This is a genomic window from Caulobacter sp. GW821-FHT10A10 (genome assembly GCF_059415745.1).
In genome coordinates this window covers 1-53,116 of sequence record NZ_JBWKNV010000015.1, presented here as the reverse complement: position 1 = coordinate 53,116, position 53,116 = coordinate 1, and the positions used below count along the sequence as shown (strand labels likewise).

The 53,116-nt window shown below is 68.1% G+C and carries 63 protein-coding genes and 1 pseudogene (1 of these 64 cut by a window edge); 13 read left to right on the top strand and 51 right to left on the bottom strand.

What is annotated here, in order from left to right; translation table 11 throughout:
* The 3 genes from amaB to AC07NS_RS26155 all read left to right on the top strand — a co-directional run.
* Nucleotides 1-713: the 3' end of an L-piperidine-6-carboxylate dehydrogenase gene (amaB, locus tag AC07NS_RS26165; RefSeq protein ID WP_494608092.1), read on the top strand. 814 nt of this gene lie to the left of the window's left edge; the window shows 713 of its 1,527 coding nt (coding positions 815-1,527); its start codon lies off the left edge, out of view; the stop codon is at nt 711-713.
* A 285-nt stretch (nt 714-998) separates the two neighbouring features.
* Nucleotides 999-1,928, top strand: a complete 930-nt coding sequence (locus AC07NS_RS26160) for a hypothetical protein (RefSeq protein ID WP_494608090.1) — start codon at nt 999-1,001, stop codon at nt 1,926-1,928.
* A gap of 115 nt (nt 1,929-2,043) precedes the next feature.
* Entirely contained in the window at nt 2,044-3,675 is a 1,632-nt protein-coding gene (locus AC07NS_RS26155; protein ID WP_494608089.1) for a Na+/H+ antiporter, read from the top strand.
* A gap of 151 nt (nt 3,676-3,826) precedes the next feature.
* Here AC07NS_RS26155 and AC07NS_RS26150 read toward each other — a convergent pair whose 3' ends face one another.
* The 3 genes from AC07NS_RS26150 to AC07NS_RS26140 form a co-directional block, all read right to left on the bottom strand.
* Nucleotides 3,827-5,359 (bottom strand): acyl-CoA carboxylase subunit beta, encoded by a 1,533-nt coding sequence (locus AC07NS_RS26150; protein ID WP_494608087.1) that lies wholly within the window; start codon nt 5,357-5,359, stop codon nt 3,827-3,829.
* Between the two features lie 73 nt (nt 5,360-5,432).
* On the bottom strand, nt 5,433-5,759 hold the full coding sequence (locus AC07NS_RS26145; RefSeq protein WP_494608085.1) for a YnfA family protein: 327 nt from the start codon (nt 5,757-5,759) through the stop codon (nt 5,433-5,435).
* A 10-nt stretch (nt 5,760-5,769) separates the two neighbouring features.
* Nucleotides 5,770-6,498 carry an ATP12 family chaperone protein gene (locus tag AC07NS_RS26140; RefSeq protein WP_494608083.1) on the bottom strand — a complete coding sequence of 243 codons (729 nt, stop codon included), beginning with the start codon at nt 6,496-6,498 and terminating at the stop codon, nt 5,770-5,772.
* Nucleotides 6,499-6,603: 105 nt separating this feature from the next.
* Between AC07NS_RS26140 and AC07NS_RS26135 the strand changes: the two genes are divergently transcribed.
* Both AC07NS_RS26135 and AC07NS_RS26130 read left to right on the top strand, forming a co-directional pair.
* The gene (locus tag AC07NS_RS26135; protein WP_494608081.1) at nt 6,604-8,055 is read left to right on the top strand and encodes a DUF1800 domain-containing protein; all 1,452 of its coding nucleotides are present in this window, start codon (nt 6,604-6,606) and stop codon (nt 8,053-8,055) included.
* Nucleotides 8,052-9,314 carry a DUF1501 domain-containing protein gene (locus AC07NS_RS26130; RefSeq protein ID WP_494608080.1) on the top strand — a complete coding sequence of 421 codons (1,263 nt, stop codon included), beginning with the start codon at nt 8,052-8,054 and terminating at the stop codon, nt 9,312-9,314. The genes AC07NS_RS26135 and AC07NS_RS26130 overlap by 4 nt, the downstream gene beginning before the upstream one ends.
* A 129-nt stretch (nt 9,315-9,443) precedes the next feature.
* Here AC07NS_RS26130 and AC07NS_RS26125 read toward each other — a convergent pair whose 3' ends face one another.
* From AC07NS_RS26125 to crcB, 3 genes are read right to left on the bottom strand one after another with little or no spacing between them, the layout of a single operon-like run.
* Nucleotides 9,444-10,934 carry a 2OG-Fe(II) oxygenase family protein gene (locus AC07NS_RS26125; protein WP_494608078.1) on the bottom strand — a complete coding sequence of 497 codons (1,491 nt, stop codon included), beginning with the start codon at nt 10,932-10,934 and terminating at the stop codon, nt 9,444-9,446.
* Nucleotides 10,931-11,920, bottom strand: a complete 990-nt coding sequence (locus tag AC07NS_RS26120) for an RluA family pseudouridine synthase (RefSeq protein ID WP_110118191.1) — start codon at nt 11,918-11,920, stop codon at nt 10,931-10,933. Before AC07NS_RS26120 ends, AC07NS_RS26125 begins: the two co-directional genes overlap by 4 nt.
* Entirely contained in the window at nt 11,917-12,300 is a 384-nt protein-coding gene (crcB, locus tag AC07NS_RS26115) for a fluoride efflux transporter CrcB (RefSeq protein ID WP_110118190.1), read from the bottom strand. Before crcB ends, AC07NS_RS26120 begins: the two co-directional genes overlap by 4 nt.
* 113 nt (nt 12,301-12,413) lie before the next feature.
* Here crcB and AC07NS_RS26110 point away from each other — a divergent pair, with 113 nt between their 5' ends.
* Both AC07NS_RS26110 and AC07NS_RS26105 read left to right on the top strand, forming a co-directional pair.
* Nucleotides 12,414-13,589 (top strand): energy transducer TonB, encoded by a 1,176-nt coding sequence (locus tag AC07NS_RS26110; protein WP_494608076.1) that lies wholly within the window; start codon nt 12,414-12,416, stop codon nt 13,587-13,589.
* 137 nt (nt 13,590-13,726) lie between these two features.
* Nucleotides 13,727-14,959: a hypothetical protein gene (locus AC07NS_RS26105; RefSeq protein WP_494608075.1), complete on the top strand. Its 1,233-nt coding sequence runs from the start codon at nt 13,727-13,729 to the stop codon at nt 14,957-14,959.
* A 9-nt stretch (nt 14,960-14,968) separates the two neighbouring features.
* Here AC07NS_RS26105 and AC07NS_RS26100 read toward each other — a convergent pair whose 3' ends face one another.
* The 13 genes from AC07NS_RS26100 to AC07NS_RS26040 all read right to left on the bottom strand — a co-directional run bounded on the left by AC07NS_RS26100 (nt 14,969) and on the right by AC07NS_RS26040 (nt 24,475).
* Nucleotides 14,969-15,418, bottom strand: a complete 450-nt coding sequence (locus tag AC07NS_RS26100) for a hypothetical protein (RefSeq protein WP_494608074.1) — start codon at nt 15,416-15,418, stop codon at nt 14,969-14,971.
* Between the two features lie 27 nt (nt 15,419-15,445).
* Nucleotides 15,446-15,952 carry a CC0125/CC1285 family lipoprotein gene (locus AC07NS_RS26095; protein WP_494608073.1) on the bottom strand — a complete coding sequence of 169 codons (507 nt, stop codon included), beginning with the start codon at nt 15,950-15,952 and terminating at the stop codon, nt 15,446-15,448.
* A gap of 38 nt (nt 15,953-15,990) precedes the next feature.
* Nucleotides 15,991-16,797, bottom strand: a complete 807-nt coding sequence (locus AC07NS_RS26090) for an RluA family pseudouridine synthase (RefSeq protein WP_494608104.1) — start codon at nt 16,795-16,797, stop codon at nt 15,991-15,993.
* Complete coding sequence (locus AC07NS_RS26085; protein WP_255580256.1) at nt 16,790-16,921, bottom strand: hypothetical protein; 132 nt, start codon at nt 16,919-16,921, stop codon at nt 16,790-16,792. Before AC07NS_RS26085 ends, AC07NS_RS26090 begins: the two co-directional genes overlap by 8 nt.
* On the bottom strand, nt 16,918-17,145 hold the full coding sequence (locus AC07NS_RS26080; protein WP_110118185.1) for a hypothetical protein: 228 nt from the start codon (nt 17,143-17,145) through the stop codon (nt 16,918-16,920). Before AC07NS_RS26080 ends, AC07NS_RS26085 begins: the two co-directional genes overlap by 4 nt.
* Before the next feature lie 72 nt (nt 17,146-17,217).
* The gene (locus AC07NS_RS26075) at nt 17,218-18,519 is read right to left on the bottom strand and encodes a replication-associated recombination protein A (RefSeq protein ID WP_494608072.1); all 1,302 of its coding nucleotides are present in this window, start codon (nt 18,517-18,519) and stop codon (nt 17,218-17,220) included.
* Between the two features lie 69 nt (nt 18,520-18,588).
* Nucleotides 18,589-20,019, bottom strand: a complete 1,431-nt coding sequence (locus tag AC07NS_RS26070) for a Do family serine endopeptidase (RefSeq protein ID WP_494608070.1) — start codon at nt 20,017-20,019, stop codon at nt 18,589-18,591.
* A 101-nt stretch (nt 20,020-20,120) separates the two neighbouring features.
* Nucleotides 20,121-21,386, bottom strand: coding sequence for a TCR/Tet family MFS transporter (locus AC07NS_RS26065; protein ID WP_494608068.1), 1,266 nt, complete (start codon nt 21,384-21,386; stop codon nt 20,121-20,123).
* A gap of 167 nt (nt 21,387-21,553) precedes the next feature.
* On the bottom strand, nt 21,554-22,027 hold the full coding sequence (locus tag AC07NS_RS26060) for an SRPBCC domain-containing protein (protein ID WP_494608066.1): 474 nt from the start codon (nt 22,025-22,027) through the stop codon (nt 21,554-21,556).
* Nucleotides 22,024-22,344: an ArsR/SmtB family transcription factor gene (locus tag AC07NS_RS26055; protein ID WP_494608064.1), complete on the bottom strand. Its 321-nt coding sequence runs from the start codon at nt 22,342-22,344 to the stop codon at nt 22,024-22,026. Before AC07NS_RS26055 ends, AC07NS_RS26060 begins: the two co-directional genes overlap by 4 nt.
* A complete protein-coding gene (locus tag AC07NS_RS26050) occupies nt 22,341-22,682 on the bottom strand; it encodes an MmcQ/YjbR family DNA-binding protein (protein ID WP_494608062.1) in 342 nt (113 codons plus the stop codon). The genes AC07NS_RS26055 and AC07NS_RS26050 overlap by 4 nt, the downstream gene beginning before the upstream one ends.
* Nucleotides 22,679-23,122: a VOC family protein gene (locus AC07NS_RS26045; protein WP_494608061.1), complete on the bottom strand. Its 444-nt coding sequence runs from the start codon at nt 23,120-23,122 to the stop codon at nt 22,679-22,681. The genes AC07NS_RS26050 and AC07NS_RS26045 overlap by 4 nt, the downstream gene beginning before the upstream one ends.
* A 99-nt stretch (nt 23,123-23,221) precedes the next feature.
* Complete coding sequence (locus AC07NS_RS26040; protein ID WP_494608059.1) at nt 23,222-24,475, bottom strand: alkaline phosphatase family protein; 1,254 nt, start codon at nt 24,473-24,475, stop codon at nt 23,222-23,224.
* A 161-nt stretch (nt 24,476-24,636) separates the two neighbouring features.
* Between AC07NS_RS26040 and AC07NS_RS26035 the strand changes: the two genes are divergently transcribed.
* From AC07NS_RS26035 to AC07NS_RS26020, 4 genes and pseudogenes are all read left to right on the top strand, one after another.
* Nucleotides 24,637-25,539, top strand: coding sequence for an ABC transporter ATP-binding protein (locus AC07NS_RS26035; RefSeq protein ID WP_494608057.1), 903 nt, complete (start codon nt 24,637-24,639; stop codon nt 25,537-25,539).
* Nucleotides 25,529-26,335 carry a DUF2705 family protein gene (locus AC07NS_RS26030; protein ID WP_494608055.1) on the top strand — a complete coding sequence of 269 codons (807 nt, stop codon included), beginning with the start codon at nt 25,529-25,531 and terminating at the stop codon, nt 26,333-26,335. Before AC07NS_RS26035 ends, AC07NS_RS26030 begins: the two co-directional genes overlap by 11 nt.
* Nucleotides 26,332-26,979 (top strand): hypothetical protein, encoded by a 648-nt coding sequence (locus AC07NS_RS26025; RefSeq protein ID WP_494608053.1) that lies wholly within the window; start codon nt 26,332-26,334, stop codon nt 26,977-26,979. Before AC07NS_RS26030 ends, AC07NS_RS26025 begins: the two co-directional genes overlap by 4 nt.
* Nucleotides 26,976-27,128, top strand: a pseudogene (locus AC07NS_RS26020) (hypothetical protein); the annotation flags it as partial. The gene AC07NS_RS26025 and the pseudogene AC07NS_RS26020, both read left to right, overlap by 4 nt.
* Nucleotides 27,129-27,222: 94 nt before the next feature.
* Here AC07NS_RS26020 and rplQ read toward each other — a convergent pair.
* From rplQ to rpsJ, 27 genes are all read right to left on the bottom strand, one after another.
* A complete protein-coding gene (gene rplQ / locus AC07NS_RS26015) occupies nt 27,223-27,636 on the bottom strand; it encodes a 50S ribosomal protein L17 (protein WP_110119927.1) in 414 nt (137 codons plus the stop codon).
* Between the two features lie 190 nt (nt 27,637-27,826).
* A complete protein-coding gene (locus AC07NS_RS26010; RefSeq protein ID WP_101715822.1) occupies nt 27,827-28,843 on the bottom strand; it encodes a DNA-directed RNA polymerase subunit alpha in 1,017 nt (338 codons plus the stop codon).
* Between the two features lie 73 nt (nt 28,844-28,916).
* Nucleotides 28,917-29,306 carry a 30S ribosomal protein S11 gene (gene rpsK / locus AC07NS_RS26005; RefSeq protein WP_058348453.1) on the bottom strand — a complete coding sequence of 130 codons (390 nt, stop codon included), beginning with the start codon at nt 29,304-29,306 and terminating at the stop codon, nt 28,917-28,919.
* 13 nt (nt 29,307-29,319) lie between these two features.
* On the bottom strand, nt 29,320-29,688 hold the full coding sequence (gene rpsM / locus AC07NS_RS26000) for a 30S ribosomal protein S13 (protein ID WP_110119926.1): 369 nt from the start codon (nt 29,686-29,688) through the stop codon (nt 29,320-29,322).
* Nucleotides 29,689-29,860: 172 nt separating this feature from the next.
* Entirely contained in the window at nt 29,861-30,430 is a 570-nt protein-coding gene (locus AC07NS_RS25995) for an adenylate kinase (RefSeq protein ID WP_494608051.1), read from the bottom strand.
* Between the two features lie 120 nt (nt 30,431-30,550).
* Nucleotides 30,551-31,906 carry a preprotein translocase subunit SecY gene (gene secY / locus AC07NS_RS25990; RefSeq protein WP_494608049.1) on the bottom strand — a complete coding sequence of 452 codons (1,356 nt, stop codon included), beginning with the start codon at nt 31,904-31,906 and terminating at the stop codon, nt 30,551-30,553.
* A gap of 283 nt (nt 31,907-32,189) precedes the next feature.
* Entirely contained in the window at nt 32,190-32,675 is a 486-nt protein-coding gene (rplO, locus tag AC07NS_RS25985) for a 50S ribosomal protein L15 (protein WP_494608047.1), read from the bottom strand.
* 151 nt (nt 32,676-32,826) lie between these two features.
* Nucleotides 32,827-33,012, bottom strand: a complete 186-nt coding sequence (rpmD, locus tag AC07NS_RS25980) for a 50S ribosomal protein L30 (RefSeq protein ID WP_099579521.1) — start codon at nt 33,010-33,012, stop codon at nt 32,827-32,829.
* Between the two features lie 3 nt (nt 33,013-33,015).
* Nucleotides 33,016-33,621, bottom strand: a complete 606-nt coding sequence (gene rpsE / locus AC07NS_RS25975; protein WP_110119922.1) for a 30S ribosomal protein S5 — start codon at nt 33,619-33,621, stop codon at nt 33,016-33,018.
* Nucleotides 33,622-33,631: 10 nt separating this feature from the next.
* Nucleotides 33,632-33,982, bottom strand: a complete 351-nt coding sequence (gene rplR, locus AC07NS_RS25970) for a 50S ribosomal protein L18 (protein ID WP_110119921.1) — start codon at nt 33,980-33,982, stop codon at nt 33,632-33,634.
* A gap of 3 nt (nt 33,983-33,985) precedes the next feature.
* Complete coding sequence (gene rplF / locus AC07NS_RS25965; RefSeq protein ID WP_494608044.1) at nt 33,986-34,519, bottom strand: 50S ribosomal protein L6; 534 nt, start codon at nt 34,517-34,519, stop codon at nt 33,986-33,988.
* An 18-nt stretch (nt 34,520-34,537) separates the two neighbouring features.
* Nucleotides 34,538-34,936, bottom strand: coding sequence for a 30S ribosomal protein S8 (gene rpsH, locus AC07NS_RS25960; RefSeq protein WP_110119919.1), 399 nt, complete (start codon nt 34,934-34,936; stop codon nt 34,538-34,540).
* A gap of 10 nt (nt 34,937-34,946) precedes the next feature.
* Nucleotides 34,947-35,252: a 30S ribosomal protein S14 gene (gene rpsN / locus AC07NS_RS25955; protein ID WP_110119918.1), complete on the bottom strand. Its 306-nt coding sequence runs from the start codon at nt 35,250-35,252 to the stop codon at nt 34,947-34,949.
* Between the two features lie 22 nt (nt 35,253-35,274).
* Complete coding sequence (gene rplE, locus AC07NS_RS25950) at nt 35,275-35,832, bottom strand: 50S ribosomal protein L5 (RefSeq protein ID WP_487289607.1); 558 nt, start codon at nt 35,830-35,832, stop codon at nt 35,275-35,277.
* The gene (rplX, locus tag AC07NS_RS25945; RefSeq protein WP_110119916.1) at nt 35,825-36,139 is read right to left on the bottom strand and encodes a 50S ribosomal protein L24; all 315 of its coding nucleotides are present in this window, start codon (nt 36,137-36,139) and stop codon (nt 35,825-35,827) included. The genes rplE and rplX overlap by 8 nt, the downstream gene beginning before the upstream one ends.
* On the bottom strand, nt 36,139-36,507 hold the full coding sequence (gene rplN, locus AC07NS_RS25940) for a 50S ribosomal protein L14 (RefSeq protein ID WP_058348440.1): 369 nt from the start codon (nt 36,505-36,507) through the stop codon (nt 36,139-36,141). Before rplN ends, rplX begins: the two co-directional genes overlap by 1 nt.
* A 19-nt stretch (nt 36,508-36,526) precedes the next feature.
* A complete protein-coding gene (gene rpsQ / locus AC07NS_RS25935) occupies nt 36,527-36,766 on the bottom strand; it encodes a 30S ribosomal protein S17 (RefSeq protein ID WP_101715813.1) in 240 nt (79 codons plus the stop codon).
* A gap of 10 nt (nt 36,767-36,776) precedes the next feature.
* Nucleotides 36,777-36,968, bottom strand: a complete 192-nt coding sequence (gene rpmC / locus AC07NS_RS25930; RefSeq protein WP_494608042.1) for a 50S ribosomal protein L29 — start codon at nt 36,966-36,968, stop codon at nt 36,777-36,779.
* Nucleotides 36,969-36,973: 5 nt separating this feature from the next.
* The gene (rplP, locus tag AC07NS_RS25925) at nt 36,974-37,405 is read right to left on the bottom strand and encodes a 50S ribosomal protein L16 (protein WP_109455088.1); all 432 of its coding nucleotides are present in this window, start codon (nt 37,403-37,405) and stop codon (nt 36,974-36,976) included.
* A 12-nt stretch (nt 37,406-37,417) separates the two neighbouring features.
* Nucleotides 37,418-38,167: a 30S ribosomal protein S3 gene (gene rpsC, locus AC07NS_RS25920; protein WP_110119914.1), complete on the bottom strand. Its 750-nt coding sequence runs from the start codon at nt 38,165-38,167 to the stop codon at nt 37,418-37,420.
* Nucleotides 38,167-38,547: a 50S ribosomal protein L22 gene (rplV, locus tag AC07NS_RS25915; RefSeq protein ID WP_058348435.1), complete on the bottom strand. Its 381-nt coding sequence runs from the start codon at nt 38,545-38,547 to the stop codon at nt 38,167-38,169. Before rplV ends, rpsC begins: the two co-directional genes overlap by 1 nt.
* A gap of 2 nt (nt 38,548-38,549) precedes the next feature.
* Nucleotides 38,550-38,828 carry a 30S ribosomal protein S19 gene (rpsS, locus tag AC07NS_RS25910; protein ID WP_029912294.1) on the bottom strand — a complete coding sequence of 93 codons (279 nt, stop codon included), beginning with the start codon at nt 38,826-38,828 and terminating at the stop codon, nt 38,550-38,552.
* A 3-nt stretch (nt 38,829-38,831) separates the two neighbouring features.
* The gene (gene rplB / locus AC07NS_RS25905) at nt 38,832-39,668 is read right to left on the bottom strand and encodes a 50S ribosomal protein L2 (RefSeq protein ID WP_494608040.1); all 837 of its coding nucleotides are present in this window, start codon (nt 39,666-39,668) and stop codon (nt 38,832-38,834) included.
* A gap of 3 nt (nt 39,669-39,671) precedes the next feature.
* Nucleotides 39,672-39,968 carry a 50S ribosomal protein L23 gene (locus AC07NS_RS25900; protein WP_110119912.1) on the bottom strand — a complete coding sequence of 99 codons (297 nt, stop codon included), beginning with the start codon at nt 39,966-39,968 and terminating at the stop codon, nt 39,672-39,674.
* Nucleotides 39,968-40,606 (bottom strand): 50S ribosomal protein L4, encoded by a 639-nt coding sequence (gene rplD / locus AC07NS_RS25895; RefSeq protein WP_494608038.1) that lies wholly within the window; start codon nt 40,604-40,606, stop codon nt 39,968-39,970. The genes AC07NS_RS25900 and rplD overlap by 1 nt, the downstream gene beginning before the upstream one ends.
* The gene (rplC, locus tag AC07NS_RS25890; protein ID WP_494608036.1) at nt 40,606-41,370 is read right to left on the bottom strand and encodes a 50S ribosomal protein L3; all 765 of its coding nucleotides are present in this window, start codon (nt 41,368-41,370) and stop codon (nt 40,606-40,608) included. Before rplC ends, rplD begins: the two co-directional genes overlap by 1 nt.
* A 14-nt stretch (nt 41,371-41,384) precedes the next feature.
* A complete protein-coding gene (rpsJ, locus tag AC07NS_RS25885; RefSeq protein ID WP_004616952.1) occupies nt 41,385-41,693 on the bottom strand; it encodes a 30S ribosomal protein S10 in 309 nt (102 codons plus the stop codon).
* 616 nt (nt 41,694-42,309) lie between these two features.
* Between rpsJ and AC07NS_RS25880 the strand changes: the two genes are divergently transcribed.
* Nucleotides 42,310-43,065: an outer membrane protein gene (locus tag AC07NS_RS25880; RefSeq protein ID WP_494608034.1), complete on the top strand. Its 756-nt coding sequence runs from the start codon at nt 42,310-42,312 to the stop codon at nt 43,063-43,065.
* A 282-nt stretch (nt 43,066-43,347) separates the two neighbouring features.
* Here the strand turns inward: AC07NS_RS25880 and AC07NS_RS25875 are convergent, their stop codons facing one another.
* From AC07NS_RS25875 to fdhD, 5 genes are all read right to left on the bottom strand, one after another.
* Nucleotides 43,348-44,193, bottom strand: a complete 846-nt coding sequence (locus tag AC07NS_RS25875; RefSeq protein ID WP_494608032.1) for a GIN domain-containing protein — start codon at nt 44,191-44,193, stop codon at nt 43,348-43,350.
* Between the two features lie 102 nt (nt 44,194-44,295).
* Nucleotides 44,296-45,201, bottom strand: a complete 906-nt coding sequence (locus AC07NS_RS25870; protein ID WP_494608030.1) for a transcriptional regulator — start codon at nt 45,199-45,201, stop codon at nt 44,296-44,298.
* Nucleotides 45,202-45,246: 45 nt separating this feature from the next.
* Nucleotides 45,247-46,416 (bottom strand): GNAT family N-acetyltransferase, encoded by a 1,170-nt coding sequence (locus AC07NS_RS25865; protein ID WP_494608028.1) that lies wholly within the window; start codon nt 46,414-46,416, stop codon nt 45,247-45,249.
* 52 nt (nt 46,417-46,468) lie between these two features.
* Nucleotides 46,469-48,790: an FdhF/YdeP family oxidoreductase gene (locus AC07NS_RS25860; protein WP_494608026.1), complete on the bottom strand. Its 2,322-nt coding sequence runs from the start codon at nt 48,788-48,790 to the stop codon at nt 46,469-46,471.
* Nucleotides 48,790-49,605 (bottom strand): formate dehydrogenase accessory sulfurtransferase FdhD, encoded by an 816-nt coding sequence (fdhD, locus tag AC07NS_RS25855; RefSeq protein ID WP_494608024.1) that lies wholly within the window; start codon nt 49,603-49,605, stop codon nt 48,790-48,792. The genes AC07NS_RS25860 and fdhD overlap by 1 nt, the downstream gene beginning before the upstream one ends.
* Before the next feature lie 357 nt (nt 49,606-49,962).
* Between fdhD and AC07NS_RS25850 the strand changes: the two genes are divergently transcribed.
* The gene (locus AC07NS_RS25850; protein ID WP_494608022.1) at nt 49,963-52,821 is read left to right on the top strand and encodes a TonB-dependent receptor domain-containing protein; all 2,859 of its coding nucleotides are present in this window, start codon (nt 49,963-49,965) and stop codon (nt 52,819-52,821) included.
* Nucleotides 52,822-53,116: the final 295 nt, after the last annotated feature.

Genomic DNA, 53,116 nt, shown 5'->3' with positions numbered 1-53,116 from the left:
CGCCCAGCGCCGACCTCTCCCTGGCCTTGCGCGCCATCGTCTTCTCGGCCGCCGGCACGGCCGGCCAGCGCTGCACCTCCTTGCGCCGGCTGATCGTGCACGAGAGCCTGGTCGATAAGGTCAGCGACGCCGTCGCCGCCGCCTTCGAGCGCCTGCCGGCCGGCGATCCGCGCCAGGACGGGGTGCTGCTGGGGCCGTTGATCGACAAGGCGGCGTACGAGGCCTTCGTCCACGCCGTCGACCAGGCCCGGGCCGACGGCGCGCAGGTGGCCGGCGGCGAGCGGCTGCGCGAAGCAGAGGCGCCGGAAGCCTTCTACGTCCGCCCCGCCGTGGCCCGCCTGTCCGCGCCGACGGCCGGCATGGCCCGCGAGACCTTCGCGCCGCTGCTCTACATCGTGCCCTACGCCGAGTTCGACGAGGCCGTGGCGATCCAGAACGACGTGCCCCAGGGCCTGTCATCCTGCGTGATGACCAACGACGTGCGCGAGGCCGAGGGGTTCCTCAGCCCCTGGGGCAGCGACTGCGGCATCGCCAACGTCAATATCGGCCCGTCCGGCGCGGAGATCGGCGGGGCGTTCGGCGGCGAGAAGGAGACCGGCGGCGGGCGCGAGAGCGGCTCCGACAGCTGGAAGCAGTACATGCGCCGCCAGACGGCGACGGTGAACTATTCGGGCGCCCTGCCCCTGGCCCAGGGGGTGCGGTTCGACCTGTAAGACGAGGCGGCGTTCATTCGCCTCCCACAATCCGCCCTTCCCCGCGAAGGCGGGGATCCAAGCTGACTTTCAGGAGAGACAAGGCCGTGGGCGATCCTCGACCTCGGCTTGGATCCCCGCCTTCGCGGGGATGCTCGGTGAAGGGTGGCCGAGCGTCCTGAATGACGAATCCAGCTCCAAGTCAGCTTGAGCATATCAACTCTTGGAGAAGGTGAGAAAGTTCACACTTCCAGGTTGTTCGCAGGACTAGCGTGCGCCCGCTCATTCCGAGCCGGAGGCAACGTCATGTCGGCCTATCCCATCGCCATCTACGGCAACGGCCTGTTCCAGGACGGCTATCCCACCCCGCCCGTGCCCTATGCCGAGCAGGCGGCGCAGCTGAACCAGGGCGTCACCACCGTGATCCTGTGGTCGATCCACATTCACGACGGCGGCGACCTCTATCTGAACGACACGCTGTTCGTGCAGGGCGGCAAGATCCAGTACGCCACCGACGGCAAGAGCGGCGTCAATCCGGACTTCCCCGAGCTGATCAAGGCGCTGATGAACTGCGGCGGCAGCGTGCGCGACCTGATCGTCTCGGTCGGCGCCTGGGGCACCACCAGCGACTTCACGGCCTGGCTGGGCTCGCGCGAGGCGGTGAAGACCAACCTGGCCGCGCTGAAATCGGCCTTCGGGGTCAGCGGCGTCGACTTCGACTACGAGTCCCAGACCGGCTACACCAACGACGAGCAGAAGATGATCGTCACCCTGACGCTCGACGTCGGGTCGCTGGGCCTCTACGCCACCTACTGCCCCTACACCGCGACCGACTTCTGGACCGGCGCGCTCAGCGCGGTCTACGCCCAGAACAACAGCCAGCAGATCGTCAAGTGGATGAACCTGCAGTGCTACGCGGGCGGCGCCAGCAACACGCCGAGCGACTGGATCGCGGCGGTGCAGGGCACGCCGAACACCGGCGTGACCAACCCCGGGGCCTTCATCGTGCCGGGCTATGCGGTGCAAGGCGCCGACGGCGGCGATCCCAGCTATATCGAGCAGGCCTTCGCCCAGTCGGCGGGAACCGGCGTCACCGGCGGCTTCCTGTGGAACAGCGGCGGCATCTGGTCGACCGAGGCTTCCAACGGCGGCGAGCCGACCCCCGCCGACTACGCCCAGGCGATCACCGCCGGGCTCGGCGCGACGACGACCGCGCGCGAGCCGGTGGACGCCTGACGCCCCGCCTCTGAGGACTTCGCCCCGCGGTTCGCCGCGGGGCGAGGTTTGTGGGTCGCGCCGCCGGACGCATCACCCTAGGGTAACCTCGCCCCCAACGGAGACGAGGTAACGCGTGGAGACTGTCGAGATCGTTCTGGCCCTGCTGGCCGCCGTCGTTTTGAGCGGCGCCGCCGCCCGGTTCCTGCCGCTGGCCGTCCCCGCGCCCCTGGTGCAGATCGGCCTGGGCGCGCTGATCGCCCTGGTCACCAAGACGCCGGTCTCGCTCGATCCGCATCTCTTCTTCCTGCTGTTCCTGCCGCCGCTCTTGTTCCTCGACGGCTGGCGCATTCCCAAGGACGAGTTCTTCAAGGACTTGCCGGTGATCCTGGAGCTGGCGCTGGGCCTGGTCGTGCTGACCGTGGTCGGGGTGGGCCTGCTGATCCACTGGATGATCCCGTCCATGCCGCTGGCCGTCGCCTTCGCCCTGGCCGCGGTGATCTCACCCACCGACCCGATCGCGGTGTCGGCCATCGCCCAGCGGGTGCCGATCCCCAAGCGTCTGATGCACATCCTGGAGGGGGAGTCGCTGCTGAACGACGCCTCGGGCCTCGTTTGCCTGCGCTTCGCCATCGCCGCGGCCCTGACCGGCAGCTTCGTGCTGCACGAGGCGGTGCTGAACTTCGCCTGGGTGGCCCTGGCCGGCGTCGTGGTCGGCGTCGCCACCACCCTGGTCGTCACCACCCTGAATTCCTGGCTGACCCGGTCGGGCGCCGAGGACGCCGGTCCCCAGACCCTGATCAGCCTGCTGATCCCGTTCGCCGCCTATCTGCTGGCCGAGCGGGTGCACGCCTCTGGCATCCTGGCCGCCGTCGCCGCGGGCGTGGCGATGAGCTTCTCCGAGGTCGCCCGCCAGACCGTGGCCGCCACTCGCGTCCGCCGCAACATGGTCTGGGACACCCTGCAGTTCACCGCCAACGGCGTGATCTTCGTGCTGCTGGGCGAGCAGCTGCCGTCGATCCTGGCCGGGGCCGTCGAGACCGTGCAGACCACGGGACACCACGAGCCGTGGTGGCTGGGCGTCTATGTGGTCGCCGTCACGCTGAGCCTGGGCGCCCTGCGCTTCGCCTGGGTGTGGGGATCGCTGAAGCTGACCCTGCTGCGCGCCAAGCGCCGGGGCGACGAGCGGTCCAGCCCGGACTGGAAGATCATCGCCGCCACCGCCTGCGCCGGGGCGCGCGGGGCCATCACCCTGGCCGGCGTGCTGACCCTGCCGCTGGTCACCGCCACGGGCGAGGCCTTCCCCGCCCGGGACCTGGCCATCTTCCTGGCGGCCGGGGTGATCGTGCTGTCGCTGCTGATCTCGGCGACCGCCCTGCCGCTCTTGATGAAGAACCTGCAGCTGCCGCCCGATACCGCCGGCCAGGAGCAGGCCGAGAAGGCCCGCGAGGCCCTGGCCATCGCCGCCGTCCAGGCCGTCGAGCAGATGCAGGCCGCCTCGCCGCACGCCTCCGACGCCGACTTCCAGACGGCCTCGGCCCGGGTGGTCGACATCTATCGCGACCGCCTGGACGGCCTGGCCCAGACCGGCGAAGCGGCCCTCGCCGCCCGTCGCGGGCGAGGCTTCGAGAAGGAGGTGCGGCTGGTGGCCTTGCAGGCCGAGCGGCAGGCGCTACACGGGTTGATCCGCCAACGGGCGGTGGCCGGCGAGGCGCAGGCCCGGCTGATGCGCGAGATCGACTTGGCCGAGGCGCGGTTGAAGGTGTGATGGCGGCCTCAAGGAACCTCCCCCTGTGGGGGAGGTGATCGCGAAGCGATCGGTGGGGGGAGTTATTTCGACATCGGCCGAGGCCTCGGAAGCTGAAACCGCCCCCCCACCGGCCTTCGGCCGCCTCCCCCAGAGGGGGAGGTTCGCTTGGTCAAAGCGGAATGTTGTCGTGCTTCTTGGCGGGGTTGGTCAGCACCTTGCCCTTGAGCGAATGCAGGGCGCGGACGATGCGCTTGCGGGTGCCGTGGGGCATGATGACGTCGTCGACATAGCCGCGTGAGGCGGCCACGAACGGATTGGCGAAGCGGTCCTTGTATTCGGCCTCGCGGGCGGCCAGGGCTTCGGGATCCTTGGCCTCCTGGCGGAAGATGATCTCGACCGCCCCCTTGGCCCCCATCACCGCGATCTCGGCGGTCGGCCAGGCGTAGTTGACGTCGCCGCGCAGGTGCTTGGAGCTCATCACGTCATAGGCCCCGCCATAGGCCTTGCGGGTGATCAGGGTCACCTTGGGCACCGTGGCCTCGGCGTAGGCGAACAAGAGCTTGGCGCCGTGCTTGATCAGGCCGCCGTACTCCTGCTTGGTGCCCGGCATGAAGCCCGGCACGTCGACCAGGGTGACGATCGGGATCTCGAAGGCGTCGCAGAAGCGTACGAAGCGGGCGGCCTTCCGCGATGAGTCGATGTCGAGCACCCCGGCCAGCACCTGCGGCTGGTTGGCGACGATCCCGACGGTCTGGCCGTCCATACGGGCGAAGCCGCAGACGATGTTCCTGGCCCACTCGGACGAGATCTCGAAGAAGTCGGCCTCGTCGACGATCTTCAGGATCAGCTCCTTCATGTCGTAGGGCTTGCCCGGATCGGTGGGGACCAGGCTGTCGAGGCTGTCTTCCTGGCGGTGCGGGTCGTCGAAGCTCGCCCGGATCGGGGCCTTCTCGCGGTTGGACGAGGGCAGGAAGTCGATCAGGCGGCGCACCTGGGTCAGGGCCTCCAGGTCGTTCTCGAACGCCCCTTCGGCCACCCCGGACTTGGCCGCATGCACGCGCGCCCCGCCCAGCTCTTCCGCCGTGACCACCTCGTTGGTGACGGTCTTCACCACGTCGGGACCGGTGACGAACATGTAGCTGGTGTCCTTCACCATGAAGATGAAGTCGGTCATGGCGGGGCTGTAGACGTCGCCGCCGGCGCAGGGACCCATGATCACGCTGATCTGCGGGATGACGCCCGAAGCCAGGGTGTTTTCCAGAAAGATGTCGGCATAGCCGGCCAGGCTATCGACGCCCTCCTGGATCCGCGCCCCGCCCGCGTCGAACAGGCCGATGATCGGCGCGCCGGCCTTCATCGCCTGGCGCTGGACCTTGACGATCTTGGCCGCGTGCGCCCCAGACAGCGAGCCGCCGAACACCGTGAAGTCCTTGGAGAACACGAACACGACCTTGCCGTTGATCGTGCCCCAGCCGGTGACCACCCCGTCGCCGGCCACCTTCTGCTCGGCCATGCCGAACTCGGTCCCCCGGTGCTCGACGAACATGTCGAACTCCTCGAACGAGTCCTCGTCGAGCAGCAGGTCGATCCGCTCGCGGGCCGTCAGCTTGCCCTTGGCGTGCTGGGCGGCGACGCGGCGTTCGCCCCCGCCCGCGCGGGCCTGCTCACGACGACGATCCAGCTCTTCGAGGATGTGTTGCAAGGTCGTGGGCTCCAAGCAGGGACTGGAACCCAAAGGCGTAAAGAGCCCCGGCGGGGCTGGCAAGGCGCAGCCTTCAGGCGCCTCTCGGTCCAAACAGGATGATCGCAGCGCCCGCCAAGCAAACCACCGCTCCGATCAGGTCCCAACGGTCGGGGCGCACCTGCTCGACCGTCCGCATCCAGACGATGGACGACAGGATGTAGATGCCGCCATAGGCCGCGAAGGCCCGGCCCGCCGCATCGGCCTCAACCTTGGTCAGCAGCCAGGCGAAGGCGACCAGGGCCAGGACGCCGGGGATGGCCCACAGCGCCGAGCGCCCCTGCCGCAGCCAAGCCCAGAAGGCAAAGCAGCCGCCGATCTCGCAGACCGCAGCCAGGATGTAGATGAGGAAGCTCTTCACCGTCGCATTTTCACCGACGCAGGGCGGCGAACCACCGCTCGAGGACGGCGGCCTCGATCGCCAGGTTGGCGGCGCGGGTCACGGCCTCGTGGTCGTCGCCCCACTGTTCGGCCTGGTAGATCTCGTCCAGACGCGACAGGTCCAGCGCCTTCTGGCCGGTGACGCGGCCGGCGCGCAGAGCCAGGGCCAGCACGGTGGAGCCCAGCAGGCCCGCGGCGTAGGCCACGCCCGCCAGGCTGAAGTCGTCCAGCGTCAGGGCCAGGGCCTCGACCGTGGCCAGGGTGGCTGGCGGCTGCGGGGCGTGGATGATCCCGGTGACCGGGGTCAGGACGACGCCGTGCTCGGCCTTGGCCCAGTCGAGCATGGCGCCCCACTCGCGTTCCTGCCGCTCGATCAGCGGCGTGGGGCCGTCGGCGCGGTAGCACAGCAGGTCCGAGCCGGCGTAGGCGGCCACCTCGCGGGCGACCTCGGCGCGGGTTTCGGCGATCCGGTCGATGGCGGTGAAGGCCAGGCGCGTGGCCGGCATGGCCGTGGAGTCGATGACCTTTTCCTGGGCCTCCCACTCGCCGGCGACGACTTCCGCCAGGGCCAGGGTCGGCAGGGCAAGCGGCTTCTTCTGCGGCGACTTGGGCGTGCGGCCGTCCAGCAGCACCGGCCAGACGCCGTCCTTGGCCTCGCCCGCGGTCGCGGCCTTGTAGAAGCGGCGCGGCTTGTCGATCAGGTCGGGCTTGTCGGACACGGGAAAGGCTCATTTCTTCGATAAGGGCGAAGCAAGAGCGTCGCCGCCGCGTTGAATGAGCGATAGCCATCCGGACTGCAAGCCAGACCGAAAGGGAGAGCCGCCTTGAGCCTGCCTTCGAAGGACCTGATGGCCGCCCTGGCCGCCACCCGCTTCGGGATGGGCGCGCGGCCGGGCGAGATCGACGCGGCGCGAAGCGATCCCAGGGGTTTCCTTACCGACCAGATCCGCCGCGAGGGCGCCGACCTGCCCCAGGACGACGGCGACAGCGCCGCCACGCGCTTCGCCGCCTTCGCCGACTACCGCATGGAGCGGCGCGCCATGCGCCAGAATGCCAAGATGTCGGGCGGCGAGCGCATGGGCGAGGACGGCATGAAACCGATCCCGCTGGTCGACGCCAAGCCCGGCCGCGACGCCCTGCAGCAGGCCCAGAAGGACGCCCAGCGCTATCTGCGCGACAAGACCAGCGACGATTTCCTGTCGCGCGCCCAACTGGCCTGCGACACCCCGGCTGGCTTTCGCGAGCGCTGGGCGTTGTTCTTCGCCAACCATTTCACGGTCTCGGCCACCAAGCAGCAGACTGCTGTGATGATCGGGCCATTCGAGCGCGAGGCGATCCGGCCCAACGTGTTCGGCCGCTTCGAAGACCTGCTGGTCGCCTCCAGCACCCATCCGGCCATGCTGACCTACCTGGACCAGGCCCAGTCGATCGGCCCGACCAGCCGGGCGGCGGGGCGCGGCAACAATCGGCGAGTTGGGCTGAACGAGAACCTGGCCCGCGAGATCCTGGAGCTGCACACGGTCGGCGTCGATGGCGGCTACGCCCAGGCCGACGTCACCGAATTCGCCCGCGCCCTGACCGGCTTCAGCATCGGCCGGGCGCAGGATCCGGACGCCGGGGCCTTCCTGTTCCGCGTCAACGCCCACGAGCCGGGCGAGCGGGCCATACTGGGCGCGCGCTACGCCGAGGACGGCGAGGGCCAGGGGCTGGCGGTGCTGAAGGCGTTGGCGACCGACCGGCGCACCGCCCGCCACGTCTGCGGCAAGCTGGCCCGCCACTTCGTCGCCGACGATCCCTCCCCCGCCCTGGTCGCGCGGCTGGAAAAGCGCTGGATGGACACCGGCGGGCGGCTGGATGAGGTAGCGGAGGCGCTGATCGAGGCCCCGGAGGCCTGGGACCCGGCCCCGGCCAAGATCAAGACGCCCTACGAGTTCGTGGTCTCGACCTGGCGGGCCGTGGGCGGCCGGCCGGAGAAGATCGAGAAGCTGAACCCGATCCTGACCAGCCTGAACCAGAAACCGTTCACCCCGCCCTCGCCCAAGGGCTGGCCGGAGGAGGCGCAGGCCTGGGCCTCGCCCGATGGGCTGATCAAGCGCATGCAGTGGGCGCAGGGCTTCGCCTCGGCCGTGGCCGACACCCGCGATCCCGACGCCCTGGCCCGCTCGGCCCTGGGGGCGCGGCTGAGCGAGCCCACGGCCCGCGCCGTCGCCCGCGCCGAGACGCGCCGCGAAGCCTTCGCCCTGCTGGTGATGAGTCCGGAGTTCCAACGCCGATGACCGCTGCCTCGCCCTCCCCTTCGCGTCGTTCGTTCCTGGCCGCGGCCGCCAGCTTGGGCGTGGCCGTCAGTTTCGTCGGACGACAGGCCCATGCCGCGACGGGCGCCAAGAAGCTGATCGTCGTGGTCTGTCGCGGCGGCATGGACGGCATGTCGGTCGCCCCGCCGGTGGGCGATCCCGACTACGCGGCCCTGCGCGGCGCCATCGCAATCAAGCCGGAAGAGGCGCTGAAGCTGGACGGCACCTTTGGCCTGCACCCGTCGCTGACCACCGTCCACGCCCTGGCGCTGAAGGGCCAGGCGCGGATCGCCCCGGCCATCGCCACGCCCGACCGCGCCCGCTCGCACTTCGAGGCCCAGGACGTGCTGGAGACCGGCGAGGCCAAGGTCTACGGCGCCGACAGCGGCTGGCTGAACCGCACGCTGCAGGTGATGGGGCCGGGCAAGACCGAGGCCCTTTCGGTGGGCGGCGTCGCGCCGCTGATCCTGCGCGGGCCGGTGCAAGCCGCCAGCTGGTCGCCGGGCAAGGGCGTCGACGAGACCGCACGCCTGCCCACCCTGCTGCAGGACCTCTACAAGGGCGACGCCCTGCTCGGCCCCGCCTTCGCGCGCGGGCTGGAGACCGAGGCCATGGCCCAGGCGGCGATGACGGCCATGGCCCCCGCGCCGACCACCGCCTCCAGCGGCATGGCCCAATCCATGAGCACGCCGGCCATGAACGCGCCGGGAGGCCGTCCCGCCGACAACCGCCAGGGTCGCGAGGCGGCGCGCAAGCTGGGCTCGACCCTGGCCGGCTTCATGCGCCAGGCCGACGGCCCGCAGATCGCCGCCCTGTCGCTGGACGGCTTCGACACCCACGCCGGCCAGCCCGGCCAGATCGCTACCCGGCTGGCCTATCTGGATGCGGTGCTGGACGGCCTGCACGAGGGATTGGGTCCGGACTGGAAGGACACGGTGGTGGTCGCCGCCACCGAGTTCGGCCGCACCGCCCGGGTCAACGGGACCGGCGGCACCGACCACGGCACCGCCTCGACGGCCCTGGTGCTGAGCGGGGCTTTGAAGGGCGGCGGCATCATCGGCGACTGGCCGACTCTGAAGGAGACGGCCCTGTTCGAGAACCGCGACGTCGCCCCGACGCTCGACATGCGCGGCCTGTTCAAGGGCGTGCTGGTGGATCACCTGGGGGTGGATCGGGCGGCCGTGGAGCGCAAGGTGTTCGCCGATAGCGCGGGGGCGCGGGCGGTTACGGGGCTGGTGTAACTTCCATCCGTAAAATCCCCGCGAAAGCGGGGACCCAGGTGTTTTATCGTCAAGCACCACGCGTTTCAGAAAAAGCCTGGGTCCCCGCTTTCGCGGGGATTTTACGGGAAATAACCAAGCGTATGCCGGTCACCCCGGAACCGCGTCGAACGCCATCGTCAGCCGCCGCGCATCACCGGTGAACGGCACGGTGCCGTGCCACATGTAGGACGGGAACAGCACCAGCGTGCCCGGCGCCGGTTTCACCGCATGCTCGGCCGCCAGCTTCGGCGCCGTGGCGCAGCCGGGCTGGCCGAACTTGATCCAGCCTTCGCGCTTGTCCGCGTCGTCCACGCCCGGCGGCAGGTCGATGTAGAAGGCCGACGACACCCAGCCCTGCGGGTGGACGTGGTCGGTGTGGAAGCCGTCGGGCTTGAGGCTGACCGACCAGCCGCCCTGGATGGCGGCGGCGCCAGTGCGGCGGACGCGGAGCGGGTCGCCCCCCTCGCCGATCTCGGCGGCGTAGCGCTCGACCGTGGCCCGGGCGCTCGTGAAGAAGGCCTGGAACAGCGGCTCGGGCGAGGAATGTAGCGACTGCACCTGGGCGCCGCCGCGAAGGGACTGCTGGAGCGGATGGGTCTCCAAGTCGTGCAGCTGGCCCAGGCGCGCGCGCAGATCAGCCAGGAAGCTCGGTAGGTCCGGCCAGCCCTGGGGCGTCGGCAGCACGTAGGGCCGCACGAAGGCGCCGTAGTCATAGAGCGCGCCGTAGCGGGGATCGCCCAGGATCCGCCAGGCCGTGGCCTGCAAGGCCAGCGCGTGCTGGTCGTAGGGCAAGGCGGCCGCCACCGCGCCGGCCGCCAAGGACGCGCCGGCCGCGTCGCCGGCCGCCAGCAGGGCCTCGGCCAAGGCCTTGAGCACCGGGGCGGCGTTCGGGGCCAGGCGGGCGGCCGCCTGGGCGTGGGCCAGGCCCTCGGCGCTGTCGCCCAGTTCGGCGGCGGCGTGGGCGGCGGTCAGCAGCAGGTGGATGTCGCCCGGATGGCGGCGCAGGCCGCCGCGCAGGGTGTCGAGCGCCTGGGGCAGCTTTCCGGCGAACTCCTCGACCAAGGCCTGGACGTGCAGAAGGCGCGGGTCGGATTGCCCGGCCAGCACGGCCTTCAGCGGCGCAAGCGCGTGGTCGAGATCAGCCGTTCGCATCCAGCGCAGCTGCGCCAGGTCGCGGTGCGCGTCGACGAAGGCGGCCCGGCGAGCGATCGCGGCCTGGAAGGCGGCCTCGGCCTCGTCGTAGCGGTGCTGGAACTGGATCGCGCGGGCCAGGACCAGCCAGGCTTCCGGCGCGTCTAGGCCCAGGGCCATGGCCTTGCGCACGGCGGCTTCGGCTTCGGCTTGACGGCCAAGATCACCGTTGGTGGCGGCCAGATTGTACCAGGCCAGCCGGTCCTGCGGCGCGGCGCGGGCGGCGCGCTCGTTGAACGGCAGAGCCTCGCTATGGCGCCCCAGGCCCTTGAGCGCGGCGGCGTGGACGATCAGCAGGCCCGGCATGGCGGTGGCGCGCGCGGCGCCCTCCGCCGTCAGGGCGGCGGCCTGGTCGGCCCGGCCTCGACCCAGGAGATCCCAGGCCTGCTGAACGAGGTTTTGGTTCATCGCCGCTTGGTTTGGCGCCGGGCGAAGGGGTTTTGCTCGGCCTCGTCCTCGGAGAAGCCGAACTTGGCGAAGCCCGCCTGCATCTCGGGGCTGAGCGGGGCCTCGATGTGCAGCATGCCGGCGCTGGGGTGCGGCAGCAGGATCGAGCGGGCGTGCAGCTGCAGCTTCAGCCCTTCCGACAGCTGGGCCGACTTCTCGTCGCCGTACTTGGGATCGCCCAGGATCGGGTGGCCGATGGCCTTCATGTGCGCGCGCAGCTGGTGGGTGCGGCCGGTGTGCGGGCGCAGGGCCATGAAGCTGACGCGCGGGCCGGCGCGGCTGATGGTGACGAACTCGGTCTCGGCCGGCGAGGCGTCCTTGTCCTTGGGATCGGCGGGCACGACGATCTCGCGGTCGTTGACGCCGCGCTTGGCCAGGTGCAGCTCGATGACGCCCTCGGTCGGGTGCGGATTGCCGACGACGATGGCCCAGTAGGTCTTCTGAGCCTTGCGCTTGGCGAAGGCGCCCGAGAGGCGGGCCGCCGCGCTCGGGGTCTTGCCCAGCAGCAGAACGCCGGAGGTGTCGCGGTCGAGGCGGTGCACCAGGCGCGGACGGTTGACGCCCTCGCCCCAGGCGCTGAGCAGCTTGTCGATGTGCTTGGTGGTCTTGGTGCCGCCCTGCACGGCCAGGCCGGCGGGCTTGTTCAGCGCCAGGACGTCCTCGTCCTCGTAGAGCACCAGCGAGCGGGCGTAGGCGATGTCGCGCGCCGACAGCTTGCCCTTGTCGGCCGGATCGGGCGCGTCGGGCAGCGGCGGCACGCGGATCTGGCTGCCAGCCGCCAGCTTGGTGTCGGCCTTGGCGCGCGAGCCGTCGACCCGGACCTGCCCCGAGCGGAACAGCTTGTTGAGCTGGACGTGGTTCAGGTGCGGCCAGCGGCGCTTGAACCAGCGGTCGAGGCGGACCCCGTCCTCGCCCCCATCGACGTAGATGGTGCGAACTTCTTTCATGCGAACATCCTGCGGGCGAGATAGAGGCCCGCGAAAAGGGCCGTCACGGCGAACACGACGCTGACGGCGGTATAGGTGAAGGCCGAGCCGTAGGCGCGCTTCTCGATCATGAGCGCGGTCTCCAGCGAGAAGGCCGAAAAGGTGGTGAAGCCCCCGAGGACGCCGGTTCCCAGCAGCACCCGGAAGGTCTCCTGTTGGCCGGCCGAGCGGAAAGCCAGCCAGCCGGTCAGCATGCCCATCAGGAAGCCGCCGACCAGATTCACGGTCAGGGTGCCCCAGGGCCAGCCCGGTCCGATCCAGCGCAGCGCGGCCGTTCCCACGAGATAGCGGGCGACGGAGCCGGCGGCGCCGCCCACGGCGACGAGAAGCACCTTGGTCATGGGCCCCTTATGCGCCGACAGGCCCTGAACGCCAAGCTGCGAACGCCAATGGCCGCTTGACCTTGGCCACGGCCGCCGCATAGCGTCGCCGCAAAGACTCTCGCGGAGATAGCATGCGCAGCCTGCTCACCCTGGCCTTGATGCTCGCCGCCTCCGCCGCATCGGCCGCCCCGGACCTTCCGCGCCCCCCGAACGCAGGACCTCCGCCGCCTCCCCTGCCCATGCCGCCGCCGCTGCCCACCGTGCGCAGCGAAGCCGTTACCCGGATCGTGCAGTATGGTCCGCCGCCGAGCGTGGCCCACTGCGGGGGGCGCAATGTCGGCGTCGCGCGCAACGCGCCCTTCGCGCCCGAGGTGAGCGTGGCCTATCTGCCCGTGGGATCGGCGCCGGACACGCCGGGACGCGGCGACCGCAACCTCAGCGCCGTGACCTTCGGCATCGACGCCAAGGGGGCGCCGATCGACGTGCGGCGCGCCGACGATGCGCCGGCCTCCGAGGACATGCTGGCCGCCCTCGCCCGCTGGCGCTTCATGGCCGGCGCGCCGGCCAGCGATTGCCGCATCGAGGTCTCGCAGACCTACACGCCGCTGACCAAGGCGCCGACGGCCCTGCTGCTCGAGGTCGTCGCCCTGCGCAAGCGCGAGGCCCTGACGCAGGTGCGCAGCGCGATCTCGGCGCGCGGCGACTGCGGCCGCTCGCCCCGCCGCATCCCGGCCATCACCAGCTATCCGGACCTGCGCTCGTTCACCGGCCGCGACTTTTCCGCGCCGTGGGCCGGCGTGCTCTACGACATCGACGCCGAGGGCGAGGTCCAGAACGTCCGCATCGCGACCCAGGGCGGCGATCCGGTGCTGGCCGACCTGGCCGCCGCCTCGATCGCGGACTCCCGGTTCCATTCCGGAAAGGCGGTGAAGGGCTGCTACGCCGTGTTCTCGGTTCGCCCGGAAACCGTCGAGGCCACAGCCAAGGCCTACCCGAAAACCCCATCGCCGTCGAAGGAGCGCGACTGTTCGGACGTCAAGGCCGCGGCCCTGAACCTGTCGATCCAGCGAAGCTATCCGAGCGCCTTCGCGCGCCAGGCCGTCGAGGGCTGGGCGCTCATCGAGTTCGACATTCGGGCCGACGGCCGCATCACCCCCGTGAACATCGTCGCCGCCCAGCCGAGCGCGGCGTTCGGAACGGCCGCCCGCAACATGCTGGCGAGCGCTCGGCCGGACACCTCGGTCTGGGACCGCAAGGGGTGCCTGATCCCGGTCACCTTCGCGATGAACGCCGTCACCGAGGATTAACGTCTTCGCGACAGGGCGAGGCCTTGCCTGGCAAGGCTTTGAAGACACGGTAAAGAACACCTAAACCCTGTTCCTGCACCGGAGGTTAAGGGCGAGGAGGTCAACCTCTGATCTCCTCCCGCGAATCCCACGGTCCGATGCCCGCCTCCCTGCCTCCCAAGGACGACACGACCGAACGCCTGGCCCTGCCGCCGGCGATGCTGAACCGGCTGGCCAGTTCCGACCTGATCGGTCGCGGCTCGGTCAACGTGATCAGCATCAAGGCCATCCGCCGCTGGGCCGGCGACTGGTGGGAGCACAAGCGCACCGACGTCTGGACCTATGTCGAGCGCAAGCTGAACGAACATCTCGATCGCGCCGACCTGCGGGGACGGGTCAGCGAGGACGACTTCCTGATCGCCACCCACAACGACCAGGGCCTGTCGGCCCAGGCCGCCAGCATCCGCATCCTCGAGGACGTGCTGACCCACCTGCTGGGCGCGGCCGAGCTGCGCGACATCGGGGTGCGCTCGGTGATCGGGGTCGAGGCCGGCGGCGTCGTCTGCCGCACCATCGATCCGTCCGTCGTGCTGGCCGCCCGCGCGCGCCGCGACTCCGAACGCTCGCCTTTCCGGACCGACATGGACGTCAGCGACGAGATGCGCCGCACGCCCGTGGCCTTCACCACCAGCGGCGGCGCTGCCCTGCGGGTCGACTTCGCGCTGGAGCACGTGATCGGCCTGCGCCGCAACGTCACCACCGCCATCCGCGTCGAGCCGATCGTCACCCACCTGGGCACCGGCCGCTCGATCAGCGGGCGGGCGATCACCAAGCTGGCCGACAAGGACATCGCCTTCATCGACGAGGCGACGCTGCGCTACGGCGCGGCCTTCGCCAAGGCCGCTCAGGGCAACGAGCGCCCCGACCTCGTCCTGCCGGCCTCGTTCCGCACCCTGGGCACCCAGCGCGGCCGCGACCTCTTGACCGGCACCTCGGGCCTGTCGCTGGCTCTGCTGCGCGGCGGGGTGATGATCGAACTGGTGGACGTCACCCGCGGCACGCCCGCCGGCCGGCTGCTGGAAGTGGTCGGCCTGCTGAAGGCCCTCACCCGCGGCGTCGTCGCCCGCGTGCCGCCGGACAAGGAAGCCTTCAAGCACCTGCGCGACGCGCGGCTGGCGGGCCTGACCCTGGACGCCTGCGACCTGGGCGGTCCGGCCGAAAAGATCGCCGCCGACATCATGGCCTTCGGCCGCGAGGCCCGCGGCCTGGCGCCGATGGTTTCCCTGCAGGGCCTGCCGGCGGAAGGCTATTTCGCCGCCGCCGAGACCGCTGGCCTCAGCCACGCCTCGCTGCGGGCGACCCACCCCTACGCGGCGCGCGCGGCGGCCTAAAGCCGCCGGTCATCGCTCCGGAAGGTCGCAGACCTGGGTGGCCGTGAACCGCGCCCGTCTGCCGTCGCGCGCCCGGAGCACAAGTTCCGAGGCGGTTTGTTTCTCCACGCGGGGCAAGCCGCGCAGCAGGAACCAGACTTCGTCCTCCGCCCGCTCCCGGCGATCGGCCAGCCGCTGACGCTCCTCCCGCGCCTTTCGGGCGCCGTAGAGGTCGGGATGCCAGGCGGTCCAATCCTCCTCGCGCAGCTTTTCCAGCGTCAGGGTCTCGCCGACCAGCGAATAGTCGGCGGCCCGCACGAAGTTGGAAGCCGGCACGCGGACCCGCCCCTCGGCCAGTTCGAAACAGGCGGCGGAGGGACCCGAACCGCTTCGCCAGTAGGTGGGAGGGTCGCGCGGCTGGGCGTCGGCGTGGCCGAAAGCAAAGAGCACGGCGACGGCGGCGAAGACGGATGGCCGCATCGAATGTCCTTCCCCTGAGAGCCGTCCTCAGACCCGGCCCATGCCCTTGCCAATGGTGTTGACGACGCTCTGGGCGTCGTAGGCCTCGCCCGGCGGGCGCGGACCCTTGCCGAACACGACCTCCAGCGTGGTGCTGAGCGCGGGACCGGGACCGAGGTTGAAGCTCGTTCCCAGACCCAGGCCGACGCTGGAACGGCGGCCATAGCTGCCCGAACCGGCGCCGACCGAGAAGGTGGGACCGCCTCCTCCCCCCGTCGACTGGGTGATGCGGTCGGCGACGCGGAACCAGCTGTAGCCGTCGGCCAGGGCCAGCTCGGCCGCCCGCAGTAGGGCGTAGTCGGTCACCTGGCCAACCGGCGCGCCAGGGCCGCCGCGGAAGGTCACGCGATAGCGCCCCTCCTCCATCTTGTACTGGGCGAAGCCGACGTCGGTCGCCGTGGCCTGCGGCCGGTAGACGGTGGGCTTGGCGGTGGCGCAGGCGCCCAAGACCAGGGCGCTGGCGGCGAGGACGCAGACGAGGCGGGCGGACTTCATGACGTTTCTCCCTTGCCTCTCAAACGGCTCGGCCAAGTTCAGCGTTCCGGGAGCGCCAAGTCCAGCTTTTCCAGCACGGTCTTCATGTCGTCGGGGATCGGGGCCTCGATCCGCCGCTCGCCGCCTTCGGGGTGTGGGAACACCAGCCGCGCGGCGTGCAGCATCAGGCGCGGAACCGGCGCCCCGGCCAACATCAGCGCGCCGCCATAGCGGCTGTCGCCGGCAATGGGGCGGCCGATCGAGGCCATGTGGACGCGCAGCTGGTGCATGCGGCCAGTGTCAGGTGACAGTTCGACCAGCGCGGCCTGGGCGTTGGCGGCCAGGGTGCGATAGCGGCTGCGGGCGGTCTCGGCGTCGGGATGATCGTCCTCGCAGACCCGCATATAGGCCTCGCGGCCGATGGACTCGCGACGCAGGGCCTTGTCGATCTGGCCGCCGCGCGGCTCGGGCGCGCCGGGCGCGACGATGGCCAGGTAGGTCTTGCGGAAGCGCTTGCCCATCAGGGCCTTGCCCAGGAACGTCGCCGCCGGCTTGGTGCGGGCGGTGAGGATCACGCCCGAGGTGTCGCGGTCGAGGCGATGGATCAGGCGCGGACGCGGCCGGTCGCGGCGGGCCAGCGCCCACAGCAGGTCATCCAACGTATGGGCCTTGATCCGGCCGCCCTGGCTGGAGAGGCCGGCGGGCTTGTTGAGCACGAAGACGCTGTCGTCCTCGTGGATCACCAGCGAACGCGTGAAGGCGATCTCGTCCGGCGTCAGCTCGATCGGAGTATCGGAAGCCTTGGGCTTAGGCGCGGCGGGCGGACGGCGGGGCGGACGCGGGGCGCCCGTCTGGGACTTACTCAGCGGAGTGCTTCTCTCGTTGCCGGGCTTCCAACTCGTTCAGCTCACGCTTGAGGAACAGAGCGTAGATGCCGACGGCGATGCCAATCGGTCCGAGTATGTAGATCATGGCCTCAAGCGGCGTCATGACTTTTCTCCGTGTGGAGCAGCATACCACGCCAGTAGGTGAAACACGATCGCGAGCCCTATGCCCACATAGCTGGCGGTCTTGAAACCAGCGCCCTTGATGTAGGGGTCGATGAAGGACGCCCCCATGATTGCGTAGCCGTAGGTCGTCACATTCGTGGTGAAGAGCTTGAGGCGGACTTTCAGGTCAGCGCTGCGCTTTTCTGGATCGACAGCTCCAGCCACCTTCGCCCTCCATCTTCGCCAGCGCGAACAAATGAAGAACAATTTTAGCGCGAACGCAAGCCCGAACTCGCCCTACTTACCGCCCCGGCGCAGCTGGTTCCAGTGGTCGAGACGGTCCTTGACCTTGGCCTCGGCGCCGATCGGCTTGGGCTCGTAGAACTTCGGGCGGGCCATGCCGTCGGGGAAGTAGTTCTGGCCCGAGACGCCGCCCTCGACATCGTGGTCGTAGGCGTAGCCGTCGCCATAGCCGAGGGTCTTCATCAGCTTGGTGGGCGCGTTGAGAATGTGGGAGGGCGGCATGAGGCTGCCGGTCTCCTTGGCCGCGCGGCGGGCGGCCTTGTAGGCGGTGTAGACGGCGTTGGACTTGGGCGCGCTGGCCATGTGCACCACGGCCTGGGCCAGGGCCAACTCGCCTTCGGGCGATCCGAGGAAGTCGTAGGCGTCTTTCGCGGCGGTTGTCAGCAGCAGGGACAGCGGATCGGCCGCGCCGATGTCTTCCGAGGCCATGCGCACCAGGCGGCGGGCGATGAACAGCGGATCCTCCCCGCCCTCCAGCATCCGCGCCAGCCAGTAGAGGGCCGCGTCCGGATCGGAGCCGCGCACCGACTTATGCAGGGCCGAGATCAGGTTGTAGTGCTCTTCGCGATCCTTGTCGTAGGCGGGGCGGCGCTTCTGGAGCAGTTGGCCCAGCTGCGTCGGATTGAGCGGCGTGTCCGTGCCGATCGACAACAAGGTCTCGGTCAGGGTCAGCAGATAGCGGCCATCGCCGTCGGCCATGGCGATCAGCACCTGACGGGCCTCGGCGTCGACCGGCAGCTTGCGGTTCTCGGCGACCTCGGCCTTGGCGAGCAGGCTTTCCAGCGCCGTCTCGTCCAGGCGCTTGAGCACGAACACCTGGGCGCGCGACAGCAGAGCGCCGTTGAGCTCGAACGAGGGGTTCTCGGTGGTCGCGCCGACCAGGGTGACGATCCCCTCTTCCACGAACGGCAGGAAGCCGTCCTGCTGGGCGCGGTTGAAGCGGTGGATCTCATCGACGAACAGCAGGGTGCTCAGGCCCGCCTGGCGGCGCATGCGGGCCTGTTCGAAGGCCTTCTTCAGGTCAGCGACGCCGGAAAAGACGGCCGAAATCTGCATGAACTCATAGCCGCCGGCCTTGGCCAGCAGGCGGGCGATAGTGGTCTTGCCGGTGCCCGGCGGGCCCCAGAGGATCATCGAGGCCAGGCGATGGGCCGCCGCCATCCGGCCGATCGGACCATCGGGACCGAGCAGATGCTCCTGGCCCACCACCTCATCGAGGCTCTGGGGACGCAGGCGGTCGGCCAGCGGCGCGGGCGCGTGGGGCGCGATGCCGGCGGCTTGGAAGAGATCGGACATGGGAAGAGGTTTAGGAGGTTCCGCGGTCAGCGGAAACCCTCTCCCCGAAGGGAGAGGGTCGCGGCCGGATCAGGTGCGGAAACGGGCCGAGATGCGCTGGCCGCCACGCTCGATGACAACGGTCCAGGTCGCCGCCTCGTTGCGGACGGCGGCGGCCAGGTCGGCGGTGGTGTTGATGGCCTTACCGTTGACCTCCCGCACGAAGTCGCCGGGACGCAAGCCGGCGTTCAGCGCAAAGCCCTGACCGACCTTGGTGACCAGCACGCCCTTGCCGGAGAAGGCGTCGGCGCCGACGTCCTGGGCGGCGGCGGGCGACATGTTCATCACCGTCGCGCCCTCGAAGGGGTTGCGGCCGGTCAGGGTGCGCTCATCCTTGGCCGGGGTCTCGGGCGCGGCCTCGGCGCGGACGGTCAGGGTCTGCTCGCGGTCGCCGCGGCGGACGACCACCGGCACGCGGTCGCCGATCTTGTGGGTGCCGATGGCGAAGGCGCCGCCGCCTTCGTCGTTCACCGGCTGGCCGTCGATGGACAGGATGACGTCGCCTTCCTTGACGCCGCCCTTGTCGGCCGAGGCGCCGGGATAGACGTCGGAGATCAGCACGCCGCGCGGAGTGGACATGCCCAGACCCTTGGCGATCTCGCCGGTGACGGGCTGGCCGCGCACGCCCAGCCACGGCCGCACGACGCTGTGGGCGCCGCCGAGCGCGGTCGAGACCACTTGGCGCACCACGGCCGCCGGGATGGCGAAGCCGACGCCGCTGGACGAGCCCGAGCGCGAGATGATGAAGGTGTTCACCCCGATCAGGTCGCCGTCCATGTCGACCAGCGGACCGCCCGAATTGCCGGGATTGATGGCCGCGTCGGTCTGGATGTAGCTGCCGAACTCGGCCGCGCCGACGTCGGTGCGGGCCAGGGCCGAGACGATGCCGTTGGTGACGGTCTGGCCGACCCCGAACGGGTTGCCCATGGCCAGAACGAGGTCGCCGACCTCGAGCTGCTCCTGGTCGTCGATGGCGATGGTGGGCAGGCGCTCGCCCTTGGTGTCGATCTTCAGGACGGCGAGGTCCGAGCGCGGGTCATCGAGCAGCACCGTGGCCGGGAACTCGCGCCGATCGGCGAGCTGCACGGTGATGTCGCTCATGTTCTCGATGTTGTGGTGGTTGGTGATGATCACCCCGTCGGCGCGGACGATGGCGCCCGAACCGAGCGAGCCCTGCACCTGCGAGCGGGGCGCGCCGCCGCGGCCGCCCATGAAGAAGTCCCAGAACGGATCGGCCTGCTGGCGCACGACGCGGCGGCTGGCGACGTTGACGATGGCGGGGGCGGTCTTCTTCACCACCGGGGCGAAGGAGGCCTTCATCGACATCGGGTCGGTCGGCGACTTGCGGGTCGGCTGGGCGAGGTCGGGGATGGACTGGGCCTGGCTGCGCGAGGCCGGATCCGAGCAGGCGGCCAGCAGGGCCAGGGTCGGGATCAGGACGCGAAGGGCGGGCTTGGACAAGTCGATGGCTCCGTCAGATCTTGCAGCGCGAGCACCTCATGGGAGAGCGGACGCGCGTCTTCGCCCCTAAACAGCGAAGGTTTCGGGCGCATTCAAGGCCTTCAGCGCGCGGGATCAAGGCCGGGTTCCCCGACCGCCATCGGACGGGCGCGGCGCGTGCGCAGGATCACGGCCAGACCGCCCAGGGCCAGCAGGCCGGCGATGACCAGCGGCAGGCCAGGCAGGTGCAGGGTCTGCTCGTGGCGCACGGCGAAGGCCAGGGTCAGGCCGTAGAGCACCGGCCCGACGATGGCGGTCAGGCCCATGATGGCCGAGTTGGCGCCCTGCAGCTGGCCCTGCTCGCTGGGGCCGACGCGCTTGGTCATCATGCCCATCAGGCCGGGCTGGATCAGGGCCGAGAAGGCGCCTACGGCCAAGCCCGAGGCGAAGATCCAGCCGGTCGGGGCGAAGGCGAAGATCCCGAACGAGACGACGAAGCAGACCAGGCCCGCGATCACCGCCCCGCGCTCCTTCAGGCGATCGACGATCGGGCCGATCAGCACCGCCTGGACGATGACGCCCAGCACGCCCGACAGCATCATCAGGAGGCCGATCTGGGCGGTGTCCCAACCGTAGCGATAGCCGGTGTAGAGCACGAAGATGCTGGGATAGGCGTTGTGGGCCAGCTGCATCAGGAAGCTGACCACGCCCAGGCGCGGCAGGTCGGGATGCGAGCCCAGGAGCTTCAGCGAGCCGACGGGATTGGCCTTGGTCCAGTCGAAGCGGGCCACGCGGCGCTCGGGCGGTAGGGACTCGGGCAGCACCAGCAGGCCGTACAGCCAGTTCAGCAGCGCCATGCCGGCCGCCACCCAGAACGGCAGGTGCAGATCGATCTTACCCAGAAGCCCGCCCAGAGCCGGGCCGACGATGAACCCCGCGCTCCAGGCCGCGCCGATCAGGCCGAAGGCCTTAGCCCGGCCCTTCTCGGGCGTGACGTCGGCGATATAGGCCCCGGCCGCCGAGAAGCTGGCCGCCGTCGCCCCGTGGATGATCCGGCCGAGGAACAGCCACCACAGGGTCGGGGCCAGGGCCATGAAGATGTAGTCGATCCCCAGTCCGAAGATCGAGATCAGGATCACCGGCCGGCGGCCGAAGCGGTCGGACAGCATGCCCAGGATCGGCGAGCAGACGAACTGCATCACGCCCCAGACCATGCCGAAGGCGGCGGTCCACTGGGCGGCGTCGTCGGTGCGGCCGCCGGCCATGGACTTCACCAGGCTGGGCAGCACCGGGATCATCAGTCCCAGCGACAGCACGTCCATCAGGGCGGTGATGAAGATGAAGCCCAGGGCCGCCTTGCGGGCCGGATGGGCGATGGGTTCGGACATGGGACCTCCCGAGGGGCGGGATCTTTGACCGCGTGGCGGATAGTCGGCAAGGGTCGAAGCCCCGATCCTCTCTCCGTAAAATCCCCGCGAAAGCGGGGACCCAGGTGTTTTGTCGTCGAGCGCCACGCGTTTCAGAAAAGGCCTGGGTCCCCGCTTTCGCGGGGATTTTACGGGTGGAGATGCCCAGCCAGCCCCTCCAACAGCCCCGTCCACCACTGGCCGTGGCGCAGCAGGAACAGCTGATCCGGAAAGCCGTGGCGGGCCACGTGCTCGGCGGGCACGGTTTCCCAGCCGCGATGCTCGACGGTGACGCGGGTCTCCTCCCCGAAGGCCTCGAAGCGGACCTCGACCTCGGTGTCCATGCCGGGGGCGAAGGCCGCCTGGCGCCAGCCGAACACCAGCCGCTCGCCCGGCGCCCAGACCCGCACCCGGCCGATCTCGAACACCTTGCCCGAGGCCAGGCGTTCGACGAGGCGCGCGTCCTCCCCTTCGCCCTCGAAAGCCAGTTCCCCCGGCGAGCGCGGCGTGAACGAGAACAGCGGGTTGGGCCGCCACCAGGCGCCGATCTCGCCGACGAAGGCGTCGAACACACGGGCCGGCGCTGCCTTGATGCGCAGGGCCACGAGGATGCGGGCGCTCATTCGCCGGCCTCCAGATGGGCTTTGAGGGCCAGAAGCTGGTCGCTCCACAGGGCCTCGGCCGCAGCCGCCCAGGCCTTGAGCTCGGCCATCGGACCGGGCTTCAGGGCGTAGACCCGCACCCGGGCGTCGAACGGTGGATGGCTTTCCTCGACCAGCTGCGCCTGACGCAGCGTACGCAGGTGACGGCTCATGGCCGGGGGCGACAGGCCCAGGGCGTCGGCCAGCTCGCCCGCCCGGCGCGGACCGTCGGCCAGCAGCTCGACCGTGCGGCGGCGATGCGGATCGGCCAGGGCCGACAGGGTGCGGTCGATGCTCACCGGGCAGCGTCCAGTTCGGCGACCAGGCGCTTGCCGGCCTTCAGCCGCCAGGCCTGCTCCAGGGCGCTCTTCAGGGTCGGCTCGTCTATGGCCTCGAGCACGACATTGGTCGCCCCCTTCAGACCCCAGCCGCCTTTCACCGGGACGAAGGCGGCCGGCTCGGCGGCGACCAGCATGTCCTGAAGGTCGGGCGTCAGCTGCACCAGGCCATGGCGGGCGTCGGGATAGCCGAGGGTGGCGAAGATTCGGCCGACCCGGAAGTCGGTCGTGCCCATGTGCGCGCCCTCGACCACGCCCGGCAGGGCCAGCGCCAGTCGACGAAAGTCGTCCGGCCTCACGCCCAGCCCTGGATCTTCAGGCCGGTGGCGGCCTCGGCCTCTTCGCGGGTGACGGCCTGGACGGTCTGGCCCACGGTCCAGATGTGGCCCTCGGGATCGCGGCAGCGATAGGTGCGGTCGCCATAGAACTGGGTCTCGGGCTCGGCGAGGATTTCGGCCCCGGCGGCGCGGGCGCGCGCACAGTGGGCGTCGATGTCCTCGTCGATATGGATGTGCACCGTCTGGGTGTTCTTGCCGCCCAGCGAGGCGGGGCTGGCGTGGTCGGCGCTCCACTCGTTGCCGACCATCACATGGGACTCGCCGAACGTCATCTGCGAGTGAGCGAGATTGCCCTCGCCATCCTCGATCAGCAGGACGAGCTCGAAGCCGAACGCGGCCTCCAGCCATTTCAGGGCGGCCTTGGGGTCCTTGTAACAGAGGGCCGAGGTCAGGCGGGGCATGCGCGCCTCCTATTGCGTTTGGACGCAATATTTAACGCATAACGCAATTATCTGAGCAAGAGAAAAGGGCGAGCCTCGCGACCCGCCCTTGCCTTTCGATCAGCGCAGCGCAGCCTTCACCGGAGCCAGTTCGCCATCGACCTTTTCCGGCTTCACGCCGATCACCTTGGCCAGCAGCGGATAGACGTCGACATTGTCGAACACCGGCAGGGTCTTGCCCGACTTGAAGGACGGACCGCTGGCGATGAACACCGCGCGCATCAGCGGATCGGCGTTGTCGTAGCCGTGGGCCCCGCCGTCGCGCATCTCCTCGCCCTCGCGCTTTTTCTGCGAGGCGGCGGTGGTGATGTACCAGCCGGTCTGGGCCGAGCAGACGATCGGGCCGATGCGGCGGTTGGTTCCATAGTGCAGGCGGGCCGGGATCCTGGCCTTCTCCCAGCAACTCATGTGCGGATGCGGCTTGACCAGGGCGGCGGTGACCGCGGCCTCCTCGCCGGGCTTGGGATAGAGGCTGGCGATGGCGCCCAGGCCGACGTAGCGCAGCTTGGAAAGGTCGACGCTGTCGTCCAGCACCACGCGCTGGCTGGCCGGCAGCGGGGCCATGCCGTGGTCGGCGACGATGATCAGGTTGGTGCGGTCGTAGAGGCCGCGGGCCTTCAGCCCCTCGACAAGGCGGGCGATCGCCACGTCCACGTCGGCCGAGGCCTTGCGGACCTCGGCCGAGTCCGGGCCGTACTTGTGGCCGGCGCTGTCGACGATGTCGAAATAGAGGGTGGCCAGGCCCAGCGGCGCGTCCTTGGTCTCGTCCAACCACGACAGCAGGGTGTCGACGCGGTCGTTGGACAGCTTCTTCTGGTCGAACACCGCCCACTTGGTGGGCCGCACGCCGGCGATCTCGGCCTCCGAGCCCGGCCAGAACATGGTGCCGGCGCGCACGCCCTGCTTCTCGGCCGAGGTCCAGATCGGCGTGGCCATGCTCCACCAGCGGGTGTCGGTGACGGCGTCGTGGTTGGAAAGGGTGAAGGTGACGCCCGGGATCTCCGGGTCCTCCATCGTGTTGCTGACGATGCCGTTGTGGTCGGGGCGCATGCCGGTGACCAGGGCGTAGTGGTTGGGGAAGGTCAGCGACGGGAACGAGGGCCGCATGGCCGCGCGCACGCCGCCGTCGGCCAGGGCCTTCATGGTCGGGGTGTCGCCGCGGTCGAGATAGTCGGCCCGGAAGCCGTCGATCGAGACCAGGATGGTCAGAGCCGGTTTGGGCGGCGGGCCTTCGGCCGCCTGACGCGGCGCGGTGGCGCAGCCTGAGAGAACGAAGATCGCCAGAAGCGCGGCGAAACGGGAAAGCACGGTCATGGCCAGGCCCTGAAGCGAAGACTTCCGCCCCTATAGAACAGCTTGGCGACAATTCGTATTGCTGGCGCCAAACAACTTGGCCGACCGGCGTTTCCGCGCCCATAGTCGCGCCAAGTTCATAAGGGAGAGTCGCCGATGCCGCCGAGCCGGGACCGCGCCGCATGAGTTTCGCGCTGGAGGCCGAGGGGCTGACCAAGACCTACGGCGCCGTTCGGGCGCTGGACGACCTGACCTTGAAGATCCCCGCCGGCGGCGTGTTCGGCGTGCTGGGTCCCAACGGCGCGGGCAAGAGCACCCTGTTCCGCATCGCCATGGGCCTGGTGCGGCCGACCTCGGGCGTCGCCCGGCTGTCGGGCGCGCCGGCCGGCCACGCCTCGTCGCTGCGCCAGGTGGGCGCGATGATCGAGACGCCGCGCTATCCGCCCTACCTGACCGCCCGCGACGCCCTGAAGATGCTGGCCCTGCAGAGCGGCGCCGCCGACGCCGACATCGGCGGCTGGCTGGACCGCGTGGGCCTGAGCGACGCCGCCGACCGCAAGACCTCGACCTTCTCGGTGGGCATGAAGCAGCGGCTGGGCCTGGCGGCGGTGTTCTTCACCCGCCCCTCGCTGGCCATCCTGGACGAGCCGACCAGCGGCATGGACCCGGCCGGCATCCAGGAGATCCGCGAACTGATCCGCCGCCTGGCGGCCGAGGAAGGCGCGACCATCATCCTGGCCAGCCACCAGTTGGACGAGGTGCGCCGCGTCTGCGACCGGGTGGCGATCCTGTCGAAGGGCAAGCTGGTCGCCGAAGGGCCGGTCGAGACCCTGGCCGGCCGCAAGCCCGCCCTTCGCCTGGTCGCCAGTCCCGTGACCCAGGTGCTGGAGCTGTTGGGCGAGCAAGGCCGCGCCGACGGTCCCGACGCCGTTCTGGCCCAAATCGAGCGCGGCGAGGCCCCCGCCCTGATCCGCGCCCTGGTCGGCGCCGGCGTCGACATCCACGAGGCCCGCTGGCGCGAGGCCGACCTGGAAAGCGCCTATCTCGACATCCTGCAAGCCAAGGAGCCGGCCGATGCTCGTTGACGCCCTCGCCGCCGAGCGCTTCCGGCTTCTGAAGGACCGCGGCACGGTGTTCTGGGGCGTGCTGTTCGCGCCCATCGCCGGCCTGGTGCTGACCATCGGCGGCGAGCTTTTCGCCCGCCGGCTGATGAAGGGCGCGCCGCCCATTCCGGTCGATCTGGTGGGACGGATGGTCAAGGCCCTTGCCGGCGGCGCTTCGCCGGTCATGGGGCTGTTCGTGCTGATCCTGTCGGCGGCCGTTCTGGCCGGCGACTATCGCTGGGAGACCTGGCGCCTGCTGACCCCGCGCAACGGCCGGGCCAACCTGCTGCTGGCCAAGCTGGCGACGGCGGCGATCGCGGTGGCGGTCAGCCTGGTGCTCTACGCCCTGGCGGCGGCGCTGGGCGGCCTGTTCAGCGCGGCGACCAGCGGCGGAGCGTTCGTGGCCTATCGCGGCGAGGCGCTGACCGACCTGGCCGGAACCTTCGCCATCAGCTGGCTGCAACTGGTGGTGCTGGTCGCCCTGGCGGCCCTGGTGGGCGTGGCCACGCGCTCGACCATGGGCGCGCTGATCGTCGGACTCGTGTTCGCCGCCGCCCAGTCGATGGTCGCAACCTGGATGCACGAGCCGAGCCTGAAGGCCCTGCTGCTGCCGGCCTTCTCGGGCGACCTGCTGAAGACGGCGCTGCTGCAGGACCGCAGCGTCGTCGACGAGCCCCTGCCCTGGGCCAAGGCCCTGGCCTTCCTGCTGGCCTGGGCGGTCGGCCTGTCGGCGGCGGCGCTGGCGCTGTTCCAGCGACAGGACCTGACGCGCGAATGAGGGCGGCCCTCATTGTCCTGACCGTGGCGACCCTGGCCGGCTGCGCGACAGCGCCGTCGCGCAAGCCGGACTTCGTCCTGTCGGAAGCTCAGCAGAAGCTGGCCTTCGCGGGCGCCGTCTTTCAGGCGATGGCGAAGGAAGAGGCGATGGGCTTCGAAGTGCAGCCCGCCCCCACGCCGAGCGCCTGGCGCCCGGCCCCCTGCCGCCTCACCTCGATCACCGATGTCGCGCTCTGCCGCGAGACCAGCCTGCTCAATCGCAACTGGCGCACCTCGGACGTTCGCTACGTGCGGGCCGCCGGCAATTCGGGCTGGGTGCTGTTCAACGGGACCTACGAGACCGTCGCCGGCCGCTATCGCCTGGCGTCAGACGCCAAGGGCGAGCACCTGAGCCTGTGCTGGGAGCGCGACGCCCTGACCTGCGAGACGGTGCTGGGCCCGCGCATCGACCAGTACGGCGGTAACGACCGCTATGTCGTCATCGCCCGCCGCGACCTGCCCGACGAGACGCCGCGCTTCTACTATGTGGAGGCGGCCAAGGACGGACCGGGAACCGTGCACGGCCCGCTGACCGCCAGCGCCTTCACGCGTGAAAAGCTGACCCTGGCCCTGCCGGAGTTCGACGGGATCATCGTCAGCCGGTGAGGCGCCTCGGACGCCCCCTCTCCCACAGGGAGAGGGTTAGGGTGAGGGGTTACGGCGTCTGACGGCGTGCCGGCACTCCGTCGCGCGCTGTAACCCCTCACCCTCCCACCGCTTCGCGGCGGGCCCCTCCCTCTCCCTATGGGAGAGGTTTCTCTGGGGCGCTCCCTCGTCGAGCCCCAAACAGCAAAAAGGCCCCGGATCGCTCCGGGGCCTTCTTACTTCAGCCTGCAAGGCCGAGATCTCTTAGTCTTCGGCTTCGTTGACGTAGACCGGACCCGAATCCTTGCCCTTTTCCGAGACGTCGCGGTCGACGAACTCGATGACGGCCATCGGGGCGTTGTCGCCGTAGCGGAAGCCGGCCTTCAGGACGCGGATGTAGCCGCCCTGACGATCCTTGTAGCGCGGGCCGAGCACGGCGAAGAGCTTGCCGACTTGTTCGACGTCGCGGACCGAGCTGATGGCCTGACGACGAGCGTGCAGGTCGCCGCGCTTGGCCAGGGTGACCAGCTTTTCGACGATCGGGCGCAGTTCCTTGGCCTTCGGCAGGGTGGTGACGATCTGCTCGTGCTTGATCAGCGAAGCCGACATGTTGGCGAACATGGCGGTGCGGTGAGCCGAGGTGCGGCCGAGTTTGCGATGGGCGTAACCGTGACGCATTGGGTATCTCCTGGGCTCTTGGCCCGAGCGGCGCGAAAGAGGCGCCTGTTGTCACCAGTCCCAGCTCGCATCCCGGCCGGGTCACAACGAAGCGCCGGGGCCCTCCACCGCAGTGCGGCTTCAAAAGGCCCAGGCCGCCCTTCGGCCTCGATGAGGTCGAAGAGCGGCCCGGATTCAGCGCGATAGTGTCTTAGATCTGGTCGTCGAACTTCTTGGCCAGGTCTTCGATGTTTTCCGGCGGCCAGTTCGGCACGTCCATGCCGAGATGCAGACCCATGCCGGCGAGAACTTCCTTGATCTCGTTCAGCGACTTGCGGCCGAAGTTCGGGGTGCGGAGCATCTCGGCTTCGGTCTTCTGGATCAGGTCGCCGATGTAGACGATGTTGTCGTTCTTCAGGCAGTTGGCCGAACGGACCGACAGTTCCAGCTCGTCGACCTTCTTGAGCAGCGCCGGGTTGAACGGCAGCTCGGGCTTCGACTCGTCCGCGGCCTTGGCCTTGGGCTCTTCGAAGGTGATGAAGATCTGCAGCTGGTCTTGCAGGATGCGGGCGGCGTAGGCCACTGCGTCCACCGGAGTGACGGCGCCGTTGGTCTCGACTTCCAGGGTCAGCTTGTCACGGTCCAGACGCTGGCCTTCGCGGGTCGGCTCGACCTTGTAGGCCACGCGCTTCACCGGCGAGTACAGGGCGTCGACGGCGATCAGGCCGATCGGCGCGTCTTCCGGACGGTTCTGGTCGGCCGGGACGTAGCCCTTGCCGGTGTTGACCGTGAACTCCATGCGCACCGAGCCGCCCTCGTCCAGCGTGCAGAGCACGTGATCGGGGTTGAGGATCTCGATGTCGGCCGGGGTTTCGATCTGGCCAGCAGTGACCGGACCGGCGCCCGAGGCGCGCAGGGTCATGCGCTTGGGGCCCTCGGCGTGCATGCGCACGGCGAGTTGCTTGATGTTCAGAACGATGTCGACGACGTCTTCACGAACGCCTTCGAGCGAAGAGAATTCGTGCACCACGCCATCGATCTGGATGGCGGTGACGGCGGCGCCTTGCAGCGACGAGAGAAGAACGCGACGCAGGGCGTTGCCGAGCGTCACACCGAAACCGCGCTCGAGCGGCTCGGCGACGATGCGGGCCTTGCGGCTGGCGTCGGCGCCGGTTTCGATCTGCGGCTTCTCAGGACGGATCAGCTCGTTCCAGTTTCTTTCGATCACGTGGTGTCCCTTGAACGCGACTCGCCGGCCGCGTTTGACGCAGCCGGCGAAGGAGAATTGGATCTAAAAAATACTAGACGCGACGGCGCTTGGGCGGACGGCAGCCGTTGTGCGGGATCGGCGTGACGTCGCGGATCGTCGTGATGGTCATGCCGACGGCCTGCAGAGCGCGCAGAGCCGACTCACGACCCGAACCCGGACCCGAGACGTTCACTTCCAGGGTCTTCACGCCGTGTTCCGCAGCCTTCTTGCCCGCGTCTTCGGCGGCCATCTGAGCGGCGTACGGGGTCGACTTGCGCGAGCCCTTGAAGCCCATCATGCCGGCGCTCGACCAGGAGATGGTGTTCCCCTGAGCGTCGGTGATGGTGATCATGGTGTTGTTGAACGAGGCGTTCACGTGCGCCACGCCCGAGGTGATGTTTTTGCGTTCGCGCTTTTTAACGCGACCCGGTTCCTTGGCCATCGGTCAGGCTACCTTACTTCTTCTTGCCGGCGATCGGCTTGGCCGGACCCTTGCGGGTGCGGGCGTTCGTGTGGGTGCGCTGGCCGCGGACCGGGAGGCCCTTACGGTGACGCAGGCCGCGGTAGCAGGCCAGGTCCATCAGACGCTTGATGTTCATCGAGTTTTCGCGACGCAGGTCGCCTTCCACGGTGAACTCACGGTCGATCGTCTCGCGGATCTGCAGGACTTCCGCGTCGGTCAATTGATTGACGCGACGGGCGTCCTCGATGCCCACCTTCGTGACGATGTCACGAGCGGACTTCGGGCCGATGCCGTGAATGTACTGAAGCGCGATGACAACGCGCTTGTTCGTCGGGATGTTGACGCCTGCGATACGGGCCACGTCTAATGTTCTCCTAGTCACGCACCAAAGACGCGAACGGCGCGCTCGGCCCGATCCGAAGACCCAGACCGACGCGCACAGATCGCGCCCTTTCGCGGAAGCGCCCCGTTATAGGGATAGTTGCGCATCCGTCAATGGCGGAATCCGTTCAGGGAACGGATTCCGTTAAAAGTCACGCCACGACCGAAAGGGCCGTGTCGATCGCTCCGGCGACCGCTTCCACGGTCCCCATGCCGTCGACCGCCACCAGTTTGTCCTGCGCACGGTAGTACGGCAGCAGCGGCGCGGTGTCGGCGTTGTAGCGGGCCAGACGGTTCACGAAGGTTTCGGGGTTGTCGTCAGACCGCCCCTGCTCCGCGTATCGCTTGGTGATCCGCTCGATCAAGGCTGGCTCGTCTACTTCGAGTCGCACGACGGAGTCGATCTTCTGGCCGCGCTTGGCCAGCATGGCGTCCAGCGCCTCGGCCTGGGCGACCGTGCGCGGGAAGCCGTCGAAGATGGCGCCGCCGGCGGCCTCGGCCTCGGGCAGGCGCTCTTCGATCAGAGCGATGACGATTTCGTCGGTGACCAGGTCGCCGCGGTCCAGCACGTCCTTGACCTTCAGGCCGAGCTCGGAGCCCGAAGCGATGGCGGCGCGCAGCATGTCGCCGGTCGAAAGCTGGACCATGCCGCGCTGCTCGACCAATCGCTTGGCCTGGGTGCCCTTGCCCGCCCCGGGAGGGCCAAACAGGATCAAGTTCATATAAGCCCCTTTACGCGTTTCCCAGGGTCTGACGCCCTCTCTTGGTCAGACCTAGAATGCGTACAAAGAAAACGGAAGCCGGATTGTCACAATCCGGCTTCCGACGGTTTCACACCTGCGTCAGCGACCGCGGCCGCCCCGCAGCTTCGACTTCTTGATCAGGCCCTCGTACTGGTGCGCCAGCAGATGGGACTGGATCTGGGCGACGGTGTCCATGGTCACCGTCACGACGATCAGGATCGAGGTGCCGCCAAGGGCGAAGTTCTTGTTGCCCAGGGCGCCCATCAGGATCTCGGGGAACAGGCAGACGGCCGTGATGTAGGCCGCGCCGATCACCGTCAGGCGGGTCAGCACATAGTCGAGATATTCGGCGGTGCGCTTGCCCGGACGGATGCCCGGCAGGAAGCCGCCGTACTTGCGCAGGTTCTCGGCCGTCTCGTCCGGATTGAACACCACCGAGGTGTAGAAGAACGAGAAGAAGATGATCAGGCCCGCGTAGCAGAGCATGAACAGCGGCTGGCCGTGCTGCATGGCGCCGACCACGGGCGGCAGCCACTGGGCCCAGCTGGGCAGGTTGGCCGGGTTCAGGAACTGCATGGCGGTCGTCGGCAGCAGAAGCAAGCTGGAGGCGAAGATCGGCGGGATGACGCCCGCGGTGTTGATCTTCAGCGGCAGGAACGAGCTGTCGCCCCCGACCATGCGGTTGCCCTGCTGGCGCTTGGGATAGTGCACGAGCAGGCGGCGCTGCGAGCGCTCCATGAACACGATGGCGAAGATCACCGCCACGGCGAGCACGAAGATCACCAGGAGCGGGAAGTAGTTGCCGGTGTTCTGGGCGGTGACGAACAGCTGGCCGAGGCCGCGCGGCAGGGCCGCGACGATGCCGGCGAAGATGATCAGGGACACGCCGTTACCCACGCCGCGGCTGGTGATCTGCTCGCCCAGCCACATCAGGAACAGGGTGCCGCCGGTCAGCGAGACCACGGTCGACAGGACGAAGAACCAGCCCGGCAGGTCGGAATAGACCAGGTTCGGCTGGCTCTGCAGGCCGACGGCGATCGAGAACGACTGCACCAGGGCCAGGATCACCGCCAGGTAGCGGGTGTACTGGTTGAGGGTCTTGCGGCCGGCTTCGCCGCCTTCCTTCTTCAGCTTTTCCCACGGCGGATACACCGAGCCCATCAGCTGCACGATGATCGAGGCGCTGATGTAGGGCATCACGTTCAGCGAGAAGATCGCCATCCGCTCGACGGCGCCGCCCGAGAACATGTTGAACATGCCCAGGATGCCCTTCGACTGGCCGGCGAAGGCGCTGGCGAAGGCTTCCGGGTTGATGCCCGGGATCGGCACGTAGGTGCCCAGGCGGTAAACCACCAGGGCGATGAGCGTAAACCAGATGCGCTTGTGAAGTTCGGTGGCCTTCTGGAAGGACCCGAAGTTCATATTGGCTGCGAGCTGTTCGGCGGCCGAGGCCATTCAATTCCCCACGACGAGAACGCGGCCGGCCGTCTTCAGCGACGGACGCGGAGCGCGCTCCAAGTATTGGACGGGGCCTGGCCGAAGCGCCGGAGGAATCGCCGGTCGCTGGGCGTAGGCCCCAGTGCGGAGCCACACATAGGTGAGGCTCGCCGTGATGTCACGGCGAGCCTCGAAAGAACGTCATCCCGATGGGGCTTTATGGCGGACTGGTGCGCGAACGCCCCTCCCCGCTTGGGCTCCCGCGCGATCCGACAAGACCGCCCGGGATGACACTGTGGTCTTAGGCTTCGGCTTGCGCCTTGGCCTTCTTGGTCACGGTGACCGAACCACCGGCCGCTTCCACGGCCTTGATGGCGGCTTCGGTGGCCGAGTAGACGGTCAGCTTCAGGGCGGACTTGATCTCGCCCTTGCCCAGCAGCTTCACGCCGTCGAGTTCGCGACGGATGACGCCGGCGGCGACCAGGTCGGCCACCGACACTTCGGCGCCGGCCTTCAGCTTGCCGGCTTCGACGGCTTGTTCCAGGCGCCACAGGTTCACTTCAGCGAACTCGAGACGGAAGGGGTTGTTGAAGCCGCGCTTCGGCATACGCATGTGCAGCGGCATTTGACCGCCTTCGAAGCCGTTGATGGCGACGCCCGAGCGCGCCTTCTGGCCCTTCACACCGCGACCGGCGGTCTTGCCCTTGCCCGAACCCGGGCCGCGGCCGACGCGCATGCGGCCCTTGGTGGAGCCGGGGGCCGGAGCCAGATCGTTCAGCTTGGTCATATGTGCCTCTCCTTGGAGATCTGCGCCCGGCCGCCTAGCCGGACTCGGCGTTGAAATTCTTGGCGAAGCCCCGTCCGGAAAGACGGAGCTTCAAACGAAAGCCACCCCGGCTTTCACCGGGGTGGCGATCTTGGGTCGTCGTGTAACAGACTTACTCGACGATTTCCAGCAGGTGCGCGACCTTACGGATCATGCCGCGGACCGACGGGGTGTCTTCCAGCGTGGACGTGCGGCCCAGCTTGTTGAGACCCAGACCGGCGAGCGTGGCGCGCTGGTCCTTTTCGCGACGGATCGGGCTGCCGGTTTGGCGGACCGTGACTTGCTTAGCTTCAGCCATGACTTAGCCCTCGATAGCGTCCGGAGCCGAAGCTCCGTCGGCGCGGCGGCCGAGGATGTCGCCAACCTTCTTGCCGCGCTTGGCGGCGATCTGGCGGGGCGACGATTGAACCTTCAGGGCCTCGAACGTGGCGCGAACCATGTTGTACGGGTTCGAGGAACCCGTCGACTTGGCCACGACGTCCTGGACGCCCAGGGTTTCGAGAACCGCGCGCATCGGACCACCGGCGATGACGCCCGTGCCCGGAGGGGCAGCGCGCATCATGACCTTGCCAGCGCCCCAACGGCCAGCGCCGTCGTGGTGCAGGGTGCGCGACTCGCGGAGCGGGACGCGGATCATGGTCTTCTTGGCTTCTTCGGTCGCCTTGCGGATGGCTTCCGGCACTTCACGCGCCTTGCCATGACCGAAGCCGACGCGGCCCTTTTGGTCGCCAACGACCATCAGAGCAGCGAAGCTGAAGCGACGGCCGCCCTTCACGGTGGCGGCGACGCGGTTGATGTGGACGAGCTTTTCGACGATGTCGCTGTCGACCCGCTCTTCGGGGGCGTTGCGGTCGCGACGGTCACGGCGTTGACCGCCTTCACCGCGCTGTTGGTCACCACGAGCCATTGTGTTTCCCTTAGAAGTTCAGGCCGGCTTCGCGCGCGGCGTCGGCCAGGGCTTTCACCCGTCCGTGGAAGATGTAGCCGCCACGATCGAAGACGACGTCCTTGACGCCCTTTTCGATCGCGCGCTCGGCGACGAGCTTGCCGACGGCGGCGGCCGCGTCCTTGTCCGCGCCCTTGCTGTCGGCTTCCAAGGTGGAAGCCGACGCCAGGGTCACGCCGCGTTCATCATCGATGATCTGGGCGTAGATGTTCTTGGACGAACGGAAGACCGACAAGCGCGGACGGCCATTGGCCAGCGACTTGAGGCGGGTGCGGTTGCGCTGAGCGCGACGCACGGCGGATTCGCGAGGTGAGAGCGCCATGGCTTACTTCTTCTTGCCTTCCTTGCGGCGAACCTTCTCGCCAGCATAACGCACGCCCTTGCCCTTGTAGGGCTCCGGCGGACGAATGCGGCGGATCTTCGCGGCAATCTCGCCGACCGCCTGCTTGTCAGAGCCGGCGATCTTGATTTCGGTCTGCTTCGGCACGGCGAACGTGATGCCGGCCGGGGCCGGGACGTCCACATCGTGGCTGAAACCGAGCTGGAGGCTCAGGGCGGTGCCCTTCATGGCCGCGCGGTAACCGACGCCGACCAGCTCGAGGGTTTCCTCGAAGCCGGCGGTGACGCCGTGCACCATGTTGGCCACCAGGGTGCGGGACAGGCCCCACATCGCCTTGGCGCGCTTGGTATCGTCGCGAGGAGTCAGCAGGAGCTCGGAGCCCTCTTGCTTGATCTCGATCTCGTCGGCGATGGTCCACGACGACTGACCCTTGGGGCCCTTCACCGTGACCGTCTGGCCTTCGAGCGTCAGGGTGACGCCCGAGGGGATTGCGACGGCTTTCTTACCGATACGTGACATGCTCTTTCCCTCCCGCGCCTAGTAGACGCGGCAGAGGACTTCGCCGCCGACGTTAGCGTCGCGAGCAGCGGTGTCCGACATGACGCCCTTCGGCGTCGAAAGGATCGAGATGCCCAGGCCGTTCTTGATCGGCTTGAGGTCCTTGATCGACGAATAGACGCGACGGCCAGGCTTGGACACGCGGCTGATCTCGGCGATCACGGGCTCACCGTCGAAGTACTTGAGCTCGATCTCGAATTCGGGGAACGCACCGGGCTTCTCGACGAGCGAGTAGCCGCGGATGTAGCCTTCGTCGGCCAGCACGTCGAGGACGCGGGCGCGCAGCTTGGAAGCCGGCGTCGAGACCTTGGAGCGCTTGCGCGTGGCGGCGTTCTTGATGCGAGCGATCAGGTCGCTCAGGGGGTCGTTCATCGACATATGATCGTCCTCACCAGCTCGACTTGACGAGACCGGGGATCAGGCCCTGCGAGCCCAGCTCGCGGAGCGCAACCCGGCTCATCTTCAGCTTGCGGTAATAGGCGCGCGGGCGGCCCGTGACTTCGCAGCGGTTGCGGATGCGAACCGGCGACGACGAGCGGGGCAGCTTCGCGAGCTTCAGGCGAGCTTCGAAGCGTTCTTCGAGCGGCAGGGTCTCGTCGTTGGCGATCGCCTTCAGCGCGGCGCGCTTGTCGGCGAGTTGCTTGACGAGAGCCTTGACGGCTTCGTTGCGGTTGACGGCGCTTTTCTTGGCCATGTGCTTTTCCCTTCCCGCTCTCTTAGTTGACGAACGGGAACTGGAATTCCTTCAGGAGAGCCTTGGCTTCCTGGTCGGACTTCGCAGTGGTGCAGACGATGATGTCCATGCCCCAGATCTGCTCGATCTGGTCATAGTTGATTTCCGGGAACACCAGGTGCTCCTTCAGGCCCATGGCGTAGTTGCCACGGCCGTCGAAGCTCTTGCCGTTCAGGCCGCGGAAGTCCTTCACGCGCGGCAGCGCGATCGTGACCAGGCGGTCCAGGAATTCGAACATCCGGTCCTTGCGGAGGGTCACCTTGGCGCCGACCACCATGCCTTCGCGCAGCTTGAAGCCGGCGATGGACTTGCGGGCCTTCGTGGCGACCGGCTTCTGACCGGCGATCGCCGTCAGATCCTTGATGGCCGTCTGGACCTTCTTGGAGTCAGCCACCGCCTCGCCGACGCCCATGTTCAGGACGATCTTGTCCAGCTTGGGGATCTGCATTTCGTTGGTGTAGCCGAACTGCTCCTTCATCGCGGCGCGGATGCGCTCGCGATAAACGGTCTTCAGCCGGGGCTCGTAAGCTTGATCAGCCATTGATCACCTCGCCGGTCGTCTTGGCGACGCGCACCTTCTTGTCGCCTTCGATCTTGAAGCCGACGCGGGTGGGCTTGCCGTTGGAATCCACGATGGCGACGTTCGAGACGTGCAGCGCGGCTTCCTTGTGCTTGATGCCGCCCTGGGGGTCGGCTTGGGTCGGCTTGGTGTGGCGGGCGACCATGTTCACGCCCTCCACGACAACCCGGTTTTCCTTCGGCAGGACTTGGGACACAGCGCCTTGCTTGCCCTTGTCCTTGCCGGCGAGAACGACGACGCGGTCGCCCTTCTTGATCTTAGCAGCCATTACAGCACCTCCGGCGCGAGGGAGATGATCTTCATGTGGTTCTTGGCGCGCAGTTCGCGGGGAACCGGGCCGAAGATCCGCGTGCCGACCGGCTCGCTCTGCTTGTTGACGATGACGGCCGCGTTCTTGTCGAAGCGGATCATCGAACCGTCTTTGCGCTTCAGGCCTTGGTTCACGCGAACCACGACGGCGCGCAGAACGTCACCCTTCTTCACGCGACCGCGCGGGATGGCTTCCTTCACGGAGACGACGATGACGTCGCCAACGCTGGCGTAGCGACGGCCTGCGCCGCCCAACACCTTGATGCACATGACCCGGCGAGCGCCAGAGTTGTCGGCGACGTCCAGGTTAGTTTGCATCTGGATCATGGTTTAGACCTTCCAGATATTAAGCCGAAGCCTTGGGAAGCACTTCCCAGGTCTTCAGCTTGGACTTCGGAGCGCACTCGACGATGCGAATGGTTTCGCCCGTCTTGTACACATTGGCTTCGTCGTGCGCGTGGTACTTCTTAGAGCGGCGCACGATCTTCTTCAGAAGGGGGTGGACGATGGTGCGTTCCACCTTCACCACCACGGTCTTGTCACCCTTGTCGGAGACGACGACCCCTTCGAGGATACGCTTGGGCATATCGTTCTCCTTAAGCCGCGGCCTTGGCGCGCAGCACGGTCTTGATCCGCGCGATATCCTTGCGGATTTCGTTGACGCGGTGGGTCTTCTCGACCTGGCCCGTCGCACCCTGGAAGCGCAGGTTGAACTGCTCCTTCTTCAGGTTCAGCAGGGTTTCGGCGAGCTGATCGGGGGTCATGCCCCGGATGTCGGCGATCTTCATGAGCCTCAAGCCTCCACGGCCACGCCCGCGTCGAGGCGGGTGACCACACGAGTGCGGATCGGCAGCTTCGCCGCGCCGAGGCGCAGCGCTTCACGCGCGACATCGTCCGGCACGCCGTCGATTTCGAACATGATGCGGCCGGGGGCCACGCGAGCGGCCCAATAGTCGACGGCGCCCTTGCCCTTACCCATCCGGACTTCGGCGGGCTTGCCGGTGACCGGCACGTCCGGGAAGATGCGGATCCAGACGCGGCCTTGACGCTTCATCTGGCGGGTGATGGCCCGACGAGCAGCTTCGATCTGGCGAGCCGTGATGCGCTCCGGCTCAACGGCCTTAAGGCCGTAGGAGCCGAAGTTCAGCAGGGTGCCGCCCTTCGAAGCGCCGTGGATACGGCCCTTGAACTGCTTGCGGAACTTGGTTTTCTTCGGTGACAGCATAGCGCTCTATCCTTAGTCCCGATTGCGACGGCCGCGGTCGCCGCGGTCCGAGCGATCGCCGCGCTCACGTCCGCCGCCTTCGCCGGCCGGGCCGGATTCGGAAGCGAGACGCTTGTCCAGCGCCATCGGGTCATGCTCCAGCACTTCGCCTTTGAAGATCCAGGTCTTCACGCCGATGATGCCGTAGGTGGTCTTGGCTTCCGCGAAACCGTAGTCGATGTCGGCGCGCAGCGTGTGCAGCGGCACGCGACCTTCGCGGTACCATTCCATGCGGGCGATTTCCGCGCCGCCGAGGCGGCCCGAAACGTTGATCCGGATGCCCTTGGCGCCGAGGCGCACGGCCGACTGGATCGAACGCTTCATGGCGCGACGGAAGGCGATCCGGCGCTCGAGCTGCTGAGCGATCGACTCGGCGACCAGCTGAGCGTCGGTTTCCGGCTTGCGGATCTCGACGATGTTCAGGTGGACGTCGCCTTCGGTCATCACCGAGAGGTCCTTGCGGAGCTTCTCGATGTCAGCGCCCTTCTTGCCGATGATGACGCCCGGACGGGCGGCATAGATCGTGACGCGGCACTTCTTGTGCGGACGCTCGATGATGATGCGCGAGACGCCGGCTTGATACAGGCGCTTCTTCAGCATCGTGCGGACCGCGAGGTCCTGGTGCAGGAGCTTGCCGTACTGGGCGCCGTCGGAGAACCAACGGCTGTCCCAGGTGCGGTTCACGCCGAGCCGCAGCCCGACCGGATTGACTTTCTGACCCATCAGGCGGCCTCACCCAGTTCGCGGACCACGATGGTGATCTCGGAGAACGGCTTTTCAACGCGCGTGGCCCGACCGCGAGCACGCGGCGAGAAACGCTTCATCACCAGGTTCTTGCCCACATAGGCCTCGGACACGACCAGCGAGTCGATGTCGAGGTTGTGGTTGTTCTCGGCGTTGGAGATCGCCGAGTACAGCGCCTTGCGGACGTCCTGGGCGATGCGCTTGTGGCTGAATTCGAGCTCGTTCAGAGCGCGCTGGACGTTCAGACCACGGATGGACTGAGCGACCAGGTTCAGCTTGCGGGCGCTGGTGCGCAGGGTGCGCACCTTGGCCATCGCCTCAACGCCTTCAAGGCGGCGAGCTTGCTTTTGCTTGGCCATGATTACTTCCTCTTGGCCTTCTTGTCGGCGGCGTGACCGGGGAAGTTACGGGTGGGAGCGAACTCACCGAACTTCATGCCGACCATGTCTTCCGACACGGAGACCGGGACGTGCTTCTGGCCGTTGTGGACGCCGAAGGTCAGGCCGACGAATTGCGGCATGATCGTCGAGCGACGCGACCAGGTCTTGATGACGTCCTTGCGGCCCGACGACAGAGCGGCGTCGGCCTTCTTCAGGAGGTACCCGTCGACAAACGGGCCTTTCCAGACGGAGCGGGTCATGGCTTAGCGGCCCTTCTTCGCTTTGTGGCGCGAACGGATGATGAACTTGTCCGTGGCCTTGTTGACGCGGGTCTTGGCGCCCTTGGTCGGCTTACCAGCCGGGGTCACCGGGTGGCGGCCGCCCGAGGTGCGGCCTTCACCACCACCGTGGGGGTGGTCGACCGGGTTCATGGCGACGCCGCGGACGTGCGGGCGACGACCCATGTGACGAACACGACCGGCCTTGCCGAGGTTTTCGTTCATGTGGTCGGGGTTCGAAACCGCGCCGACGGTGGCCATGCAGGTGTCGAGGACCATGCGCAGCTCGCCCGAGTTCAGGCGGATCTGGGCGTAGCCGGCGTCACGACCGACCAGCTGGGCGTAGGCGCCAGCCGAACGGGCGATCTGACCGCCCTTGGCGGGCTTCAGCTCGACGTTGTGGATGATCGTGCCGATCGGCAGCGTGCGCAGCGGCGAAGCGTTGCCCGGCTTCACGTCGACCTTGTCGGCGGTGACGACTTCGTCGCCGGCCTTGAGGCGTTGCGGGGCCAGGATGTAGCTCAGCTCGCCGTCCTGATACTTGATCAGGGCGATGAAGGCGGTGCGGTTCGGATCGTACTCGAGACGAACGACCGTGGCCGTGCCTTGCTTGCGACGCTTGAAGTCCACCAGACGGTAGAGGCGCTTGGCGCCGCCGCCGCGGAAGCGGACGGCGATGCGGCCGTTGCCGCCACGACCGCCGGACTTCGAGAGGCCCTCAACGAGCTTCTTTTCCGGACGGCCCTTGTGGAGCTCGCTGCGGTCGATCAGCACCAGGCCGCGCTGGCCGGGGCTGGTCGGGTTAAAGTGCTTCAAGGCCATGTCTTAGAGCCCCGTCGTGATGTCGATCGACTGGCCTTCGGCCAGGGTCACGATCGCTTTCTTGACGTCGGAACGGCGTCCGACGATGCCGCGGAAGCGCTTGGTCTTGCCCTTGGTGACCAGGGTGTTGACCTTGGTGACCTTGACTTTGAACAGCTCTTCGACAGCGGCGGCGATTTCGTCCTTCGTCGCGTCGGCGGCCACCTTGAAGACAACCTTGTTCAGCTCGCTGAGCAGGGTCGACTTTTCGGTGATCACCGGCGACAGGATCGTGTCGTAGTGGCGAGCGGTGGCGGCCATTAGGCGGCTTCCTTCTCAGCGAAACGGGCCGAGATCGCTTCGACCGCGTCCTTGGTCAGGACGAGGGTCTGGCGACGCAGCACGTCGTAGACGTTCAGGCCGGCGTTCGGCAGGACATCCACGTTCGGAATGTTGCGGGCGGCGAGCTTGAAGTTCGCGTCCACTTCCGGACCGGCGATGACCAGGGCGTTCTTCAGACCGATCTTGTCGAAGTTGGCGCGCAGGGCGGCCGTCTTCGCTTCGGCCAGAACGGCGCTGTCGAGAACGACGAGCGAACCGGCCTTGGCCTTCGACGACAGAGCGTGACGCAGAGCCAGAGCCCGGATCTTCTTGGGAAGATCGAAGGCGTGGCTGCGGACGACAGGGCCGTGAGCCTTGGCGCCGCCGACGAACTGAGCCGCACGGCGCGAACCGTGACGAGCGCCGCCGGTGCCCTTCTGCTTGTACATCTTCTTGCTCGTACGAGAGACCTCGTTACGAACCTGAATCTTGTGGTTGCCCGAGCGGCGCTTGGCCAGCTGCCAGGTCACGACGCGCTGCAGGATGTCGCCGCGGATGTCTTCGATGCCGAAGATGGCGTCGTCGAGATCCACGGAGCCGGCCTTGCCGCCGTCAAGTTTGATGACGTCGAGTTTCATTAGCCTTCGCCCTCTTCGGTCGTCGCCGCGGGTGCCTCTTCAGCGGGGGTTTCAGCAGCCGGAGCGGCTTCACCAGCCTTACGGAAGGCGCCCGGACGCGGCAGGTCGGCCGGAGCGGCCTTCTTCACGGCGTCGCGGATCTTCACGTAGCTGCCTTCGTGGCCGGGGACGGCGCCCTTGACCAGGATCAGGCCGCGCTCGACGTCCACCTTCCAGACGGTGACGTTGAGGGTGGTGACGGTTTCTTGACCGAGGTGACCAGCCATCTTCTTGCCCGGGAACGTACGGCCCGGATCCTGGCGGTTACCGGTCGAACCGTGCGAACGGTGCGAGACCGAGACACCGTGGGTGGCGCGGAGACCACCAAAGTTCCAGCGCTTCATGGCGCCGGCGAAACCCTTACCGACGGTGACGCCCTGGATGTCGACCTTCTGGCCGGCGACGTAGTGGTCGGCGGTGAATTCCGCGCCCACTTCGATCAGAGCGGCTTCTTCGACGCGGAATTCGGCGACGACCCGCTTGGGCTCGACCGAGTTCTTGCCGAAGTGACCGCGTTCGGCCTTCGAGGTGTTCTTGGGCTTCTTGGCGCCGGCGCCGAGTTGCAGGGCGGTGTAACCGTCCTTCTCGACAGTGCGCTGGGCCACAACCTGGCAACCGTCGAGCGACAGGACGGTGACCGGCACGTGCTGGCCAGCTTCGTCGAAGAAGCGGGTCATGCCGAGCTTCTTGGCGATCAGGCCGGTGCGGTTAGCGGGGAGAGTCATCAGTTCGGCCCTCCTTACAGCTTGATTTCGACGTCAACGCCGGCCGACAGGTCGAGCTTCATCAGCGCGTCCACGGTCTGCGGAGTCGGGTCAACGATGTCGAGGACGCGCTTGTGCGTACGGATCTCGAACTGCTCGCGCGACTTCTTGTCGACGTGCGGCGAACGGTTGACGGTGAATTTTTCGATAAGCGTGGGCAGGGGGATGGGGCCCCGCACCGTCGCACCCGTGCGCTTGGCCGTGTTCACGATCTCGCGCGTGGAATGATCCAACACGCGGTGATCGAAGGCCTTGAGCCGGATGCGGATGTTCTGACGATCCATATCGCTCGGTTTCCTAGTGGGCTGCGCCCGCGTCTCGAACCATTTCAAAGACCAACCCGGACTCCTCTTTCGAGACGTCCGAACGCAGCGTCCGCAAAACAAATTGGCCCGCGCAGTCGCCTGCGAGGGCCGGTGATCCACAACCTCGCCGTCCTCCGAGGAGAACCCTCCTCTGGATGAGAAGGACGCTAGGGTACGGGTCGCTTGCGAACCGCGTTTGAGCCCTAGAGCTCACAGCCGGTCCAACAGAGGGGCGCTTTTACGTGCCTGAATCGGTTTCGTCAAGCGCCCCGGGCGGGGTTTCGGAAGGGTTTGCTTAATACTTTCCTACCCGCCCCGGCCCCCCTTAATGGAAGCGGCCAAAACAAGGCGTCAAAGAGCATTGTTCACCGCGCGCCGCTAGTTGGACACAATCTTTATGCGCGACCCGCGCGTATAGGGACGGAATTCGTGCCTGCAAGTGTAGTATTTGCGCACCATCCAGCCTCGAACGGTCAGACGAAGCCTTGCGGCCGTCATCGAACCTTCATAGATCCGCCCCGCTCGCCGGACGGGAGGCCCTCCCCCAAAACGACCGCCCGCCGGCGAGCCCACATGAGTAAGGGGATTACCCACTATGAAGACCCAACTGTTCGCCGCCGCCGCCGTCCTGGCCGTGGCCGTTTCGGCTCCCGCCTTCGCCCAGAACATCGGTTCGGTCGGCGCCGCCGTGAACTACAACAACCTCGACACCAACGTCGCCAACGCCGACGGCACCTCGGTGAAGATCGACGGCTCGGTCGCCGTCCCGACCGGTTCGTGGACCGTCACCCTGAACGGCGACGTCTCGATCTCGGACAACGACATCGCTGACGAAACCGTCGCCTCGGGCGCCGCTCACCTGACCACCACGGTCGGCGACGGCTGGCGCGTCGGCGGCTTCACCGCCCTGTCGCGTCCGCAGAACGACACCCTGTGGGCCGTCGGCGGCGAAGCCCAGAAGTACCTGGGCAACGTCACCCTGACGGGCCTGGTCGCCTACGGCCAGTCGAACGACCTGGACGCCGACCTGTGGACCGTCCGCGGCACGGCCAACTACTTCGTCTCGGACGACTTCCGTCTGGACGCCGGCCTCGGCTACGCCAAGATCGACTCCTCGATCGACGCCGACGCCTGGGACGTGAACCTGGGCGGCGAATACAAGTTCGCCAACTCGGGCTGGTCGACCTTCGGCAAGTACACCCACACCGAATCCGAAGACCTGGCCGACCTGAAGTCGGACGCGGTCAAGGTTGGCGTGCGCTACACCTTCGGCGGCAGCCTGAAGGCCCGCAACGCCGCCGGCGCCGACCTGGCTCAAGCCAGCGACCTGTTCGGCTTCGGCGTCCGCTAAGCGGAAGCCCGGACCTTCCCGCTTCGGAGCCTGCCAGGTTTGGATGGAAACCATCCAAACCTGATCAGCGGGCTCCAGCTTCAAGCACTTGGAGCGCGTCCCTGACGCGCTCCGGCGGGAAGGCTCCGACCGATCGTCCGCGGCGCGTGCCCACGCGCCTCAAGGGCCCCGCCCTCCCCCTCCTCCCAAAGGCGGGTCCCGGCGGACAGCAAGACGCCCCGGAGCGAAAGCTCCGGGGCGTTCTTCTTTATATGTGCCGACGCTGACGTCGGGCCGGATCGGCTACTGGCCGATATAGATGTTGCCCGAGCCCATGGACGACTTCTTGACCGGGCCGTTGACCTTGGCGACGCGGACGTCGCCCGAGCCGGCCACCGACAGCGACACCTTGTCGGCCTCGCCCCCGAAATTGACGTCGCCCGAGCCCATGATGCTGACGTCGAGGTCGCGGGCCCGGCCTTGCGTGATCTTGACCCCGCCCGAGCCGGCGATGCTGACGTCGATGTCGCCGCCGCGGATCGCCGCGGCCTTCACATCGCCCGAACCGGCGATCGAGACTTCCAGCTCCCGGATCTCCTGCAGGCTGATGTCGCCGGCGCCGGCCAGGCTGATCTCGACACGGTCGGCGTTGCCGGCCTTGGTGTCGCCCGATCCGGCCAAGCTGATCTCGAGCTTGCCCTTGGTGTTGGCCACCGTCCAATCGCCGCAGCCGGCGTTGGCCAGCTCGACGCTGTCGCTGCGGCCGATGCTGCCATAGACCGCGCCCGACGCCCCGACCGAGACGTTCTGCGGTACGCGCACGACCACCTGCGGGATGTCGGCCCACTTCACGACGCCGAGGTCGCGCACCTTCACCGAGGCGGCGTCGCCCGAGCCGTTGCAGCTCTGGATGCGCTTGAGGCGCAGGTCGCCGTCGATGATCGTCTGGCCGCCGACGACGCGGACCTCCAGCGGCAGCGACGGATTGCGGGTCAGGAACTCGACCTTCACGTCGCTGCGGGCTTCGGGAATGACCACGACGCGGGCGACGGCGTCCTTGATCTTCACATTGGCTTCTGAAGCCGAAGCGGTTCCGGCCAGGGCCAGGACGGCCGCGCCGGCGGCCAGGCTGATCATCTGTGCGCGCATCTGTTTGTCCCCTCGGATGGCGTTGCGTTGAGGGAACGCTAGTCGGCGAGACCCGCCAGGACGACTTAAATCGAGGTCATGACGCCGTTGTCACGTACCCGCTCATGCCGCCTTCTGGGCGTCGCCGATCTCGAAGCTGCGCTCGAAGGCCTTGATCCGGTCCTCGACCAGCCGCAGGCGCTTGAGGCCCAGGGAGGCGGCCCAGAGGCCCGCGCGCGCCGCCATCGGCGTCTTGTCCATGGCCGCCACCGGCAGGCCCCAGCGGCGCAGCACGCCGTTGGCGTAGTGCGCGCCGTTGGTCAGGCGCGAGCCCCAGGTCTGGTAGTCCACCGACAGCGAGACGTTGAACGTGCCGAGGTTCTCGATCCGGTGCGGCGCGTGCAGCGGCCAGGCGGCGGCCGTGCCGGGCTCCAGATCGCAGACCACGGCCCCGGCGTCCATGTCGCGGCGATAGGGCAGGTCCTCGGTCTGCTGCTTGAGCAGGATGTTCTCCATGCCCTCTTGGGGCATGTGGGCCTCGTCGGCCGGATAGATCCAGATCCGCTTGCGGCCGCGCAGATGGAAAAGGATCACCCCCGGCGCGTCGGCGTGGAAGGGCACCTTGGCGCCGGGGGCCGACATGATCAGTTGGCCGTTCAGCTGGACCGGCGAGAAGCCCCTCGCCTCGCCCGCGATCTCGGCGAAGGCCTGTTTCATCAGCGGGGTCAGGGCCGGATACCAGGCCTCGGCCCGGCGTAGCTGCACCCAGATGCGGCCTTCCTTGACGCCGGCCAGCACCTCGCGGCCCGGCAAGCGGCCGCGGGCGCCGGTGCGCATGGTCGCCTGGCCCTCGGCGTCGAAGTCGAAGAGGTTGATGTCGTAGAGCTCGGCCGGATAGGCGTCGAGCAGGCGCGCCAGGGCGTCATCGTCGAACAGGCCGGTTTCGGCGAGATTGTGCCGGAAGGTGACGGGGGTCTTGCGGAAGCTCTGGATCTGGTCGGACGACCAGGGCGCGACGAGACGGGTCATTGGCGTTCCTCCCTCACTTATAATCCAGGGCGCGATCGCCGCGCCCTAGTCGGCCAGCAGGCCTAGGCTCACTCCAAGTCCGATCATGCCGATGCCGGCGCCCAGGCCCGCGCCCACCTTCGGGTGGCGGCGGCCAAGGCCGGTGACGAAACTGGCGCCGCCCCTGACCTGGCCGATCAGGCCGGGCTCGCAGGCGGCGATGCGGTCGAGACGGCGGGCCAGCCGCTTGCCGACCTCGTCGATGCGATCGACGCCGGGCGCGCCCTTCAGGTGCGTCATCAGCGACGGCCGGACGGCGATCGCGCCCTCCAGCACCGTCTCCATCGGATCGGCGAAGTCTTCCTTGTAGGCTTCCTCGCTGGGACCGAAATCCACTCGGACGACGCCGCGCTCGGCCGCGACGCGCAGGGTCTCCAGCGTCATCAGCGCGCCCGGCGAGTAGCGGGCGAAGGCCGGGTCATAGATCGGGAACCACAGGTGATGGCGGTCACCGGCGGTCAGGCCGAGTTCGGCGGCGACGATCGTCCCGCCCGCCCGCAGCACCGCCAGCCGCAGGCCGAAGTCGGGCGCGTCGTGTTCGGCCAGGCGCAGCAGCAGGTCCTGGGTCCAGCCGCAGGCGAAGATGTCGTGTTGATGGGTGCGGCGGATCTGTTCGCGCTTCTGAGCGACCAGCCAGGCCAGCAGGTCCGGCGCCGGGCGCTCGAAGGTAAAGACCGTCTCCCCGTGGTCGCGCTCCAGGGCGCGGGCCCGCCGGCGCTTGTCCTTCAGGAAGGCGGCGCTGCGGCCGGCCTGGTAGGCCTCGAAACCGCCCGACAGGTCGGCCGCCATGGCGTAGCGCACCGACAGCTCGCCGGCCGGCTCCCGGGTGACGAGGCCGCTGACCCGCATGCGCTCGGCGCCCAGCAGGGCCAGCACGGCGGAAAGCTCGACGCCCGGCTCGGCGACCAGGCCGTGGAAGTCGCTCATCGGCGCGCCCAGCGGCTGCAGCAGCGAGCCGCGCCGTTGGAACGGCAGGAAGCCGACGATGCGGCCGCCCCGCTCCAGCACCGCGATGCGCGCGCCCGGGGCGCAGTCTGCGGCCGTCTCTATATAGCGAAGGTCGAAATAGGGGCCGCCCAGCAGCGGATCGGCGGCGCGCAGGGCGTTCCAGCGCGCGCGCTCGGCCACGCCGAGATCGGCGGCCTCGATGACCCGCGCCTGCAGTGCTCTGTCCACCGCCCTGCTCCCTCGTCCTTGCGGACAACGCCGGACGGTGGAGACGGCCCGGTCAGCCGCCGTGCAGCGAAAGCCGCACCGGCGCCGACTTGTAGGCCGGCGTACCACTTCGCCGGTCGTGATCCTCCAGCGCTACCAGAGCATTGGTTTCCGGATAGTATGCGGCGACGCACCCGCGCGGAATTTTTCTAGCGACGGCCGTAAAAGATCGAACGACTCGCGCTTTGGTTTCATCGAACGCAGCGGCCAGATCGATGGCGTCACCCTCGCGGATTCCGCGCTCGGCCAGGTCGTCAGGATGGACGAAGACCACGTCGCGTCGGCCGAACACGCCTCGGTAGCGGTCGTTCTCGCCATAGATGGTGGTGTTGTACTGGTCGTGGCTGCGCAGGGTGGTCAGCAGGAGCACCGAGGCGTCGCCCCGGCGGGGATCGTCGAGACCGGGATGGGTGAGGAAATTGGCCTTGCCCGAGGGGGTGTTCCACTTCCGCTCGGCGTGCGGCAGCGGCAGGCGGAAGCCGCCCGGCTGGCGCACGCGGGTGTTGTAGTCGGCGAAGGCGGCCGGGAAGACCCGCTCGATCAGGTCGCGGATGCGATCGTAGTCGGCGACCAGGCCCTCCCAGTCGACGGGATCCGCCTCGCCCAGCGCCGCGCGGGCGATGCCGGCGACGATGGCCGGCTCGGACATCAGGTGCTCTGAAGCCGGCGGATTGAGACCGCGCGAGGCGTGGACCATCGACATCGAGTCTTCGACCGTCACCGACTGGCGCACCCCGCCCTGGACGTCCATCTCGGTGCGCCCCAGGCAGGGCAGGAGCAGCACTTCGGGTCCGACCAGAAGGTGCGTGCGGTTGGGCTTGGTGGCGATATGGACGGCCAGATCGACCTTGCGTATCGCCGCATGGCTGCGCAGCGGATCGGGCGCGGCGACGGCGAAGTTGCCGCCCAGGCCGACGAACACCTTGATCTGCCCGGCCTCCATGGCCTCGATCGCCTCGACCACCGTATGGCCGTGATCGCGCGGCGGTTCGAAGCCGAACACTTGGCCCAGGCTGTCGATCAGCGCCGCCGAGGGTTTCTCCCAGATGCCGACCGTGCGGTCGCCCTGGACGTTGGAGTGGCCCCGCAGCGGGCAGATCCCCGCTCCCGGCCGCCCCATGTTGCCGCGCAGGAGCAGCAGGTTGACCAGCTGCTGCACCGTGCTGGACGAGTTGCGGTGCTGGGTCAGGCCCATGCCGTAGCAGAGGATCACGGCGCTGGACCGCGCATAGATGGCGGCGGCTTCCTCGAGCTCGGCGCGGGACAGGCCGCCGACAGCGACGATCTCGTCCCAGGACGCGGCGTCGAGCTGGGCGACCAGGGCCTCGAAACCGGCCGTGTGCTCGGCGATGAAGTCGTCATCGAGGATGGCGGGCTCACCAGCGTCACGCGCGGCGCGGTCGAAGGCCAGCACGGCCTTCATCAGCCCCAGCAGCACCGCCGCGTCGCCGCCGACGTTCACTTGGTAATAGCGCGAGGCGATCGGGGTCGAGGACAGGGTCGCCATCTCGACCGGATCCTGCGGCGAGGCGAACCGCTCCAGCGCCCGCTCGACCAGCGGGTTGAAGGCCATGATCGTCGCGCCCCGGCGGGAGGCCTCGCGCAGGGTGGCCATCATCCGCGGATGGTTGGTGCCGGGGTTGTGGCCAAAGCACAGGATCAGGTCGGCGTGGTCGAAGTCCTCGAGGCTGACCGAGCCCTTGCCCATGCCCAGCGAGTCCGGCAGGCCGACGCTGGTCGGCTCGTGGCACATGTTGGAGCAGTCGGGGAAATTGTTGGTGCCGACCTTGCGGCCCAGGAGCTGGAACAGGAACGCCGCCTCGTTGCTGGCCCGGCCCGAGGCGTAGAACTCGGCCTGATGCGGATTGTCCATGGCCTGGATCGCCGCGCCGGCGCGAGCGAAAGCCTCGTTCCATTCGATCGGCAGGTAGCGGTCGCTGGCCGGGTCGTAGGCCATCGGATGGGTCAGGCGGCCCAGGTCCTCGATGGCGTGGTCGCTCCAGGTCAGCAGCTCGGTCACCGTGTGGGCGGCGAAGACCTCGGGCGTGGCGCGCTTGGTGGTCGCCTCCCAGGCCACGGCCTTGGCGCCGTTCTCGCAGAACTCGAACGACGAGGTGTGCTTGGGATCGGGCCAGGCGCAGCCGGGGCAGTCGAAGCCTTCGGGCTGATTGGCCCGCATCAGGGTCTTGCCGCCCTCGACCACGGTTTCCTGGTCGGCCAGGGCGCCGGCCACGGCCTTCAGCGCGCCCCAGCCGCCCGCCGGGCCGCCATAGGGCTTCACGCCTGGGATCTTGCCCCCTTGAGGATTCGCGGGGTTGTTGGCGTCGTCGGCCATCACGCTTGCTCCAGGACCGCCTCGACCAGGCGGTCGGGACGGGAAAACACCATGTGGCCGTCGGCGCGGGCGAGGGCCACCAGGGTCAGGCCGGACTCCTCGGCGCGGCGCACGGCCAGGTCGGTCGGCGCCGACACCGCCACGATCATGCCCGCGCCCATGCGCACGGCCTTTTCGACCATCTCGAACGAGCAACGGCTGGTCACCAGTACGAAACCGGCGCCGGCGTCGCGGCCTTCGCGCGCCATCGCCCCGGCCAGCTTGTCGAGCGCGTTGTGACGGCCGACGTCCTCGCGCAGCAGCACGACCCGCCCTTCGGCGTCGCAGAACGCGGCCGCGTGGGTGGCGCGAGTGCTGCGGCCCAGGGCCTGGGCCTCTTCCAGATTCGCCAGCGCTTCCGTCACGGCCTGGTGGGCGACGCGAACGCCCTCCCCCGCCGGCGGCAGCGGCCGGACGGCGTCGGCCAGGCGCTGGACGCCGCACAGCCCGCAGCTCGACCGGCCTTCCAGGTTGCGCGGACGCGCCTTGCGACGCGCCGCGCCCTCGACCAGGCGGATATCGACGAGCACGCCCAGCGCGTCGGGCTTGACCTCGACCGACAGGATGTCTTCAGGCCGAGCCACGCCTTCGGTGATGGTGAAGCCCCGCGCCAGGTCCTCGACCTGCGTCGGCGTGGCCATCAGCACGGTGTGGGGACGGCCGTCGAACGACAGGCCCACGGCCGTCTCGTCCGGCGTCCAGCGGTCGATGCGCGCGGCCCGCCCGGGCGCGCGCCATTCCAGGGCGGGACGAAGGCGGGCGGAAGCATCGGACATGGGCGAAAGACTACCGTTTAGGCGCCGCCGCCGCCATGACGAAACGCGGACACGGGGTGTGGCCTTCCCGCCACGCGCGCCAACATTGCCCGAAAATATCGCCACACCGGAAGAACGCCGGTTTGTTTCAATAGAAGAACCATAGATTGCCGGAAATATTCCAAGCCCATCCACTGTACGTCGGTATGCGATCGAACCCTACTTTGGTTTATTCAATATTGTAATTCGTATACATTTTACAGAACCGTCATCTCACAATTGAGAAACAAAAGGCCCCCATCCCTCCCCTTACGGCGGAATTTTATTTCGCCATCACGACCATTGCGGCGACGCTTTGGCGAATACTGGGGACTATGAATGGCTAGAAATACCTATCTTCTGAGCGCGTCCGCGCTCGTCATCGCCATGACGGCAGCGCCCGCGTTGGCGCAGGCCCAGACGAAAGACGAGCCGGCCGCCGTCGAGGAAGTCGTCGTCACCGGCTCGCGCATCGCGCGCCGCGACTACGTGTCGAACAGCCCGATCATGACGATGGATCAGGCCGCGATCGAAAAGACCGGTTCGGTCACCGTCGACACCCTGCTCAACCAGATGCCGCAGTTCGTGCCGGCCGTGTCGTCGACCTCGAACAACCCGTCGAACGGCGGTCAGGCCAACATCGACCTGCGCGGCCTGGGGAGCCAGCGCACCATGGTGCTGCTCGACGGCCACCGCGTGGTTCCGTCCAACTCGGACGGCACCGTCGACATCAACATCATCCCGCAGACCCTGATCCAGAACATCGAAGTGATCACCGGCGGCGCCTCGGCGACCTACGGTTCGGACTCGCTGTCGGGCGTGGTCAACTTCAAGCTCAACAAGAACTTCACTGGCCTGATGTTCGACTCCCAATACGGCGAGACCGAACGTGGCGACGGCAAGGAAAGCTCGCTGGCCGTCGCCGCCGGCGGCAAGTTCGCCGATGACCGCGGCCACGCCGTCCTGTCGGTCGGCTACACGCAGCGCGGCGAAGTGTTCAACTCCGCCCGCGACTTCGCCAAGATCTCGGGCGCCTCGTCGACCACCCCGTACGGTCGCTATGACGCCACCGGCACCAACCTGCCGACCCAGGCCGCCATCGACGCCGTCTTCGCCAAGTACGGCGTCACCGCCGGCACCGTGAAGGCGAGCGCCAACCTCGGCTTCAACAACGACGGCACGCTGTTCTACAACGGCGTCAACTACACCGGCTCGACCGCGATCGACTATTCGACGATCCCGGTGAACGGCACCTACAACACCGGCGCGCTGAACCTGATGCAGTTGCCGCTGACCCGCTACTCGGTCTACAGCGCCGCCGAGTACGAAGTGAACGAACACGCCGAGTTCTACGGCTCGTTCGCCTTCACCCACTACGACTCGCGCACCCAGCTGGCCCCGTCGCCGGCCGCCAGCTCGACCGGCTTCACCGTGCCGGTGACCAACCCGTTCATCCCGGACGACCTGTCGACCATCCTGGCCAGCCGGGCGGACCCGACCGCCGACTTCCTGCTGCGCAAGCGCTTCACCGACGTCGGCGCCCGTATCTCGCAGACCACCTTCAACGTCTTCCAGATCGCCGGCGGCGTTCGCGGCGAGACCGGCTTCAAGGACTGGACGTACGACGCCTACGCTTCGTTCGGCCGCTCGGAGCAGAACGAGATCCAGTCGGGCAACGTCAGCCACTCGGCGGTCCAGACCCTGCTCGACGCGGCCGACGGCGGCGCCAGCATCTGCACCGGCGGCTATGACCCGTTCGGCAACAACGCCCTGACCGACTCGTGCCGCAGCTACATCTCGCGCACGACCAAGAACTGGACCGCCGCCGACCAGCGCGTGGTCGAGTTCAACGTCCAGGGCGGCCTGTTCAACCTGCCGGCCGGCGAAGTCCGCGCCGCCGTGGGCGTGGACTACAAGTTCGACAGCTTCCAGTACGTGCCCGACAGCCTGCTCTCGACCGGCGACGTCGTGGGCTTCAACGCCGCCGACGCCATCAACGCCTCGACCGACGTCTATGAACTGTACGGCGAAGCCCTGGTGCCGGTCCTGAAAGACCTGCCCTTCGTCAAGGAACTGAACCTGTCGCTCGGCTACCGCCTGTCGGACTACGAGACGGTCGGCAGCGTCGGCGCCTACAAGATCGACGGCGACTGGGAGGTCTTCGACGGCTTCCGTCTGCGCGGCGGCTACCAGCGCGCCGTCCGGGCCCCGTCGATCGGCGAACTGTACTCGCCGCAGAACCAGGGCTACCCGGCGATCGACGAGGATCCCTGCGCGATCGACAGCTCGGCCCGCACCGGCTCCAACGCCGCGGCCGTCCGCACCCAGTGCCTGGCGCAGGGCGTGCCGTCGGCGATCATCGACAGCTACACCTACGCCAACGGCCAGATCAACGCCCTCAGCGGCGGCAATCCGGACCTGCAGGAAGAGACCAGCAACACCTTCAGCATCGGGACCGTCTGGACCCCGCGCCTGGAGAGCCCGCTGTTCGAAAAGCTGTCGCTGTCGGTCGACTTCTACTCGATCGACATCAAGGACGCGATCGGCACCATCGACGCCTCGACCGTGCTGGAGAAGTGCTACAACGGCGACGCCAACGCCTCGTACTACTGCAGCCTGTTCACGCGTAACACCTCGACCGGCGAAATCGACACGATGACGCTGACGAACCTGAACCTGGCCGAGTTCAAGACCTCGGGCGTGGACTTCCAGGTCGACTGGGGCTTCGGCCTCGGCGCCGTCGGCCTCGACGACAAGTACGGCTCGATCAAGCTGAACGTGGTCGGCACCTGGCTCAACACCTTCAAGATCCAGAGCCTGCCGGGCGAGGAGTTCGAAGAGCTGAAGGGCACGATCGGCAACACTTCGATCAGTTCGGTCGCCGTGGCCCACCCCGAGTGGAAGCACGCCACCACCCTGACCTACGCCATCGGTCCGGTGGATCTGGGCGTCCGCTGGCGCTACATCGGCGAAATGACCGACGCCGCGGTGGCCACCCAGAAGATCAAGGCGGTCAACTACTTCGACCTGAACGGCACCTGGCGCGTGACGGACACCTACTCCATCCGGGGCGGCGTCACCAACCTGGCCGACAAGGATCCGCCGACCTTCACCTCCTACGTCCAGGCCAACACCGATCCGTCGACCTACGACGTGCTCGGCCGCCGCTTCTACGTGGCGATCAAGGCCAAGTTCTAGGCCTGACGGCTTAGACCAAGACCTAGGTTGAAAACCGGGGCGGCGGGTTCGAAAGGACCCGCCGCCTTTTTCTTTGGGCGCTGCGTGGACGCGCGGCTGCGGCCTCTCGCGCGTTTGCGCAGAGTTTGTGGAGAGGGCGCGGGGCGTCCGGGCCTCGCCCGGAGCTGTGATTTGAATACCGTTTCGACGAAGCCTCGACGCCCCGCGCGATCGTTTGACCTCAGGCCGGGGCGCGCGGGCCTCTTCCGCCCTTCACCCCCTTCGGCGTATGCCTTCCCCGGAACCGGGCTGTAAG

Excerpts from the sequence above, each read along its gene's own strand:
- secY (WP_494608049.1), bottom strand. The coding sequence starts at position 31,906 with ATGGCCTCGGCCGCCGAACAGCTCGCAGCCAATATGAACTTCGGGTCC.
- rpsK (WP_058348453.1), bottom strand. The coding sequence starts at position 29,306 with ATGGCCAAGGAACCGGGTCGCGTTAAAAAGCGCGAACGCAAAAACATC.
- AC07NS_RS26045 (WP_494608061.1), bottom strand. The coding sequence starts at position 23,122 with ATGCCCCGCCTGACCTCGGCCCTCTGTTACAAGGACCCCAAGGCCGCC.
- rpsC (WP_110119914.1), bottom strand. The coding sequence starts at position 38,167 with ATGGGTCAGAAAGTCAATCCGGTCGGGCTGCGGCTCGGCGTGAACCGC.
- rpsJ (WP_004616952.1), bottom strand. The coding sequence starts at position 41,693 with ATGGATCGTCAGAACATCCGCATCCGGCTCAAGGCCTTCGATCACCGC.
- AC07NS_RS25850 (WP_494608022.1), top strand. The coding sequence starts at position 49,963 with ATGGCTAGAAATACCTATCTTCTGAGCGCGTCCGCGCTCGTCATCGCC.
- AC07NS_RS26125 (WP_494608078.1), bottom strand. The coding sequence starts at position 10,934 with ATGAACCAAAACCTCGTTCAGCAGGCCTGGGATCTCCTGGGTCGAGGC.
- AC07NS_RS26035 (WP_494608057.1), top strand. The coding sequence starts at position 24,637 with ATGAGTTTCGCGCTGGAGGCCGAGGGGCTGACCAAGACCTACGGCGCC.
- AC07NS_RS26130 (WP_494608080.1), top strand. The coding sequence starts at position 8,052 with ATGACCGCTGCCTCGCCCTCCCCTTCGCGTCGTTCGTTCCTGGCCGCG.
- AC07NS_RS26105 (WP_494608075.1), top strand. The coding sequence starts at position 13,727 with ATGCCCGCCTCCCTGCCTCCCAAGGACGACACGACCGAACGCCTGGCC.
- rplD (WP_494608038.1), bottom strand. The coding sequence starts at position 40,606 with ATGAAACTCGACGTCATCAAACTTGACGGCGGCAAGGCCGGCTCCGTG.
- AC07NS_RS25995 (WP_494608051.1), bottom strand. The coding sequence starts at position 30,430 with ATGAACTTGATCCTGTTTGGCCCTCCCGGGGCGGGCAAGGGCACCCAG.
- rplF (WP_494608044.1), bottom strand. The coding sequence starts at position 34,519 with ATGTCACGTATCGGTAAGAAAGCCGTCGCAATCCCCTCGGGCGTCACC.
- AC07NS_RS25880 (WP_494608034.1), top strand. The coding sequence starts at position 42,310 with ATGAAGACCCAACTGTTCGCCGCCGCCGCCGTCCTGGCCGTGGCCGTT.
- AC07NS_RS25900 (WP_110119912.1), bottom strand. The coding sequence starts at position 39,968 with ATGGCCGCCACCGCTCGCCACTACGACACGATCCTGTCGCCGGTGATC.
- rplE (WP_487289607.1), bottom strand. The coding sequence starts at position 35,832 with ATGGCTGATCAAGCTTACGAGCCCCGGCTGAAGACCGTTTATCGCGAG.
- rplC (WP_494608036.1), bottom strand. The coding sequence starts at position 41,370 with ATGACTCTCCCCGCTAACCGCACCGGCCTGATCGCCAAGAAGCTCGGC.
- rpsH (WP_110119919.1), bottom strand. The coding sequence starts at position 34,936 with ATGTCGATGAACGACCCCCTGAGCGACCTGATCGCTCGCATCAAGAAC.
- rpsN (WP_110119918.1), bottom strand. The coding sequence starts at position 35,252 with ATGGCCAAGAAAAGCGCCGTCAACCGCAACGAAGCCGTCAAGGCTCTC.
- rplO (WP_494608047.1), bottom strand. The coding sequence starts at position 32,675 with ATGACCAAGCTGAACGATCTGGCTCCGGCCCCCGGCTCCACCAAGGGC.
- AC07NS_RS26065 (WP_494608068.1), bottom strand. The coding sequence starts at position 21,386 with ATGTCCGAACCCATCGCCCATCCGGCCCGCAAGGCGGCCCTGGGCTTC.
- AC07NS_RS26110 (WP_494608076.1), top strand. The coding sequence starts at position 12,414 with ATGCGCAGCCTGCTCACCCTGGCCTTGATGCTCGCCGCCTCCGCCGCA.
- AC07NS_RS25870 (WP_494608030.1), bottom strand. The coding sequence starts at position 45,201 with ATGACCCGTCTCGTCGCGCCCTGGTCGTCCGACCAGATCCAGAGCTTC.
- rplQ (WP_110119927.1), bottom strand. The coding sequence starts at position 27,636 with ATGCGTCACGGTTACGCCCATCGCAAACTCGGCCGCACCTCGGCTCAC.
- rplV (WP_058348435.1), bottom strand. The coding sequence starts at position 38,547 with ATGGCCAAGCAAAAGCAAGCTCGCCGCCTTGAAGGCGTTGAGGCGATG.
- AC07NS_RS26120 (WP_110118191.1), bottom strand. The coding sequence starts at position 11,920 with ATGAAAGAAGTTCGCACCATCTACGTCGATGGGGGCGAGGACGGGGTC.
- AC07NS_RS26095 (WP_494608073.1), bottom strand. The coding sequence starts at position 15,952 with ATGAAGTCCGCCCGCCTCGTCTGCGTCCTCGCCGCCAGCGCCCTGGTC.
- AC07NS_RS26060 (WP_494608066.1), bottom strand. The coding sequence starts at position 22,027 with ATGAGCGCCCGCATCCTCGTGGCCCTGCGCATCAAGGCAGCGCCGGCC.
- AC07NS_RS26075 (WP_494608072.1), bottom strand. The coding sequence starts at position 18,519 with ATGTCCGATCTCTTCCAAGCCGCCGGCATCGCGCCCCACGCGCCCGCG.
- rpmD (WP_099579521.1), bottom strand. The coding sequence starts at position 33,012 with ATGGCTGAAGCTAAGCAAGTCACGGTCCGCCAAACCGGCAGCCCGATC.
- rplR (WP_110119921.1), bottom strand. The coding sequence starts at position 33,982 with ATGGCGCTCTCACCTCGCGAATCCGCCGTGCGTCGCGCTCAGCGCAAC.
- rpsQ (WP_101715813.1), bottom strand. The coding sequence starts at position 36,766 with ATGCCCAAGCGTATCCTCGAAGGGGTCGTCGTCTCCGACAAGGGTGAC.
- AC07NS_RS26100 (WP_494608074.1), bottom strand. The coding sequence starts at position 15,418 with ATGCGGCCATCCGTCTTCGCCGCCGTCGCCGTGCTCTTTGCTTTCGGC.
- AC07NS_RS26160 (WP_494608090.1), top strand. The coding sequence starts at position 999 with ATGTCGGCCTATCCCATCGCCATCTACGGCAACGGCCTGTTCCAGGAC.
- rplP (WP_109455088.1), bottom strand. The coding sequence starts at position 37,405 with ATGCTGTCACCGAAGAAAACCAAGTTCCGCAAGCAGTTCAAGGGCCGT.
- AC07NS_RS26025 (WP_494608053.1), top strand. The coding sequence starts at position 26,332 with ATGAGGGCGGCCCTCATTGTCCTGACCGTGGCGACCCTGGCCGGCTGC.
- rpsS (WP_029912294.1), bottom strand. The coding sequence starts at position 38,828 with ATGACCCGCTCCGTCTGGAAAGGCCCGTTTGTCGACGGGTACCTCCTG.
- rplX (WP_110119916.1), bottom strand. The coding sequence starts at position 36,139 with ATGGCTGCTAAGATCAAGAAGGGCGACCGCGTCGTCGTTCTCGCCGGC.
- rpmC (WP_494608042.1), bottom strand. The coding sequence starts at position 36,968 with ATGAAGATCGCCGACATCCGGGGCATGACCCCCGATCAGCTCGCCGAA.
- rplB (WP_494608040.1), bottom strand. The coding sequence starts at position 39,668 with ATGGCCTTGAAGCACTTTAACCCGACCAGCCCCGGCCAGCGCGGCCTG.
- crcB (WP_110118190.1), bottom strand. The coding sequence starts at position 12,300 with ATGACCAAGGTGCTTCTCGTCGCCGTGGGCGGCGCCGCCGGCTCCGTC.
- AC07NS_RS25860 (WP_494608026.1), bottom strand. The coding sequence starts at position 48,790 with ATGGCCGACGACGCCAACAACCCCGCGAATCCTCAAGGGGGCAAGATC.
- rpsE (WP_110119922.1), bottom strand. The coding sequence starts at position 33,621 with ATGGCTCGTGGTGACCAACAGCGCGGTGAAGGCGGTCAACGCCGTGAC.
- AC07NS_RS26040 (WP_494608059.1), bottom strand. The coding sequence starts at position 24,475 with ATGACCGTGCTTTCCCGTTTCGCCGCGCTTCTGGCGATCTTCGTTCTC.
- AC07NS_RS25875 (WP_494608032.1), bottom strand. The coding sequence starts at position 44,193 with ATGCGCGCACAGATGATCAGCCTGGCCGCCGGCGCGGCCGTCCTGGCC.
- fdhD (WP_494608024.1), bottom strand. The coding sequence starts at position 49,605 with ATGTCCGATGCTTCCGCCCGCCTTCGTCCCGCCCTGGAATGGCGCGCG.
- AC07NS_RS26030 (WP_494608055.1), top strand. The coding sequence starts at position 25,529 with ATGCTCGTTGACGCCCTCGCCGCCGAGCGCTTCCGGCTTCTGAAGGAC.
- rplN (WP_058348440.1), bottom strand. The coding sequence starts at position 36,507 with ATGATCCAGATGCAAACTAACCTGGACGTCGCCGACAACTCTGGCGCT.
- AC07NS_RS26085 (WP_255580256.1), bottom strand. The coding sequence starts at position 16,921 with ATGACGCCGCTTGAGGCCATGATCTACATACTCGGACCGATTGGCATC.